Origin of the sequence: Aeromonas sp. PrichA-15, assembly GCF_017939245.1 — a bacterium.
GTDB classification, from domain to species: Bacteria; Pseudomonadota; Gammaproteobacteria; order Enterobacterales; family Aeromonadaceae; genus Aeromonas; species Aeromonas caviae.
Genome location: NZ_JAGKRH010000059.1, coordinates 1 through 57112 on the forward strand (window position 1 = coordinate 1; position 57112 = coordinate 57112).

The following is a 57112-nucleotide window of genomic DNA, read 5'->3' on the forward strand; positions in this document are numbered from 1 at the left end:
ACGATTGATCTCAGAGCGAGTTTCTTCGACAAGGGTAAGGTGTTCAATCAACGTCATAGCGCGTGCCTCCTGCATGGAGACGCGATTAGATCACAGACGATCTGCCTGTTCAAATTTCATTAACAAAGTGCGATCCCGCCCTGCCCTGTCGGTAGCCTGCGCTCGGGCTGCCGGGCGCATAAATCGCACCGATTTTCTCGTTCGGTATCATCGGCTGACGCTATAGCGACTTTTTGCTTCTGGTCTGCAACAATGAGGTCGACACCCCATAACAACACAACGCCGGGTGTCGGAAGCAAACGGACAGACCAGAAAAGGATATTCTATGACTTCATTCTCCCTGTTGGCCCCCGCCATCGCCCGCGACGTGCTCGATCACGCGCTGGCGCTGGGTGCCGACTTCGCCGAGCTGTTTGTGGAGCGCAAGCGCCGCAGCCAGCTCAGCCTGCTCTCCAGCCAGATAGAGAACATCAGCGGTGGTCTCGACTTCGGTATCGGCGTTCGCCTGTGCTACGGCCACAAGGTGCTCTACGGCTACACCAACCTGGCCGATCGCAACGAGCTCTTGCGTATCGTTACCCTGCTGGCGGCCAAGGACAGGCGTGACCCCGTGGTCACCGCCACTGCCTTTGACTTCACCCGCCTGACCGACCGCAACCCGATCGCTCTGCCGCTGTCGGCCGACAAGCTGCTGGAGCAGAAGATCGCCTACCTGCATGCCATGGACGCTGCGGCCCGCGCCGAGAGCGACAAGGTGAGCCAGTTCTCGGGCAACGTGCTCGGCTGGGAGCAGGAGGTGGAGATCTTCAACAGCGAAGGGGTGCAGGTGAGCGATCGCCGCCACTACAACCGCATCATGGCCCAGACCATCGCCCTGGACGGGGGCGAGCAGAGCGTAGGTTATGAAGCCCCCGGTGCCATGAAGGGATGGGAGCATGCCGAGAGCATCGATCCCCGCGAGCTGGCTCTCACCGCCACCCGCCAGGCACTGGTGAAGCTGGGCGCCGCCCCCTGCCCGAGCGGCAAGCTGCCGGTCATCATGGAGAGCGGCTTTGGCGGCGTCATCTTCCACGAGGCGTGCGGTCACCTGCTGGAGACCACCTCGGTGGCCAAGAAGGCATCCGTGTTCCACGACAAGATGGGCCAGCTCATCGCCAACCCCGCGGTCAGCGCGGTGGACGAGGGCTTGCAGGGCAACGCCTGGGGCTCCATCAACGTCGATGACGAGGGGATGGCGACCCAGCACACCCAGCTCATCAAGGACGGCGTGCTGACCGGCTTCCTGGTGGACAGAATGGGGGCCCTTCGCACCGGCTACGCCCGCACCGGTTCCGGGCGCCGGGAATCCTACAAGTTCGCCCCCGCCTCCCGCATGCGCAACACCTATATCGAACCGGGCAACTACAGCCTTGACGACATGCTGGCAACCGTGGAGCACGGCATCTATGCCAAGCGGATGGGGGGTGGCTCTGTGCAGCCCGGTACCGGCGAGTTCAACTTCAACGTGCAGGAGGCCTACCTCATCGAGGGGGGCAGGATCACCCGGCCCCTCAAGTCGGCCACCCTGATCGGCACCGGCCCGCAGGTATTGAAGGAGATCTCCATGGTGGGGCGCGATCTGGCCCTCTCCGCCGGCATGTGCGGCTCGGTCTCCGGATCAATTCCCGCCTCGGTCGGCCAGCCGCCGCTCAAGGTTGACAGCATTCTGGTCGGAGGGAACGCCTGATGAGCCAGCTCGACATGAACCAACTGCTTGCCCGTCTGCTGGACCAGGTCGCCGATCTGGGTGCCGAGGCAGACGTCATCGCCAATCAGGAGAAGGCCTTCTCCCTCAAGGCCGACAAGGGCGAACTCAGTGAATACAAGGTCACCAGCAGCCAGCAGATCGGCATTCGCCTCATCAAGGAAGGCCGGGTCGGCATCGCCTATTCCGAGTCCCTCGACGCGTCGGCCCTGGACGCCATGGTGCAGGATGCGCTCGATGCGAGCCGCTTCGCCAAGGTGGACCCGGATCAGCGCATCACAGTGCAGCAGAGCAGGCTCATCACCGACTGCACCGAGATACATCAGGCCGACACCACGGCGGTGGAAGAGAAGATCGCCCTGACCCTGCGCCTCGAGTCCGACATGCTGGCCCTGCCGGACGTGACCGGCGCCCCCTACAACGGCTTCTTCGAGGGGGAGAGCCGCCTCTGGCTTGCCAACAGCCAGGGCAGCCTCTGCGAACATCAGGAATTCAGCGTCGGCTGCCACAGCTCCGCTCTCATCGAGCGGGAGGGCCGCCAGTCCATGCACTACCAGGGACAGTACGCACGGCGCTTCGACGAGTTGGAGAGCCAGCCTCTCATCCGCCAGATCCACGCCGTGGCCGATGGCCTGCTGATGGGTGAGGCGGTGCCGAGCGGTCGCTACAGCGTCATCTTCAGCACCCACTGCTTTGCCAGCCTGTTTGGCTGCTTCCAGTCCGCCCTGTCTGGCAAGTGGGCCCAGCAGGGGATCAACCCCTGGCGCGACAAGCTGGGCCAAAGCGTGGCTTCTCGCTGGCTCACCCTGGAGAGTCGTGCCTATATGCCGGGGGGCATGAAGATCAAGGCGTTTGACGGCGAAGGGGCCGCCACTTCGGATCTCCTGCTCATCGGCGAGGGGGAGCTCAAGACCCTGCTGCACAACAGCGCCACCGCCCGCCACTTCGGCGTGACGAGCAACGGTGCAGCCGCCCGCAGTGCCCGCAGTGCCCTGGACGTGGCCCCTCGTCACCTGGTGTTCGGGCTCGGCCCCCACGGCGAGGCCGAGGTACAAAGCGGTGAGTACCTGGAGCTGGTCAAGCTGGACGGCCTGCACTCCGGGGCCGATGCGGTGAGCGGCGACTTCTCGTTCGGCGCCTCCGGCTTCCTCTGCCGAAATGGCGAGCGCGTGGCGCCGGTACGCGGCATCACGGTGGCAGGCAACTTCTATCGCCTGCTCGGGGAGTTGGAAGCGGTCGGCAACCAGCTGCACCACGACGATGGCAAGGACTTCTATGCCCCGCTGATCCGCTTTGGCGGGCTCAGCATTGCCGGCAAATAAGAGGGGGAGCCTTACTCGGCTCTTCCCCCTTCAAGCGGCGCCATCAGGCGCCGCTTTTTTATCCATGGCGCCTCCCGACCGCCACTTCTAACCTCAAAGAGCCACCGACCGCGTTGGCCGGGAACTCTGGAGAATACGACGATGGACAACACCCTGGTCTGGGCCGACATTCCGACACGGGATCTGGATCGCGCCATGGACTTCTACTCGGCCCTGCTTGATGTGCAGGTCACCCCCATCCAGGAAGAGACCATGCGCTTTGCCATGCTGCGCCACGACGGCAGCAACGCGGCGGCCTGTCTCGGCCCCATGGACAAATATCACCAGCCCGGCGGTGCCGGTCCCCTCATCTATCTCTCCCTCGGTGACAGGCTGCAGGAGGCGGAGCTGCTGGTCCCACGGCTCGGCGGGCGGGTGCTGGAGCCTCTGCACAGCATCGGCAGCGGTCATGGGTCCCGGGTCATCATCGAGGATACCGAAGGCAACTGGCTTGCCCTCTATGCCCCGCCGACCGCCTGAGGAAGATGGAAGCCTCATCGGGATACCCTCCGCCGAGTCACTCGCAGCCGGCCATGGCAAGGGCAACCCTCGGGTTGCCCTGTTTTTTCATTTAACCCGCCAGAGTCGGTCTCCATAGCAACCACTCAAATAGCACTCACACTCCCTCTGACCGGGCCGATATTGGCAGTGCAGGAAATGAAAAGTGGTTTTCTACCTGCGTGCAAGACAATCAGGAGGTCTGCATGAAGCCAATCGTAGTCGCACTCACCTTCGCCAGTTTGGGTATGTCGGTGGCACAGGCGGGGCCGGCGACCAGTACTGGTCACATCACAGTCAGCGGAGCAATCGTTGAAGATGCCTGCCACATCGAGCAGCAACAGGATCAGGTGCAGGTCACCTGTCTATCGGGCCCACAGCAAACGACAGATACCCTCAATCTGAGACAGTTGGCAAAACAGTCGTCACAGCGTCTCGCCACCAGCCAGGTTTCCTATCGATGGATTGACTCGCGCCAAACCATGGCAATCATCACCATCAGCCACGAATGAACCTTGCCAATACCGGAAACAACAACGGCGACCATCAGGTCGCCGTTGTTGTTTAACTGCACTTGCCGGCCATTACGCCTCTGGATTGAGGCGGGTCGGGATGCCGGTACGCTGTTCCAGCACCTGCTTGACCACGTTGGAATCGCTGTCAGCGTGGGCGATGAAGCGGGTGGTAGCCGGGGTCATGGGCAGCGGCACGGAGGCGGTGGAGTTGAACTCTTCCTCGGTGCGCGACAGCGGCTCGTGCACTTCCATGTAGCGACCGCCATCCGGCTCGACCGTGGTCTTGACCGGCTGGTTGACGAACTGGACGCGGGTGCCGACCGGCACGTGATCGAACAGGTACTTGATGTCGTCGGCGCGCAGGCGCACGCAGCCGCTGCTCACCCGCAGACCGATGCCAAAGGTGGCGTTGGTGCCGTGGATGGCGTACAGGTTGCCGATGTAGAGCGCGTGCAGGCCCATGGGGTTGTCCGGGCCGGCCGGCCAGACCGCGGGCAGGGTCTTGCCCTGGGCGGCGTAGCGGCGACGGATATTCTCGGTCGGGGTCCAGGTCGGGTTGGCACGCTTGCGCTCAACCTTGGTGATCCAGTTCTCCGGGGTGTTGACCCCGAGCTGGCCGATGCCGATGGGCAGCACATGCACCACGTTCTTGCCCTTCGGGTAGTAATAGAGACGCATCTCCGCCACGTTGATGACGATCCCTTCGCGGGGAGCGTTGGGCAGGATCAGCTGATGGGGAATGATCAGCGTGCTGCCCGCCTTGGGCAGGTAGGGGTCGACGCCCGGGTTGGCTTCCATGATGTTGGTCAGACCCAGCTGGAAGTCAGAGGCGATCTGCTCCAGCGGACGGTTGTCTGCGGGCACCACGTATTCCTGGTTCTCACCGATCAGGCGGCTGTTGGCTGCAGGCAGCTGGTATTCAACGGCGGCGGCCTGCTGGCTGACCAGCGCCAGCGTACATAAAAGAGCCGAAGCGGCAATGCGAAGGGGATTCATAAAATTCCTGTATGGTTTCCTGTTCCTGTGGGCCTTTGCCCTGCTCATCATCGGTCTCTTGTGGGCCCGTCACCGGGGACCAACAACCGAGCGCGCATTCTTTCCCGAGCAGGGCAAAATTTCAACTTGGAGATGGTCTTTTTCGCCGAAAAGATCCATTTCACCGCCAACTCAGGGGCATCTTTCACCCCTTGCACTCTAGCAACCCCAGTCTGAGCGTAAAATGAACATGGCGCAGGCATGCCAAGGCCGTCCCAAATTGCATGACGAGGCGGTCACGAGTACAATCTCGCACCCCGTATATCCGGAGTATCGAGTCACCTCCTGCTCCGATGTACCCCCATCGGATGGCCGTGCGTCGAAGACGGTCGCGCCACCGATGAACCCACACGACGCCATCAGGTGGCGCCGTCCTGATTTGCAATCAGATAAAAGAGTCCAACATGTTCAGACCAGAATTGCTCTCCCCTGCCGGGACCCTCAAGAACATGCGCTACGCCTATGCCTATGGCGCAGACGCCGTCTATGCGGGCCAGCCGCGCTACAGCCTGCGGGTACGCAACAACGAATTCGATCACGAGAATCTGCAGCTCGGCATCAACGAGGCCCATGCCCTCGGCAAGCAGTTCTATGTGGTGGCCAACATCCAGCCCCACAACTCCAAGCTCAAGACCTTCATCCGCGACATGCGCCCCGTGGTGGATATGAAGCCGGATGCACTCATCATGTCCGATCCCGGCCTCATCATGATGATGCGCGAAGCCTTCCCCGACATGCCTATCCACCTCTCGGTGCAGGCCAACGCGGTCAACTGGGCCACGGTGAAGTTCTGGCATCAGATGGGCCTGACCCGTGCCATCCTCTCCCGCGAGCTGTCTCTCGACGAGATCGAGGAGATCCGCATGCAGGTGCCGGAGATGGAACTGGAAGTCTTCGTCCACGGGGCGCTGTGCATGGCCTACTCCGGCCGCTGCCTGCTCTCCGGCTACATCAACAAGCGTGACCCCAACCAGGGTACCTGCACCAACTCCTGCCGCTGGGAGTACAAGGTGCACGAGGGCAAGGAAGATGACGTGGGCCAGATCGTCCACCGCCAGGAGCCCATCGCCGTGCAAAAGGTGGATCCGACCCTGGGCGCAGGCAAGCCGACCGATGCCCTGGTGCTGCTGGAGGAGTCCAACCGCCCGGGCGAGTTCATGACTGCGTTTGAAGACGAGCACGGTACCTACATCATGAACTCCAAGGATCTGCGCGCTGTCGAGCACGTCGAGCGCCTGACCAAAATGGGCGTTCATTCCCTGAAAATCGAAGGCCGTACCAAGTCCTTCTACTATTGCGCCCGTACCGCCCAGGTCTATCGCAAGGCCATCGACGATGCGGTGGCTGGCCGTCCGTTCGATCCGACCCTGATGGGCACCCTCGAGAACCTGGCCCACCGCGGCTACACCGAGGGCTTCCTGCGCCGTCACAACCACAGCGAATACCAGAACTACGACTACGGTTACTCCGTCTCCGACACCCAGCAGTTCGTCGGCGAGATCACCGGTCGCAATGGTGACATGGTCGAAGTCGAGGTGAAGAACAAGTTCCTGCTGGGCAATAGCCTGGAGCTGATGACCCCCCAGGGCAACCTCAGCTTCAACCTGGAGCAGATGCAGAACCACAAGGGCGAGCTCATCGACACCGCGCCGGGCAACGGCCACGTGGTCTACGTGCCGGTTCCCAAGGAGATCGACGTGAATTACGGCATCCTGCTGCGCAACCTTGGCGAGCGCGAGGATACCCGTCAACCTTACTCGGCGGCCTGAGATGGCACTGCTCATCACCGACAAGTGCATCAACTGTGACATGTGCGATCCGGAGTGTCCGAACCAGGCCATCGCCCTGGGAAGCAAGATCTACGAGATAGACCCGGATCGCTGCACCGAATGCGTCGGCCACTATGAGAAGCCCACCTGCATCAGCGTCTGCCCTATCGACTGCATCATCTGGGATCCCGCCCATGTGGAAACCGAAGATCAGCTGATGGAAAAGTTTGTGCGGATGCACAGGCAGTAGCAGTAACACCTGCATCAGCATCTGCTCTACAGGGACTGCATCCTCCGGGATCCCGTCCATAGGGTGGAAACCGAAGATCAGTTGATGGAAAAGTTCGTGCGGATGCACAGGCAGTAAGCGTCTGACACTCGCTGGCGCATTATCCAGAAATAGAAAAAGCCGGGCATGCCCGGCTTTTTCTATTGCGCTGCCCTTCCCTCAGGGTTTGACCAGTTTTTGCAGCGCCTCGAGTTCGCGCTGGGCTTCCAGCAACTCGGCCTGGGACTCCTCCAGCTTGGACTGCTTCTTGGCAATCTTGTCCGGCTTGCCCGATACCCGTGCGCTCTGCAACTCGGCCAGCCGCTCTTCCACTTCTTCCCTCTGCTTGACCACCTTGCGTTGCTGCTCCTCAAGGAGCCCGGCATCGGTACAATGGGCCTCCAGGTTGCGCAGTGCCCGCTCAAGGCCGGCTACCTGCTCCTGGTTGTTGTGCGCCCTGGCGAACGCAAGCTGATCCGTCACGGCCTGCTGTCTGGCCTTGCAGCCGATGTTTTCACTACCATAGGCTTGTCCGGCCAACAACAATAAGCCTATTCCGGCGATCTTCCACATAACAACCTCTTTGTTCTGTCATACTGGATGGCCGTCCATGAAACCTGACTCCCTGTGTGAGGTCAAGACACACGGGGCCGGGCTACGACAGAGTGTGCTCTGCATCATGCCGGGCCGCTTTCGCCGAGGCTACAATGGCCCTTTCAATCAGGAGAGCCACATGACCCAACACATTCTCATCATTGCCAACGGCGCCCCCTATGGCAGCGAGTCCCTGTTCAATGCCCTGCGCCTCGGCATCGCCCTCAAAGAGGAGGGAAAGGTAGACCTCAACCTCTTCCTGATGTCGGATGCCGTCACTGCTGCTCTGGCCGGGCAGGCTCCGGCCGAGGGCTACAACCTGCGCCAGATGCTGGAGATACTGCTGGCTCAGGGTACCCGGATCCGGCTTTGCAAGAGCTGCACCGATGCGCGCGGCATCACCCCGCTACCCCTTGTCGAGGGCATAGAGATAGGCACCCTCCCCTTGCTGGCCCAATGGACTCTGGCCGCCGACAAGGTGCTGACCTTCTAGCCGTCAGGGCCCGGCCCGGACCAGCGCTGGGCGCGAGGTCCGGGTACTCAGACCATAGAGCATCAGGATCACCAGGCAGAGCAGCGCCATCAGGGCGTAAAGCCAGCTCCCGCCCCAGTGGGCCAGCACCCAGCCTCCCAGCAAGGCCCCCATGGCCACCCCGAGTCCGGAGATGGAGGCCGCCCCGAAATAGCTCCCCTTCAAATGACCAGGCGCCATCTGATCGATCAGCACATTGAGCAAGGGGAAGAGGATGCACTCCCCGACGCTCAAGAGGATCACCGCCACTATCCAGTGCCACCAGATGGCGGTATCCCCCAGCGCAAACTGCAACTGGGCGCCGAGAAAGTGCGCCACCCCGAGTTGCAGCTTGCGCCGCGTGGACCAGCGGGCAGTCAGGTGCAGCAGGGGGAACTGCAGCATCACTATGGTCAGCGCATTGGTCGTCACCAGCCAGCCGATGAGCCGCTCCACCTCCGGCGTCCCCGCGCGGGTCAGATACTGGATGAGGGGCGACTCGAACTGGGCGTAGACCAGCATAAGCAGCAGATTGGCCATGATCAGCAGCAGAAACCCCCTGTCCTGCCAGAGCACCCGCAGCACGGCACGCATGCCAGGCCCGGCCGCCTGGCTGGTGTGGCAACCCGCCAGCCTGAACCCGATGACAAAGACGATGCCAAGCAGCAGATAGCTGGCACTGAGCAACAGGAAGGTCTCCTGACGCGCGCTCAGGCCATAGGTGACGCCGAGCAGAGGACCGATGGCCGCCCCCAGGTTGAGCAGGAAATAACGCAGGTGCAGCGCCAGCTCACGGGCTTTGGGCTCGGCCAGATTGTCGGCCATCAGTGCCTTGCCCGGTGAGTCGATGAGTCCGTAGGAGAGTCCGCTGCCGATCACCCCGAGTGCCAGCCAGCCCACCTGGTGGGAGAGGCCGAGCAGGGCCACACTGGCGGCGGACACCAGGCAGCCGAACAGCAGGATGTTGCGCCGCCCCCATTTGTCCGAGAGCCAGCCGCCATAGAAGCTGACAAGCGTGGAAAGCGCCGCCGTGGCCCCCAGGATCAGGCCTATCAGGGTCGCCGAAAGTCCGTAGTCACGGTAGAGCAGGATGGAGAGAAAGGGCCAGACCATGAAGAAGGTGGTACGCACCATGAAAGTGCCCAGGATGACGATCCAGACCAGGGAAGGAAACTGCCTGAGGTAGGCCCATGACATGCTGCAATTCCTTTTGCCAACGAAGCGGGGTCGTCCCTTATATCAAGGGGCGCCAAAAGGAACAAGGAGACAATCTGCGCCATGCCGGGCGACAGGCACAAAAAAGCCGACCCAAGGGTCGGCTCTTTCACATACGGCAGCCTTATTCGGCAGCCGGCTCTTCGACGGCAACGGCAGCAGGAGCAGCAGCCGCTTCGGTCGGTGCGTTCGCTTCCTTGATGGAGAGACGCACACGGCCCTGACGGTCCACTTCCAGTACCTTCACCTTCACCACGTCGCCGATTTTCAGGAAGTCGGCCACGTTCTGCACGCGGGCATCGGTGATCTGGGAGATGTGCACCAGACCGTCTTTACCCGGCAGGATGTTGACGAAGGCGCCGAAGTCAGCCAAGCGCACGACCTTGCCTTCGTAGATGCGGTTCACTTCGATCTCGGCGGTGATGGCCTCGATGCGGCGGATCGCTTCCATGGCGGCTTCGTTGGCCACAGCGGAGATGCGAACGGTACCGTCATCATCCAGCTCGATGTTGGTGCCGGTCTCTTCGGTCAGGGCACGGATCACGGAACCACCCTTGCCGATCACGTCCTTGATCTTCTCAGGATTGATCTTGATGGTGTGGATGCGCGGGGCGAAATCGGAGATCTGGGCACGGGGAGCCTGGATAGCTTCGTCCATCACCTTCAGGATGTGCAGACGAGCGCCACGAGCTTGCTTCAGCGCAATCTCCATGATCTCTTTGGTGATGCCTTCGATCTTGATGTCCATCTGCAGCGCGGTCACACCTTCGCTGGTACCGGCTACCTTGAAGTCCATGTCGCCCAGGTGATCTTCGTCACCCAGGATGTCGGACAGCACGACGAAACCTTCTTCTTCCTTCACCAGACCCATGGCGATACCGGCAACGGAGGCCTTGATCGGCACACCGGCATCCATCAGCGCCAGGGAGGAACCACAGACAGACGCCATGGAGGAGGAACCGTTGGATTCGGTGATTTCAGAGACTACGCGCACCACGTACGGGAACTCGGCGGCGCTCGGCATCACGGCAGCAACGCCGCGCTTGGCCAGACGACCGTGACCGATTTCACGACGCTTCGGGCTGCCCATCATGCCGGTCTCGCCGACGCAGTAGGGCGGGAAGTTGTAGTGCAGCATGAAGCGATCGGCGCGGTTGCCGGTCAGCTCGTCGATGTTCTGGGCGTCACGCTCGGTACCCAGAGTGGCCACCACGATGGCCTGGGTTTCACCACGGGTGAACAGGGCAGAACCGTGGGCACGGGGCAGGATGCCGGTACCGACGGAGAGGGCGCGGATCATTTCCGGATCGCGACCGTCGATACGCGGCTCACCACGTACGACGCGACCACGGACGATGCGGCTCTCCAGGCTGTGGAACTCTTCGCCGATCTTCTTGGCATCTTCTTCCACGCCGGATGCGATGACTTGCTCGACCACGCGGCCCTTGATGGCAGCGATGGTTTCGTAACGAACAGCCTTCTCGGTGATACGGTAGGCTTCACCCAGTTCAGCTGTGGCCAGTTCGGCAACTTTGGCTTTCAGCGCTTCGTTGACGGCAGGCGGGGTCCAGTCCCAGGGCTTGGTACCGACGTCGGCAGCGAATTCATTGATGGCGTTGATCACGGTCTGCATCTGCTCGTGACCGTAGACCACGGCGCCCAGCATCACCTCTTCGGAGAGGATGGCCGCTTCGGATTCCACCATCAGCACCGCATTGGCAGTACCGGCAACCACCAGATCCAGATCGCTCTGGGGCAGTTCGGTGGTGGTCGGGTTCAGCACGTACTGGCCGTTCATGTAACCCACGCGGGCTGCACCGATCGGGCCGCCGAACGGGATGCCGGAGATGGCCAGGGCCGCGGAGGCACCGATCATGGCAACGATGTCGGGAGAAACGGCCGGGTTCACGGACATGACGGTGGCAACCACCTGAACCTCATTGAGGAAGCCTTCCGGGAACAGCGGACGGATGGGACGGTCGATCAGACGGGAGATGAGGGTCTCACCCTCGCTCGGACGGCCTTCACGACGGAAGAAACCACCCGGGATACGACCAGCAGCATAGGTACGCTCCTGATAGTTGACGGTCAGCGGGAAGAAATCACGGCCGTGATCGGCCTCTTTCTTGCCAACGACAGTCACGAAGACACAGGTATCGTCCATGCTGACCATGACGGCCGCAGTGGCTTGACGGGCCATCACACCGGTTTCCAGTGTGACGGTGTGTTGACCGTACTGGAATGACTTTACAATAGGATTCACGTGAATTTCCTTTTAACAATTTGGCGCTTTAAATTCGCGTGCAAGTATACTTGATTCGCATCAAAAGGTAAGCGCGGACGTCAATTCTGTGAGGCAGGCAACGGCCTGCATCCTGTTTGAAACGGGCAATAAAAAAGGGGAACCTCGCGGTTCCCCTTTTTTGCGAAATCTGATGGTCGATTAACGACGCAGACCCAGCTTGGCGATCAGAGCAGCGTAGCGCTGAACGTCTTTACGCTTCAGGTAGTCCAGCAGCTTACGACGCTGGGAAACCATGCGCAGCAGACCGCGACGACCGTGGTGATCCTTGGCGTGCTCCTTGAAGTGACCTTGCAGATGGTTGATCTGGGCAGTCAGCAGGGCAACTTGCACTTCGGGGGAACCGGTGTCGTTAGCGCCACGAGCGTTGTCGGCAACGATTTGAGCTTTGATCTCAGCATTTAGAGACATGGTATTACTCCAGTAGAGTGTTTAAAGGTTCACAGCCAATCTCTAATTCAGCCGTGAAATGAGGGCGGTATCATAATCGTCCCGGCCCCTTTTCGCAACGGGAAAGACGCGTGACAGACCGATACCACCTGAGGATCACTCCTCGTCGTGGTAGCGAACCAGACGCTTGGGCGCCACGCGCCCCTCGTCATCGATCTCGCCAACCCCGATGAATTCGCGCTCCGGGCCAACCGTCATGCGGACCTGGCCACTTTGGGGGCTACCTGCCACCTGCACGGCCTGACCCTGGTTCACATAGGCGGCCACGGCGACCAGCATGTTCACCTCGGGCAGAGAGGCCACAGCGGTGTCCATCGGCAGCAACAGGGGATCCAGCTGCTCCCGTGGCGGAATGCTTTCGGCCTTGGCCTGCTCGAAGATACACTCGAGCTGCTCCAGGGTCAGCATCCGCTCGTAGGGGTAGCTCGCCACCTGGGTGCGACGCAGCTGGGTGACGTGAGCGCCACAGCCCAGCACTTCCCCCAGATCGTCCACCAGGGAGCGGATATAGGTACCCTTGCTGCAATGCACTTCCAGCTTCACCTCGTCCCCCTCGAAGCCGAGCAGCTTGAGTTCGAAGATGGTGATGGGACGGGCTTCCCGCTCGATCTCGATCCCTTCACGGGCATATTCGTAGAGCGGGCGGCCGTTGTGCTTGAGGGCGGAGTACATGGACGGCACCTGCATGATGGGGCCGCGGAACTGGTCCAGCGCCTCGATCAGGGTGCCCACCGCCACGTTCACCGGGCGGGTGGAAACCACCTCGCCGTCGGAGTCACTGGTATTGGTGCGCTCGCCCAGCTTGGCGGTCACCTCATAGCGCTTGTCCGCTTCCAGCAGATACTGGGAGAACTTGGTGGCCTCCCCGAGGCAGATCGGCAACATGCCGGTGGCCAGGGGGTCCAGGGCGCCGGTATGGCCAGCCTTGGCGGCGTTGTAGATCCGCTTGACCTTCTGCAACACATCGTTGGAAGTCAGGCCGGTCGGTTTGTCCAGCAGCAGGATGCCGTGTACGTCACGGCCTTTGAAACGACGTCTACGAGACATCTCAGGCGTTATCCTCAGTCGTGTCATCCGGTGCGGATTGCTCTTCGTCACGACCGGCTTCAGTCATGCGACGCTTGTCTTCACGCACAGTGTTGGTCACCAGGTTGGAGAGGCGCATCCCCTCGACCAGGGTCTGGTCGTAGTAGAAACGCAGCTCGGGCACCACCCGCAGACGCATGGCGCTGCCCAGCAGGCTGCGGATGTAACCGGCAGCCTCGGTCAGGCCCTTGAGCCCTTCCTTGATGCGCTCGGCGTCATTCTCCAGTTGCAAGAAGGTGACATAAACCTTGGCATAGTTGAGGTCCTTGGAGACCTCCACGTCGGAGACGGTCACCATGCCGATGCGCGGGTCTTTCACCTCGCGCTGCAGGATCAGCGCGATTTCACGCTGGATCTGCTGCCCGACCCGACGGGTCCGGCTGAATTCTCTGGCCATATTCTATCCTGCGATAAAAGGGGGCCACGGCCCCCTATTTTGTCTAACGCTCGGCTTACAGAGTCCGCTGGATTTCAACGGTCTCGTACACCTCGATCTGGTCGCCTTCACGCACGTCGTTGTAGTTCTTGACCGCGATACCACACTCGTAGCCGTTGCGAACTTCGTTGACGTCATCCTTGAAGCGGCGCAGGGATTCCAGCTCGCCTTCATAGATAACCACGTTGTCACGCAGAACGCGAATGCGGTTGGAACGCTTGACCACACCTTCGGTAACCATACAGCCGGCAACGGCGCCGAACTTCGGCGACTTGAAGACGCTACGCACTTCAGCCAGACCGATGATCTCCTGACGATACTCAGGAGCCAGCTTGCCGCTCATGGCCTGCTTCACTTCGTCGATCAGGTCATAGATGACGGAGTAGTAACGCAGATCCAGGCTCTCGGATTCGATGACCTTGCGCGCAGAAGCGTCGGCACGGACGTTGAAGCCCACCAGGATGGCGCTGGAAGCCGCGGCCAGGGTCGCGTCGGTTTCGGTGATGCCACCTACGCCGGAACCCACGATCTTCACCTTCACTTCGTCGGTGGAGAGTTTGACCAGCGCATCGCAGATCGCTTCCACAGAGCCTTGTACATCGGCCTTGATCACCACGTTCACTTCGGACACTTCGCCCTCAGTCATGTTGGCAAACATGTTTTCCAGCTTGGCCTTCTGCTGGCGAGCCAGCTTGACTTCGCGGAACTTGCCCTGACGGTAGAGCGCCACTTCACGGGCTTTCTTCTCGTCACGCACGACCGTGGCTTCGTCACCGGCAGAGGGAACGCCGGACAGACCCAGAATTTCCACTGGCAGAGAGGGACCTGCTTCCTTGATCTCGCGACCCAGTTCGTCACGCATGGCGCGAACCCGGCCGTACTCAAGACCACACAGCACAATGTCGCCCTGACGCAGAGTGCCTTCCTGTACCAGCACGGTGGCAACAGGACCACGACCTTTATCCAGGAAGGATTCGATCACGACGCCGTTGGCCATGCCGTCAACCACCGCTTTCAGCTCCAGGACTTCGGCCTGGATCAGGATGGCTTCCAGCAGGTCGTCGATGCCTTCGCCAGACTTGGCGGAGACGTGCACGAACTGGCAATCGCCACCCCACTCTTCGGACATGACGTTGTAACGGGCCAGCTCGGTCTTGACGCGATCCGGATCCGCTTCAGGCTTGTCGATCTTGTTCACCGCAACAACCAGCGGCACACCGGCCGCCTTGGCGTGCTGGATAGCTTCGATGGTTTGCGGCATCACGCCGTCGTCAGCTGCAACAACCAGCACAACGATGTCGGTCGCCTTGGCACCACGAGCACGCATGGAGGTAAACGCCGCGTGACCCGGGGTATCCAGGAAGGTGATCATGCCGCTGTCGGTCTGTACGTGGTACGCACCGATGTGCTGGGTAATGCCACCGGCTTCGCCTGCGGCGACCTTGGCTTTACGGATATAGTCCAGCAGCGAGGTCTTGCCGTGGTCGACGTGACCCATGATGGTCACGACCGGCGCACGCGGCTTGGCTTCGGAGGTCTCGTCACGATCGCTAAGTACCGCCTCTTCCAGCTCGTTCTCACGGCGCAGCACTACCTTGTGACCCATTTCCTCGGCGACCAGCTGAGCGGTCTCCTGGTCGATCACCTGGTTGATGGTGGCCATGGCACCCATCTTCATCATCACCTTGATGACTTCAACGCCCTTGACGGCCATCTTGTTGGCGAGCTCCGCCACTGTGATGGTCTCGCCGATGACGACGTCACGGTTGACCACGGCAGCCGGCTTGTTGAAGCCGTGTTTCATGGCGTTCGGCATGGCCATCTTGCCACGCTTGCCTTTGCGGGCACGGGGATCGCGGGAGTTGCGGTCATTGCGGTCGTCTTCGCGACGGCCGACCTTCTTCGGCGCCTTGGCAGCGGCAGCCGTGCGACGGCTGGTCTCTTCCTTACGATCCAACTCATCTTCGGCCGCTTGCGCGTGCTTGTTGGTGGTCAGATGGTAATCGCTGCTCTCTTTGGCGCGAGCCGCTTCTTCTTCAGCCCAGCGGGCCGCATTCTGTTCCGCCATGATGCGAGCCTCTTCGGCTTTCTTCGCGGCGAGTTCTTCAGCTTTTTGCAAAGCTGTCTGTTCCTGTTGGCGCTTCAGTTCTTCTGCTTCGCGCTTGGCCATCTTTTCTGCCTCTTGCTGAGCTGTGCTAACGGCTGCTTTGGCGGGCTGTTGAGCCTGTCGAGCCTTCTGTTGTGCCTCGATCCGCGCCTTTTCCTCAGCTTCACGACGAGCCTGCTCAGCCTCACGGCGAGCCTTCTCTTCAGCGTCGAGGCGGGCCTTCTCTTCGGCCTCGCGACGAGCTTTTTCTTCTGCTTCCAAACGCGCTGTTTCCTCGGCTTCCGCCTGGCGCTGTTCATCTTCCAGCGCCGAGCGTCTTACATAGGTGCGAGACTTGCGCACTTCTACCTGCACTTCCTTGTTCTTGCCACCAGTCCCCTGAACACTCAGGGTGCTCTTGGTCTTGCGCTGCAAGGTCATGCGAGCAGGTGCGGTGACCTCGTCACCTCCATGCTGTTTCTTCAGATGTGCCAGCAGAGTCTGTTTCTCAGACTCGCTGACCATGTCGTCGGCCTTGCTCTTCACGATGCCGGCATCGACAAACTGCTGGAGAAGACGATCAACCGGCGTGTCGATGTCAGTGGCAAGTTGCTTAACTGATACTTCTGCCATTCATTTTCCTCCGTTTGACCTTATTCAGACTGCTCTTCTCCGAACCAACAGATATTGCGAGCAGCCATAATGAGCTCACCTGCCTTCTCGGCGGTCAACTCTTCGATGTCGGCAAGGTCATCGATACCTTGCTCTGCCAAATCTTCCAGGGTGCCGACGCCGCGAGCGGCCAGGGCATAGGCCATTTCACGACCGAGGCCGGAGAGATTGAGCAGTTCTTCGGAAGGCTCGACGCCTTCAAAGGATTCTTCTTTGGCCAGGGCCTTGGTGGTCAGGGCATCCTTGGCACGCTTGCGCAGCTCTTCGACCATGTCTTCATCCAGACCGTCGATGGCCAGCAGCTCGTTGACCGGGACGAAGGCGATCTCTTCCAGGGTGGAGAAGCCCTCTTCCATCAGCAGGCCGGCGAAATCGTCGTCGATGTCGAGGGTGCTGGTGAACAGGTTCATGATGCGGTCGTTCTCGGCCTGGTGCTTGGCACGCATGTCCTCGACGGTCATCACGTTCAGTTCCCAACCGGTCAGCTGGGAGGCCAGACGCACGTTCTGACCGTTGCGGCCGATGGCCTGGGCCAGGTTGGCGGCTTCCACGGCGATGTCCATGGTGTGGTTGTCTTCATCGACGATGATGGAGGCCACATCGGCTGGCGCCATGGCGTTGATCACGTATTGGGCCGGGTTGTCATCGTACAGCACGATGTCGGCACGCTCACCGCTCAGCTCGGCGGAGACGGCCTGAACGCGGGCACCACGCATGCCGATACAGGCACCGATCGGGTCGATACGACGATCGTTGGTCTTGACCGCGATCTTGGCGCGGGAACCCGGATCACGGGCGGCGCCCATGATTTCAATCATCTCTTCGCCGATTTCCGGCACTTCGATGCGGAACAGCTCTTTCAGGAAGTCCGGGCTGGAGCGGCTGACGAACAGCTGGGAACCACGGGCTTCCGGACGCACGGCGTAGAGCAGGCCACGGATGCGGTCGCCGGGACGGAAGGTCTCACGGGGCAACATGTCGTCACGGAAGATCACGGCTTCGGCATTGCTGCCCAGATCCAGGATCACGTTGTCGCGGTTGCTCTTCTTGACCACGCCGCTGATGATGGTGCCTTCCTTGTCCTTGAACTGGTCAACGACCTGGGAACGCTCGGCCTCGCGCACTTTCTGCACGATGACCTGCTTGGCGGTCTGGGTGGTGATACGGTCGAAGGTCACAGAGTCAATCTGGTCTTCAACATAGTCGCCGATCTGGATATCCGGCTGCTCGATCTGAGCGGCTTCGAGAGTGATTTCCCCGTACGGGTTCTCCATGGAAGCCTGATCGGCCACAACGACCCAACGGCGATAGGTGTCATAGTCACCGGTCTTGCGATCGATCTCGACACGCACTTCAATCTCGCCTTCGTATTTTTTCTTGGTCGCAGTCGCCAGCGCAGTCTCCAGAGCCTGGAAAATCTTCTCGCGGGGGACAGCCTTCTCGTTGGACACAGCGTCAACGACCAGCAAAATCTCTTTATTCATATCCGATAGCCTCGTTAACCAAAGTTCGGCACTATGTTCGCTTTTTGGATATTGGTGAAAGCCAACACCTCGTCCTTACCATCTACCGTCAGAGTGATCATGTCCCCCTGCACGGCTTTGATTACGCCTTTGAACTTGCGGCGGTTGTTTGTTGCCATCCGAAGCGTTACCGCCGCCTCCTGGCCAACGTATTTTTCGAACTGGGCGACCTTGAACAGTGGACGATCCAGACCCGGGGAAGACACCTCAAGGTAGTACTCCTCGGTGATGGGATCTTCGACATCCATGATGGCGCCGACCTGGCGGCTCACCTCGGCACAGTCCTCCACCGTCACGCCTTGCTCCGAGTCGATGAAAACGCGCAAGGTCGAGTGCTTACCCGCACGGATAAACTCGATACCCCACAGTTCAAAACCCAAGGCAACGACCGGAGCCTCGAGCAGATCGGTCAAACGTTGTTCCAACGTAGCCAAAGTCACCCTCCGAAAAACGAAAAAAGGGCATATAGCCCAGATAGAAATAGATTCAGAGTAAATTGCACATAACAAAAAGCCCCGATGTCAAATCGGGGCTTGGCGCTTTACCCTGATTGTCGCCTCGCAGCGACCGCCTTCCTGAGCGTAGGAAATGCGTGAAATTTGGTTGCGGGGGCCGGATTTGAACCGACGACCTTCGGGTTATGAGCCCGACGAGCTACCATGCTGCTCCACCCCGCGTCCGAAATCGTGCGAGATTATAGCCACTTCACTCTCGTGAGACAAGACTCAGCGGCTATAACATCCCGGTTACCCGGGTTCACTGCTTAATTGGTGCCGTGGGCGGGACTCGAACCCGCACACCCTAGAGCACTACCCCCTCAAGATAGCGTGTCTACCAATTCCACCACCACGGCAAAACTCTTACTCTGGAACGTCAGTATCTTTCTTCACTGGCGCTTTGCTCTGCTCAACTTGTTGAGTCTGTTGCAGATTTTCCCATTCACTACCCTGTTTGACCTTGTTGCTGGTCATGGAACCCAGAACCAGACTAATCAAGAAAAACAGAGTAGCCAAAATCGCTGTTGTGCGGGTCAGGAAACTTCCTGAACCACCGGAGCCGAACACTGTATTCGATGCCCCTGCGCCGAAGGAGGCGCCCATATCAGCCCCTTTACCTTGCTGAATCATTACCAGACCAATCAGAGCCAACGATACCAGCAGATAAACGACCAAAAGAATCTCGTACATTTAACTTGCACCCTTTGCCGCTTCAACTATTCCTAAAAACGCCTCGCCATCAAGACTTGCCCTGCCTATCAGACCGCCATCAATATCGGGCTGCGCAAACAAATCTTGTGCATTGGCCGGTGTCACGCTCCCACCATAGATGATTCTGACTTTCTCACCTATTACCGGAGTATCCTCCGCCAAGCGACTGCGAATAAAGGAATGAACCTCTTGTGCCTGCTCGGGTGTGGCGCATTTACCTGTACCTACAGCCCAGATTGGCTCGTAGGCGATGATAGCATGATCGAAAGCCATCGCGCCATTTTTCTCTATGACGATGTCCAGTTCCTCGGCAATCACCTCAAAGGTTCTTCTTGCCTGCCTCGCCGCGCCTGACTCACCCAGACAAAGTATGGGTATCAGACCTGCTGCTCTGACTGCCGCAAACTTCTCTGCGACGATAAAACTGGTCTCACCAAAGAGACGCCTGCGCTCGGAGTGGCCAACAAGTACATATCGGCAACCTGCCTCGACCAGCATCTCACACGAGATTTCACCCGTATAAGCGCCATGTCTGTGCTGACTCACGTTCTGAGCCCCCAGCTTCACTCTTCCCTGCTCACCGAGCAGTTCTGCTGTGAAACCGAGATGCACATGGGATGGACACAAGGCCACATCTACGTCTTCATCAATGCGCTCTGTGCACTGACTCGTAAAGTGCTCTAACTGCGACCTACTACCGTGTAACTTCCAGTTGGCTGCTACAAACGGCTTGCGATGTCCCATCGGCAACTCCCTTGCGAAAGCGGGGCTGATAATATCCAGAGGATGCTCAGCTGACAAGTGCTATTTTCAAATTTTCGAATCGTTTGAACAAGATACAACCAAGGCGACTAAAAAGCCGCCTTGGTTGTTCATTAAAACGCCGATTCGACCTGTTTGGCGATGCGCTCTGCCATATCGCGCACCTGCTGTTCGTGTTCACCTTCGACCATGACCCGGATCAGGGGCTCGGTGCCAGATTTGCGCAACAGCACCCGGCCACGGCCGGCCAGTTCCTGCTCCACTGCCGCCACTTCCTGCTGAACGGCACCGGAGGTCAGCGGATCCTTGCCTTCGGCGAAGCGCACATTGACCAGCACTTGCGGGAACTTGCTCATGCCCGAACGCAATTTGGCCAGCGGCATCTCGGCACTGCGCATGGCCGTCAGCACCTGCAGGGCGGCGACGATACCATCCCCCGTGGTGGTCTGATCCAGGCAGATGATGTGACCGGAGTTTTCGCCGCCGATGCGCCAGCCCTTCTCGTTCATCATTTCAAGCACGTAGCGGTCACCTACCTTGGCACGGGCAAAGGGGATACCCAGGGTCTGAAGCGCCAGCTCCAGCCCCATGTTGGCCATCAGGGTGCCCACCACACCGCCCTTGAGACGGCCATGGCGCAGGGCATCCCGGGCGATGATGTAGAGGATCTCATCCCCGTCGATGATGTAACCAGTGCTGTCCACCATCACCAGACGGTCGCCGTCACCGTCGAAGGCGACGCCGAGATCTGCCTTGCATTCCTGGACCTTGGCGGCCAGCGCCTCCGGTGCGGTGGAACCGACACCGTCATTGATGTTGAGCCCATCCGGGCTGCAGCCGATGGCGATGACTTCGGCACCCAGCTCGCGGAAGACGGAAGGGGCGATATGGTAGGTGGCACCATGACCGCAATCCACCACCATTTTCAGCCCTTCCAGGCTCAGATTGGAGGGGAAGGTGCTCTTGCAGAATTCGATGTAGCGACCAGCCGCATCATCGATGCGCTGCGCCTTGCCAAGCTCCGCGGACTCCACGCACTTGAGTTCGTTGTCGAGCTCGGCTTCGATGGCCAGCTCGACATCATCGGGCAGCTTGGTGCCGTCGGCGGAGAAGAACTTGATGCCGTTGTCGTAATAGGGGTTGTGGGATGCACTGATGACGATGCCGGCTTCGGCACGGAAGGTGCGAGTCAGGTAGGCAACCGCCGGGGTGGGCATGGGTCCCATCAGTATGGCTTTGAGGCCGGCGGCGGAGAGCCCCGCCTCCAGTGCCGACTCCAGCATGTAACCGGAGATACGGGTATCCTTGCCGATCAGCACCTTCTTGGTCCCTTTCTTGGAGAGCACCTTGCCGGCGGCCCAGCCCAGTTTCATGACGAAATCCGGGGTGATCGGGTATTCACCCACCTTGCCGCGCACGCCGTCGGTGCCGAAGTACTTTCTGGTCATTGTCTGTTTCTCGTTTTTCTATTTGGATATGAAATCTTGTCCCGTCATGGTCATCCAGCCTGTACGCAAGACATCCATGGTGGCCCGCACGTCGTGCACCCGGATGATCCTGGCGCCATGTTGCAACCCGATCAGGGCACAGGCCAGACTACCAGCCAACCGCTCGGCTACCGGGCGGTCAAGCAGGTTGCCTATCATAGACTTTCGTGACATGCCCACCAAGAGCGGAAGTTGGTAATCGAGCAGTGACGCCTGCTGTGCCAGCAGCTGATAGTTGTGCGCCAGCGTCTTGCCAAAGCCATAGCCTGGATCCAGTACCAGATGCTCACGCGGGATACCGGCCCCCACACAAGCGGCAATCCGCTCGTCAAAGAAGGCTCTCACCTCCCCCAGCAAATCGTCATAGTGCGGCTCCACCTGCATGGTACGGGGCTGCCCCTGCATGTGCATGAGGCATACCGGTACGCCAGCCTCGGCCGCCGCGCCCAGCGCTCCCGGCTCTTGCAGGGCGCGGACATCATTGATGAGGTGACCACCTGCAGCACAACCCTCCCGCATGACAATCGCCTTGGAGGTATCGAGGGAGATCATCACATCCAGCTCGGCGACCATGCGCTCCACCACGGGGATGACCCTGTCCAGCTCCTCCTGCTCGCTCACGTCGGGGGCGCCCGGGCGGGTCGACTCGCCACCTATATCGATAAGGGTGGCCCCATCGGCCACCATGTCGCGGGCATGACCCAACGCCAGATCGATCTGCTTGAAGCGGCCACCATCTGAAAAGGAGTCCGGCGTCACATTGAGAATGCCCATGACATGGGGACGGTCGAGAGAAAGGGGACGTCCCTTGCTGATTAACTGCATTGCTTCAACTACCTCCAACAAGAGCGGCAAACTCTTCGTGCAAAGAAAAACCCCGGGCAAGCCCGGGGTTTGTATCATGACAACTTATTTGGCCGGGACATCGTTCGCCTTGTCGATGTCACTCAGAGGTGCACTGCCCTCTTCAGCCGGCGCCTTGGCCTCCGGCCCGTTGTTCACGCTGGCACCACCTTGCGGGGTGTCACCATGCTCATCATGCCAGTTGCTGGGAGCACGGACCTCGCGACGCGCCATCAGATCATCGATCTGCTTGGCATCGATGGTCTCGTACTTCATCAATGCATCTTTCATGGTGTGCAGCACATCCATGTTGTCCAGCAGGATCTGCTTGGCACGATCGTAGTTGCGATCGATGACCTGCTTGACCTCTGCATCGATGATGCGGGCGGTATCGTCAGACATGTGCTTGGCCTTGGCCATGCTGCGGCCGAGGAAGACTTCACCATCCTCTTCTGCGTAAAGCATGGGGCCGAGACGCTCGGACATGCCCCACTGGGTGACCATCTTGCGAGCGATGTCGGTGGCACGTTCGATGTCGTTGGATGCACCGGTCGATACCTTCTCGGCACCGTAGATCAACTCTTCCGCCAGACGACCGCCATACAGGCTGGAGATCATGGACTCCAGATGCTGCTTGGAGTGGCTCCAGCGGTCCTGCTCCGGCAAGTACATGGTCACACCCAGCGCACGGCCGCGCGGAATGATGGAGACCTTGTAGACAGGGTCATGATCCGGCACCACGCGACCAATGATGGCGTGACCCGCTTCGTGATAGGCCGTCATCTCCTTCTCGGACTCTTTCATCACCATGGAGCGACGTTCCGCCCCCATCATGATCTTGTCCTTCGCCTTTTCGAACTCCAGCATGGAGACCACTCGGCGGCTCTCGCGAGCAGAGAAGAGGGCAGCCTCGTTCACCAGGTTGGCCAGATCGGCACCGGAGAAACCAGGGGTACCACGGGCAATCAGCGCCGGATTGACGTCATCCGCCAGCGGTACCTTGCGCATGTGCACTTTCAGGATCTGCTCACGACCGCGAACATCCGGCAAGCCGACCACGACCTGGCGGTCGAAACGACCTGGACGCAGCAGCGCAGGATCCAGTACGTCGGGACGGTTGGTGGCGGCGATGACGATGATGCCCTCATTACCTTCAAAACCATCCATTTCAACCAGCATCTGGTTCAGGGTCTGCTCACGTTCGTCGTGACCACCACCCAGACCGGCGCCACGCTGGCGACCGACCGCATCGATCTCATCAATGAAGATGATGCAGGGGGAGGATTTCTTGGCCTGTTCGAACATGTCACGCACACGGGAGGCACCGACACCCACAAACATTTCCACGAAGTCCGAACCTGAAATGGTGAAGAACGGCACCTTGGCCTCGCCTGCAATGGCTTTGGCCAGCAGGGTCTTACCGGTACCGGGAGGACCTACCAACAGGACGCCGGTCGGGATCTTGCCACCCAGCTTCTGGAATTTGGTCGGGTCACGCAGATAGTCGACCAGCTCCTTGACCTCTTCCTTTGCCTCGTCACAACCGGCTACGTCGGCGAAGGTAGTCTTGATCTGATCTTCGCTCATCAGGCGAGCCTTACTCTTGCCGAACGACATGGCACCCTTGCCGCCGCCGCCCTGCATCTGACGCATGAAGAAGACCCAGACACCGATCAGCAACAGCATCGGGAACCAGGAGATGAAGATGGACGTGATCAGGGACGGTTCTTCCGGCTTCTCACCCATCACTTTGACGTTATGGTTGAGCATGTCGTTGAGCAGTTGGGGATCCGGCGCAGGAATGATGGTGGTGAAACGTTCACCGGTGCGCTTGACGCCATTGATGACCTTGCCATCCATCCGCACTTCACGGATCTGCTCCTGGGTCACTTCTTTCACGAAGCTGGAATAGTCCAGCTGGCGACTGGTGGTATCGCTGGGGCTGAAGCTATTGAACACCGACATCAGCACGACGGCGATGACCAGCCACAGGATTAGGTTTTTCGCCATGTCACTCAAATCAATGACCTCGCAGACTGACAGTTAACGATGAGGGTTAGGGTACTACAGTTTAAAACCGGTAGCCACAATGTAGACTTCTCGTGAACGAGCACGGGACGAGTCTGGTTTTCGAATCTTGACGACAGAGAAAAGTCTACGTATTTCATTGAGATAGGCATCAAACCCTTCCCCCTGGAACACCTTGACTACAAAACTGCCATTACTGCTCAGGACCTGATTGCACATGTCCAGCGCCAGTTCCACCAGGTACATGGCACGGGCTTGATCCACCTGCTGGGTACCGCTCATGTTGGGCGCCATGTCGGACATGACGACATCCACCTTGTCGGGGCCGACTCGCTCCAGCAAGGCGCCGAGTACAGTTTCCTCCCGAAAGTCCCCTTGCAGGAAATCGACACCGGCAATGGAATCCATCGGCAAAATATCACACGCAATGACGCGCCCCTTGTCACCGACCTGGTCGATAGCAAATTGGGACCAGCCACCGGGAGCAGCCCCCAGGTCCACTACCGTCATCCCCGGCTTGAGCAGCCGGTCTTTGCCCTGGATCTCGTCGATCTTGAAAACGGCGCGAGAGCGCAGTCCCAACTTCTGGGCTTTCTTGACGTATTGGTCGTCGAAATGTTCTTTTAACCAGCGGGTTGAACTGGGGGAACGTTTTTTCTGGGTCATGATTGTCGACTTTAAAAAACCACAAGGGTTATTAGTATTAAGGGCTAAGTGGGGGTAGAATACGCCCCTTTCAACCCTGACTTATGAAGAAATTGCCATGATTCTCAACAATAAACAGAAACAGTACCTCAAGGGCCTGGCCCACAGTCTGAAGCCGGTCGTCCTGCTGGGACAACACGGTCTGACCGAAGGGGTGCTGGCCGAGATCGATCTGGCGCTGAACCACCACGAGCTGATCAAGGTTAAGGTTGCGTCTGAAGATCGTGAGATGAAACAGCTGGTGATGGATGCCATCGTTCGCGAGACCGGCGCCATCAAGGTACAGAGCATGGGCCATGTACTGACCATCTACCGTCAGGCCAAAGAGCCCAAGATCCAGTTGCCGCGCAAGTAACAGGAAAGAGCATTCGCTCTTTCCTTCATTTCCCTTCTTCCCAAGTCGCTTGCCAAAATAGTTGCCAGGCCCTTAACCTGCGATGAATAGCCGTGGACACCCACTATGGACAAGCATCAGCTCCTCACCGATGAAGAACTGGCCATGCTGCGGGACCTGGGAAACGATGAAGACATTGCCACCAGCCAATACCTGCGCGGCACCCTGCCCCTTCCTCTCCAAAGCCTGTTGCAGCGAGCCAAGCCCCTGACACTCGAAGCCCGCATCGCCGGCTACCAATTGCGTTTCCCGCTCCACTGCACCCAGGCAGAGGAGGGCCACGCCGAGCTGCGCATCGCCGCGCCGACCATTACCGAGCTGGGTTCGCCCCATCTGCGCGCCTGGCGACTCGACGAAAAGGCCGTGCTTTGCACCGAAGACGCGGAGTACGAGGTATACAGCCTCTCCCTTGGAGGTCTCATCGTGGCCGGCTTGCCGGACGCCTTTGCCAAGGGAGATCCACTTGGCGGATACCTTCGCATCGAGGATCTCCCTCCCTTGGCCATGACAGGCACCCTCGTCAGGCACGTGGATGCCAATCCACATCGCCATGACTGGGCCGTCCAGTTCCGGCTGGGCAAGGAGGATCAGGAACAATTGCGGGACTGACTCTTCCAGCGCCACCAGGACGCCTTCGTCCAGGCCTATCAGGGTGACTAAAGACAACAGGGGAGCCCGGCTCCCCTGTCTCTTTCCCCGACGTTCAATCAGAGATAGGCAACTTCCAGGATCTCGTACTCCACATCGCCACCCGGCGTCTTGACGATGGCAACGTCATCCACTTCCTTGCCGATCAGGGCGCGGGCAATGGGGGAGTTCACGGAAATCATGTTCTGCTTGATGTCCGCCTCGTCGTCTCCCACGATGCGGTAGACCACTTCCTCTTCCGTTTCACTTTTGAGCAGGGTCACGGTTGCGCCGAAGATGACGCGGCCATTGTTGGCAATCTTGGTGACATCGATAATCTGGGCATTGGAGAGCTTGCCTTCGATTTCCTGAATGCGGCCTTCACAGAAACCCTGCTGCTCGCGGGCGGCATGGTATTCGGCATTTTCTTTCAGATCGCCATGTTCACGGGCATCAGCAATCGCTTCGATAATCTGGGGACGCAGCTCGGTCTTGAGATAATCGAGCTCTTGACGCAGCTTTTCAGCGCCGCGAACAGTCATCGGAGTATGATTCATAGTCGAAACCTGGGTTGCTTTATAAAGAGAAGCTGCGGCAATCAAAAGAGAGCCGCAGCTGTCGGTTCGGATGGGGCATCTTAATATGAAGCCGCCACAAAATCCATGTCAGCCCCTGCGAGCGGGATCCCGCTTTGGGCCAGCGTTACTTGGATTCCGAGACGCCAAGCGGAGCCGACACCGTCGGTTTGCCCTGCATGATGGCGATCTCGACACGTCGGTTCATGCGCCGATTCTCCGGGCTGTTGTTGGGCACCAGCGGCTGGGAATCCGCCATCCCTTGCACCACCAGACGATTGCCGTCAAAACCGGGCACCTTGATCATCTGGTGGGCAACCGCCACCGCCCGCTGGGATGAAAGCTCCCAGTTGGACTGGAACAACTCGTCCTCGGTGGCCACATTGTCGGTGTGGCCGGAGACGGTGATCTCCCCCGGCACATCCTTGAGCAGCGCAGCCACCTTGCGGATCACCGGCCAGAACTGGGGTTGCAGGAAGGCGGATCCCGCCGGGAACGCCGCTTTCTCGCGAATGCGAATGATGATCTGCTGACCCAGCGCCTCTATCTCGATGGCCCCATCCTGGATCTGGGCCTGCATCTGCTCCGCCAGTGCCTTGGCCAGGGTGTTGGACTGTTCCTGCGCCTTCTGGGCCTCCTGGGCGGTATCGCCACCGCTCTGCTGGCCTTCGGTCTTGTCATGTCCACCCGCCTTGTCCGCATCCCCAGGCTGGAAATCCAGCTCGGTCTGGGTCATGTCGATGGTCTGCTGCATGATGGTGTCAATAGGCGTCGGCTCGGGGCGACCAGGACGAAACTCCTGGGCGATGACCGAGGTTCCCTTGGGGATATCCTTGACCTCCAGGATGTTCTGCACCCCGAACGCCTTCTCCATGGAACCGGCGATCTGCTTGAACTTCTGCACATCCATCTCGGCAAAGGAGAGCAAGAGCACGAAGAAGCACATCAGCAGGGACATGAGATCCGCGAAGGTTCCCATGTAACCGGGCAATCCGGGAGGCGGGCACTTGCACTTTGCCATCTGTGCGCTCCTATTCGGTCCCGTTGTTGCGTTTGGACTGATTCAGGTAGTTCTGCAACATGGCCTGGATCACCCTCGGGTTCTGTCCATCCTGGATCCCCATGATGGCGTCGAGGATCAGGGTGCGACTCAACTGTTCCTCGCCGCTACGCAGTTCCAGCTTGTCCGCGATGGGGATGGCAATCATGTTGGCCTCGATGGCGCCATACAGGGTCGTCAGCAAGGCCACCGCCATGGCCGGACCGATGGATTTGGGGTCGCTCATGTTGGCCAGCATGGCCACCAACCCCACCAGGGTACCGATCATGCCCATGGCCGGACCGAGATCCCCCAGGGAGCGGAACACCTTGATGGCCGTGGCGTGACGCTCGGACGTCAGTTCGATGTCCTTCTCCATCACCGCACGCACCACGTCGGCATCATGGCCGTCCACCAGCATGTCGATGCCCTTCTTCATGAAGGTATTGGGGATCTCCGCCGCCTCCAGAGCCAGAAAGCCCCCCTTGCGGGCCGCATCCGCCAGTTCCACCGCCTTGGTGATGAGATCGTCGAGCTTGTCCCCCTTGTACATGAAGGCCTTGCCCGCGACCTTGAAGGCCATCAGAAACTGGCCGAGGTTGAACTTCATCATGCAGATGAACACGGACCCCAGTATGGTGATGTAGACCGATGGCATGTCCACATACATGCTCATGGGGCCGCCCAGCAACATGCCGTACACCACGACCCCGAACCCCAGCACTAAGCCTATCAGACTCCCTAAATCCACATCCCTACTCCTGTCGCCGAACATGCCGTCTAATTATATTGCGTTGAATTTTCTGCTATTGCGCCCCCGGCAGCAAGCCCGGCACACCGCAATCGCCGATCGGCAATGCGTGGTTGCATGCCCGTTCTTATCGGCCATGGTCAGGATAGTTTGAGGACGCCGCGTTTTTCTGCCTCCCCCCTGTGGCCGGTCGATGTTAAGATGAGCCGTTTTTTTCAATCCCCGAGGATGGACATGGCCAGTAAAAAAATCGACCGTCTGAGTTTTGATGCCACCCTGGAAGAGCTGGAAACCATAGTGCATCAACTCGAACAGGGCTCGCTCCCCCTCGAGGAGGCACTCAAACAATTCGAACAGGGCATCCATCTGGTGCGCGCCGGCCAGCAGAAGCTGGAACAGGCCGAGCAGAAGATCCAGATCCTCCTGACCCAGGCCGATGGCAGCGAGCAAGCGGTCCCCTTTCGAGCAGAACAAGGAGAGGAGTGAGTGACCCTGGACGATTTCTCCCGCCTGCATCGGCGCCGCATCGACGACTGCCTCTCCGCACAGCTTGACGCCCTGCCCGCCATGGCGCCACGTCTGCGGGACGCGATGAAATACGGCTTGCTGCTCGGTGGGAAACGGGTGCGCCCCTTCCTGGTCTATGCCGTCGGCGAGATGCTGGGCGTCAAGAGCGAACTGCTGGATGGCCCCGCCGCCGCCGTGGAGTGCATTCACGCATACTCCCTCCTGCACGACGACCTGCCCGCCATGGATGACGACGACCTGCGTCGTGGTCAGCCCACCGTACACAAGGCCTTCGATGAAGGCACAGCCATCCTGGCGGGCGATGCCCTGCAGACCCTGGCGTTTTCCATTCTGGCCGACCACCCCATGCCCGATACATTGATGGCCAACCGGGTGCGGATGCTGAGTGCCCTGGCCCGCGCGTCCGGCTATCTAGGCATGTGTGGCGGTCAGGCACTGGATCTGGACGCCGAAGGGCGCCGGATCAGCCTCGCCGAGCTGGAGCAGGTGCACCGCCACAAGACCGGGGCCCTCATCGAGTGCGCCGTGACCCTCGGCGCCCTGTGCAAGGCTGACGTGGAACCCGCCACCCTCACCGCCCTGCAAACCTATGCCGCCGCCATCGGACTCGCCTTCCAGGTGAAGGACGACATCCTCGACATCACGGGCGATACTGCCACCCTGGGCAAGCCGCAAGGCTCGGATCTGGCGCTGGAAAAGAGTACCTATCCGGCCCTGCTCGGACTCGACAATGCCCGTGAGCTGGCTCGCGAACTGCATGACAAGGCCTTAACAGCCCTGCAATCCTTGCCCTACAATACCGACATTCTGGAAGCGTTTGCCGATTACATCATCGAGCGAACCCACTAAACGCTGGATAACAGTAACAATATGAGCGTTGATATTAGCGATTTCCCCAACCTGGTCCTCGCGGACACACCGGTCGATTTGCGATCCCTCCCCTTCGAGCGGCTGCCCGTGGTGTGCAACGAGCTGCGCGAGTATCTGCTGCGCTCGGTGAGCCGCTCCAGCGGCCACTTCGCCTCCGGCCTTGGCACCGTCGAGCTGACGGTCGCCCTGCACTATGTCTACAACACCCCCTTCGATCGGCTGGTGTGGGACGTAGGCCACCAGGCCTATCCCCACAAGATCCTGACCGGACGACGGGAGCGCATTCACACCATTCGCCAGAAAGATGGCCTGCACCCCTTCCCCTGGCGGGAAGAGAGCGAGTACGACGTGCTCAGCGTGGGCCACTCCAGCACCTCCATCGGGGCGGCGCTCGGTATGGCGGTGGCGGCCGAAAGTGAAGGGCTTGGCCGCAAGGTGGTCGCGGTCATCGGTGATGGCGCCATCACCGCCGGCATGGCCTTCGAGGCCCTCAATCACGCCGGCGACGTCCACAAGGACATGCTGGTGGTGCTCAACGACAACGAGATGTCCATCTCCGAGAACGTGGGAGCCCTGAACAATCACCTCGCCAGGCTGATGTCCGGCAAGCTCTACACCACGATTCGCGAGGGGGGCAAGAAGGTGCTGGCGGGGCTGCCGCCGGTCAAGGAGCTCGCCAAGCGGGCCGAGGAGCACCTCAAGGGCATGGTGGTGCCCGGCACCCTGTTCGAGGAGTTCGGCTTCAACTACATCGGCCCCATCGACGGTCACGACATCCATGCCCTGGTCGAAACCCTGCGCAACATGCGCAACCTCAAGGGTCCCCAGCTGCTGCACGTCAAGACCAAGAAGGGCAAGGGCTACGAGCCGGCGGAAAAAGATCCCATTGGCTATCACGCCGTCCCCAAATTCAACCCGGATGACAGTGCCCTGCCCAAGAGCGCCGGTGGCAAACCCACCTTCTCCGCCATCTTCGGTCAGTGGCTGTGCGATATCGCCGCCAAGGACGAGCGCGTGGTCGGCATCACCCCCGCCATGCGCGAAGGCTCCGGTCTGGTGAAATTCAGCCAGCAATATCCGGATCGCTACTTCGATGTGGCCATCGCCGAGCAACATGCGGTCACCTTCGCCGCCGGTCTCGCCATCGCCGAGCAGAAACCCGTGGTCGCCATCTATTCGAGCTTCCTGCAACGGGCCTATGACCAGCTGATCCACGATGTGGCGCTGCAGAACCTGCCGGTGCTGTTCGCCATCGACCGGGCCGGTCTGGTGGGGGCCGACGGCCCGACCCATCAGGGTGCGTTCGACATCAGCTTCCTGCGCACCGTGCCCAACATGGTGGTGATGACCCCGTCCGACGAGAACGAGTGCCGCCAGATGCTCTACACCGGCTATCTGTGCAACGGGCCAGCGGCGGTGCGCTACCCCCGTGGCAGCGGCACCGGTATCCAGGCCGAGAGCGAGATGCAGGCCCTGCCCCTCGGCAAGGGACGTGTCGTTCGCGAGGGCAAGGGGACCGCCATCCTGGCGTTCGGCACCCTGCTGCAACAGGCCAGAGCAGCCGCCGAGGCGCTGGATGCCACCCTGGTGGACATGCGCTTCGTCAAACCCATGGACGAGGCGCTGGTGCTCTCTCTGGCCGCCTCCCACGATCAGTTCGTCACCCTCGAAGACAACGCCATCATGGGCGGTGCAGGCTCTGCGGTGAACGAGCTGCTGATGGGCTGCAAGCAGTGCAAACCGGTGCTCAACCTCGGCCTGCCGGACCGCTTCATCGAGCAGGGCACCCAGGATGAGATCTACGCCCTGCTGGGGCTGGACAGCGTGGGCATTCAGACCCGCATCGAGAGCTGGCTGCAGGCCTGACAAGGGTTATCGCAAGCAATAAAAAAGGGCGCCTGATGGCGCCCTTTTTTGTTATTCACTGTGCCAGACCAACCCTGTTCAGATACTGTCGCGAGAAGGCCGTCAACAAGGTTACAAGCCGCTCAGGAACCGAGACATACATGAGCACTCCTTGGTTCTACATAAGCGAGCAGCACATGAACCTTGATCACGGCCTCGCAGCCAGTTCGTGGATAGGTTTATCAGCCCTTGTAGATCTTCGGGTTGAACACATCCCGCAGCCAGTCACCCAGCAGGTTGATCACCAGCACCAGCACCACCAGGCAGAGGCCCGGGAAGGCGGTGATCCACCAGGATCCGGAGAAGATGTAGTTGAAGCCCACGCTGATGAGCGACCCCAGGGACGGTTGATCAACCGGCATCCCCAGACCCAGGAAGGAGAGGGCCGCCTCGCTCATGATGGCGTTCGCCACCTGCACGGTGGAGATGACCAGGATGGGGGAGAGGCAGTTCGGCAGAATGTGGCGGAACATGATGCGCGGGGCGCGGAACCCCATCACCTGAGCCGCTTCCACATACTCCTTCTTCTTCTCCGCCAGCACGGAGGCGCGCACCGTCCGGGCATACTGGGGCCACTCGGCGATACCGATGATCACCACCAGCATCAGGATGGCGAACTTCGAGTAGAACTCGGAGCCAAAGGTCGCCTGGAAGATGGCGGAGATGATGATGGCCACCATCATGGTGGAAAACGACAGCTGCACGTCGGCAAAGCGCATCAGCAGGTTGTCGATGCGACCACCAAAGTAGCCGGCCATCAGACCGATGACGATACCGAGCACCAGTTGCAGCCCCACCGCGAACAGACCAATGGTCAGCGAGATGCGGGCGCCATAGAGGATGGTGCTCCAGATGTCGCGTCCCTGGTTGTCTGTCCCGAGCCAGAAGCGGGCCTCGCCCCCTTCCAGCCAGGAGGGGGGCAGCTCCGCATCCATCAGATCGAAGCTGGTCTGGTCATAGACGTTGTGCGGTGCGATCCAGGGTGCCAGCAGAGCCGCCAGCACGAAGACCACAAACACCGCAAAGCTGAACATGGCTACCTTGTCCCGCAGGAAGTAGTAGACGATGTCGGAATTTTTGAAGCGTGCCCAACGACTCGGGCTCGCAGTCACTGCGTTACTCATGTGCTTACCCCTTGGCGGTCAGGTTGACGGTCGGGTTGATCAACCCGTAGAGCAGGTCGACCAGGGTATTGGTCACCACGAAAATGAGGCCGACGAAGATGACGTAGGCGGTGATCAGCGGCGTATCGACCCGGTGGATCGCCTCAAGGAACAGGAAGCCGGTCCCCGGCCACTGGAACACGCTCTCGGTCAGGATGGTGTAGGCCACCATAGTCCCGATCTGCACACCGCCCACCGTGATGACCGGCAGCATGGTGTTCTTCAGGGCGTGCTGGTAGTAGACCTTGTTGTTGTCCAGCCCCTTGGCACGGGCAAACTTGACGTACTCGGAGGAGAGCTGCTCCAGCATCTCCGAGCGCACCAGCCGGATGAACAGCGGCAGCATGATGGAGGAGAGGGAGACAGCTGGCAGCACCAGGTGCAGGATACCGTCCCAGGTGAAGAAGCCCGACTCCCAGCCCAGCAGGTTGTAAGTCTCGCCACGGCCATAGGCCGGCAGCCAGCCCAGCTGGATGGAGAAGAGGTACATCAGCATGATGGCGGTCAGGAAGACCGGGATCGAGATGCCGATGCTGCTCACCGCCATGATGAGCTTTGTCAGGAAACTGCGCGGTCTTATCGCCGAATAAACCCCCAGCGGAATGGAGACCACGACGATGATGAGCGCGGCGGCAAACACCAGCTCAAGGGTAGCCACCAGCTTGTCGAGGATAACCTCGAGGGCTGGTCGCTTGAAGAAATAGGAAGTGCCCAGATCCCCGTGTACCGCGTTCTTCAAGAAGCGGCTGTATTTCACGAGGAAGGGATCATTGAGTCCCATCTTGTCGCGCAGCTCCTGGCGCACGGACTCGGAGACGGATTGTCCCACCAGCTCGCGCAGCGGATCCCCCAGGTTGTCCTGGATGGAGAAGGCGACCAGGCTGATGACGAACATCACTATCACGGCCTGATAGAACCGTTTCAGCAGGAATGTAAACATGCTTGTCCTTCTACGTGGCCTGTGTCTTGGCACAGGCTTCTGTTAATGGCGGGGCAACCATGGGTGCCCCGCCGGGTCCTTCCTTAAACGCTTCGCTTACTTGTTGACCACCAGGTCACCCAGATAAGGGAAGTTCATCACGTTGACCACCGGCTTGATGTCGACGTTCTTCTTGGCACCGTAGGCCAGGTCTTCCCAGTGCAGCGGCACATAGGCAGCGTCGTCGATCAGCATGGCTTCCACCTTCTGCAGGATGGCGGCACGCTTGGCAGGATCGGTCTCGGTGTTGGCTTCCATCACCATCTTGTCAGCTTCTGCGTTGGCATAACCGCCGCAGTTGTACTGACCCATGCCGGTCTTGGCATCCTTGGTGAAGGTCAGGAACTCGAAGAAGTTCGCACTGTCTTCGGTGTCGGAGTGCCAGCCGATCAGCTGCATGTCAGCGGCGCACTTGTCAAACTCCGGCCAGTACTGGGCCACCGGCATGGTCTTCAGATCCACCTTGATGTTGATCTTGGACAGCATGGCGGAGACGGCCTGGGCAATCTTGACGTCGTTGACGTAGCGGGCAGCCGGGGAGATGAAGCTCATCTTGAAGCCCTTCTCGTAACCGGCTTCCTTCATCAGCTCCTTGGCCTTGGCCAGATCATACTGGGGCTTGAGCGCCTCGTTGTAGCCTGCGTAGCCTTTCGGGCTCAGCTGGCCGGCCGGGGTACCGAAGCCCTTGTTGATCTTGTCGACGATGCCCACCTGGTTGATGGCGTAGTTGATCGCCTGACGCACGCGCTTGTCTTTCAGCGCCGGGTTGGTGTTCTGGTTCAGCTCGATGATGATGGCACGGGTACCGGACAAGGTGACCAGCTGGGAATCCTTGCCGTTCTTCACGCGCTCCAGATCGTTCGGGGCAACCGGGTAGATCATGTCCACGTCGCCGCCCAGCAGGGCTGCGACACGAGTGGCGTCTTCCTTGATCGGTACCACGGTCAGGTTCTCGACGTTGCCCTTGGAGGCCTTGTCCCAGTAGTTGGCGTTGCGCACGTATTCCAGCTTCACGCCCTGCTCGCGGAACTTGACGCTGAACGGACCGGTACCGGAGACATTGGTGGAGGCGAAGGAGTCACCGTTCTTCACGATCTCGGCCTTGTCCTTGCCCGCCTCGGTCTTGCCGCTATAGAACTTGGAGTCCATCGGGAAGATGTAGGTGACGGTCTGCAGTACCAGCGGGAACGGCTTGGCGGTGACGAGATCCACGGTGAAATCATCCACCTTCTTGGCTTCGGCGATGGGGTCGAAGATCGCCTTGAAGTCCGGGGAGGCCTTCAGACGGTTGACGGTCCATACCACGTCATCGGCGGTGAAGTCGTTGCCGGAGTGGAACTTCACACCCTTGCGCAGGTGGAAACGGACGGTCTTGTCGTCGATGCGCTCATACTTCTCGGCCAGACGCGGCTCGAACTGCAGATCCTGGGTGTAACGCATCAGGGGGTCGAACACCAGGTGAGACATCTCCAGGGTCTGACCGGAGAGCTGCTCCTGCGGGTCCAGAGAGGTGGCGTCGGACGCGACGGCGACCTTGATGTCGGCAGCAGAAACGTTGAACGCGAGACCAGCGGCGAACAGCGCCATGGCGATCTTGGATAATCCTTTCTTCATGTCTTTCTCCATGCTTTTGGCTTTTTATTGACAGACAAACCGGCGAACCGGTGCTTTCCTAGCTTGCGATTTCCAGCCCCTCGCGGGACATTCCCTTGAATTCCGGCATGAGGGAGATCAGCTTGCGGCTGTACTCATGCTCGGCATTGGTGAACAGTTTCTCGGTCTCGGCCACTTCCACCAGATGACCGTGCTGCATCACACCGATGCGGTCGCACATCTGGCGGATGACCGGCAGATCGTGACTGATGAACAGCATGGTGAGCCCAAGCTCCTGTTGCAAGTCTTTGAGCAGGTTGAGGATCTGGGCCTGCACCGAGACATCCAGCGCCGAGGTGGGCTCGTCGCAGATGAGGAAGCGCGGGCGAGTCGCCAGGGCGCGGGCAATGGAGATGCGCTGGCGCTGACCACCGGAGAACTCGTGGGGATACTTGACCCCGGCGCCGCGGCCCAGGCCCACGTGATCCAGCAGGTCCCCGACGATCTGCTCTATCTGCCGCTCGCTCTCGGCGAGGCGGTGGAAGCGGATCGGCTCGGCGATGATGTCACGCACCTTCATGCGCGGGTTCATCGAAGAGTAGGGATTCTGGAACACCATCTGCATCTGGCGGCGCAGGGGGCGACGCTCGTGCTCCCCTTTCAGGGCGGTGAGATCGATCCCCTCGAAGACAATCTTGCCGGTGTCGGGCGGATAGAGCCCGGTGATGGCACGGGCGATGGTGGACTTGCCGGAGCCCGACTCCCCCACCAGACCGAAAGTCTCACCCTCGAAGATCTCGAAGCTGATGTTGTTGCAGGCGCGCACGTACTGGCGGCGGCTCGGGAAGATGGAATCCTTGGTGACGAACTTCAGATCCACGTTCTCCACCCGCAACAGCGCGCCTTCATAGGTGCGCTCGTCCTGACTCTGGCCGAGCCAGTGGGTCTTGAGATCGATGCTGGTATCCGCCGCACCGGCATCCTCGATATAGGAGACCAGGGGGAAGCGTACCAGCTTGACATCCGAGCGGGGAACCGCCGAGATGAGGCTGCGGGTATAGGGGTGATTGGGGCGGCCCAGCACCTGTTCCGTGGTGCCGAACTCCACCAGATCGCCGCGGTACATCACCGCCACCTTGTCGGTAACGTTGGAGACCACCCCCATGTCATGAGTCACCAGCATGCAGCCGACCTGGCGCTCTTTGCACAGGTTGCGGATGAGCTGGAGGATCTGATCCTGGATGGAGACGTCCAGCGCCGTGGTCGGCTCATCGGCGATGATGAGCTCGGGATCCCCGGAGAGGGCGATGGCGATCACTACCCGCTGGCGCATGCCACCGGAGAACTGGTGAGGATACTGCTTGATGCGCACGTCCGGGTTCGGGATCCCCACCGCCCCCATCAGCTCGAGGGCCTTGGCAAAGGCCGCCTCGCGGGACAGGTCGGTGTTGGCGAGGATGGTCTCCACCAGCTGCTGCTCCACGGTGAACAGCGGATTGAGGGAGGTCATGGGATCCTGGAAGATGAAACCGATACGCGAGCCACGAATGGCCCGCATCTCGTTCTGGCTCTTGCCGGAGATGAGCTCGCCGTTGAGGTAGATGTCACCACGGGCGATGCGACCGGGCGGGCTCAACAGATCGATGACGGCGTTGCCGATGGTGGATTTGCCAGCGCCGGACTCACCGACGACGCCGACGATCTCGCCCTTTTCAACAGAAAAAGAGAGATCCTTGACCGCGGCAAGCACCCCGTAGCGGGAGGGGTACTCGATCCGCAAGTTTTTGACTTCAAGCAAGGACATGGTTACCTCTGCGGGGGACATCCGTCCCAAATAATTCGTCCGTAAATCAGCCGCAGATGCTGGTTGTGCCTTGGTACTGCTCGAGAGCCGTTTTTGTGTAATTAACGCTCAATCCATGAGGCAGCCAAACCAGCGATCCGGGCGGGTTTTTTGCATTTTTTTGGAATAACCCGCGAGTAAGTTAGTCGGTTTGCCCGCAGGTGTAAATGATCCAGTTATACAATTTCGCAATACTTTGCCCAGAGAATGCCGACACCCTGGGGTTAAAATGTCGATAAAAGTCACATTACCAGAGATTACGCTGGCAATGCGAGACCATCAACCAATTATGTTTCAACAAAATAGCAACAAACCATCTTATTCACTATCAGCATTATGCTGGCGAGCTTCGAATGAGTAGTGAATATTTATGTGAAATGATTTTTTGACGGCAGCATATCCGGAGTAAGGAAAAATAGGCAGAGCTAAATAGGGACAATGCAGAAGGATCAACCTGGGCCACAGGCCCGCCGGCACGGCAAGCCGGGAGGGATTGCATACAAAAAAACGCAGGCCCCTCAGGGCCTGCGTGTGCGGTATATCCGACCTCTTTGCAAGAGGAGAGGAGTGAAAAAACAACGAGACGGGCGTTCGGGAGCCGCCTCCCCTCACCAGTGGGCAAGCAGTTGCATGCAGGCCAGGGCGAACAGGCCGGCGATGAGATCGTCCAGCATGATGCCAAGCCCGCCGTGAATGCGGCGATCGAACCAGGAGATGGGCCAGGGCTTGAGCACGTCGAACAGGCGAAACAGCACGAAACCCGCCAGCACCCACTCCCAGCCGGCCGGGGCCGCAATCATGGTGACCCCGAATCCGATGACCTCGTCCCAGACGATAGCCCCGTGATCCGGCATCCCGATGGCGTCGGTGGCGCTCTGGCAGATGCGGATGCCCGCCACGAAACCCACCACCAGCAGGGCGATGAACCAGGAGGTCGACAGCCCGCTCACCAACAGATAGAGCGGGATGGCTGCCAGGGTCCCCATGGTGCCCGGCGCCTTGGGGGAGAGGCCGGAGCCAAACCCCACCGCCAGAAAGTGGAGCGGGTTTTTAAGGTTCAGCCGCGTCAGTTCGGGCTTTATCTTGAAAGACATCATGCGAAGTGATCCCAGCCCTTGAGGTGCAGTTCGACGGGTTGTTCGTCCTGCAGGTAGTCGATGCCAGGCTCCCCGACCAGGATGCGACCGATGCGGGTGAACTTCACGCCACAATTGGCCAGCGCCGTGTCCAGGGCACCGTGATGCTCCTGGGGCACGGTGAAGCAGAGCTCGTAGTCGTCGCCCCCGGCCAGAGCCAGCTGCCAGGCATCCATGGCCGGCACCGCATCCTGCAACACGGGGGAGAGGGGCAGCAGGTTGAGATCGATCTGGGCCCGCACGCCGGACGCCTTGAGGATGTGGCCGAGATCCGAAGCCAGGCCGTCTGAGAGATCCAGGGCGCTGCTGGCCAGCCCGCGCAGGGCCTGACCGGCCAGGATGCGGGGATGGGGATGGCCGAGGCGCGGCAGCACGGCCGCCAGCTGGTTCTCGTTGAGGGTGCGCTTGCCCAGCAGGTGGGAGAGCGCCAGGGCGGCATCTCCCAGGGTACCGGTCACGTAGACCCCGTCACCGGCCTTGGCGCCGCTGCGCATCAGAGCGCGACCTGCCGGGACCGATCCTTTCACCGAGACGGTGATGGAGAGGGGCCCGCGGGTCATGTCCCCCCCCACCAGCGCCACGTTGTAGTACTCGGCGAGCTCGAGGAACCCTTCGGCGAAACCGGCGACCCAACGCTCGTTGATGGCGGGCAGGGTCAGGGCCAGGGAGACCCAGCGCGGCTCGGCCCCCATGGCGGCCAGATCGGAGAGATTGACCGCCAGCGCCTTGTAGCCGAGATCCACCGGATCCATGTCGGGGAAGAAGTGCACGCCGCTCACCAGGGTGTCCGTGCTCACCGCCAACTGGGCGTCGGGGGGCAGGGTCAGCAGGGCACAGTCATCTCCAGGGCCCATCACCACGTCCTTGCGGGCGTGGGGGACCTTGAAGTACTTCTCAATCAGCTCAAATTCACCCATACAGTAAAAAGCCAGCAATAAGCTGGCTCCTCTCTTAATTGCTGACGGACAGCAGGATCAGCGCTTGGGCAGCGTCTTGATCACCTTGTCCAGGACGCCGTTGACAAACTTGTGGCTGTCATCGGCGGCGAAGGCTTTGGCCAGCTCGATCGCTTCGTTGATCACCACGCGCGGCGGCACATCTTCACGACGGGTCAGCTCGTAGGTCGCCAGACGCAGGATTGCCTTGTCCACCATGTCCACTTCTTCCAGCGGACGGGAGAGGAAAGGCGCGAACACCTTGTCCAGCTCGTTGCAGTGGACCGCTACCCCGAACAGCAGATCGCGGAAATAGTTCAGGTCCACACCCTTGGTGTCCTGATCGATCTTGAACTGCTCTTCGATGTCGCCCACGTTGGCCTGGGTCATCTGCCACTGGTAGATGGCCTGGGTGGCGCAATGGCGGGCCTTACGGCGCTCGGACGGTTTCAATGCATTTCTCCTCGTTACACGTCCAGTTGTTTCAGGACGTTGATCATTTCGAGCGCGCTCAGTGCAGCCTCTGCACCCTTGTTACCCGCCTTGGTACCGGCGCGTTCGATGGCTTGTTCAATGTTTTCGGTGGTCAGCACGCCGAAGGCAACGGGAATGTCATATTCCATCATTACCTGGGCCAGACCCTTGCCGTTCTCGCTCGCTACCAGTTCGAAGTGGTAGGTACCGCCGCGGATGACGGTGCCGAGTGCGACGATGGCGTCGTATTGACCGCTCTTGGCCAGCTTCTTGGCCGCCAGGGGAATTTCGACGGCCCCCGGTACGCGCACCAGGGTCAGATTGCTCTCCTGGACCTGACCTTGACGCTTCAGCACGTCCAGCGCGCCGTTCACCAGGCTGTCATTGATGAAGCTGTTGAAACGGGCAACGACAATAGCAACACGCGCCTCGGGAGCGGCGATATTTCCTTCGATAATCTTCATTGGAAATCCTGTCTCTGTGCAATCAATTAGGGGCCGGGCTCAAAAGTGCACGCATTCTAGCACAACAGAGCCGCGACAAAAAACCATGGCCGCAACGGGCGGCCATGGTGATGAATTCAACCGTACGCAGCGCTTACTCGCCGACGTACTCCACCACTTCCAGACCAAAGCCACCGAGGGCATGGTACTTCTTGGGGGAGCTCAACAGGCGCATCTTGCCGACCCCCAGCGCCTTGAGGATCTGGGAACCGACGCCGACCCGGCGCGAGGTGCCCTGCCACTTGGCCCCTTCCGGTGCCAGCCCCTTGTCGGCGGCTTCAAAACCCTTGACCCGGGCCAGCAGCTCGGCGCCATGGGCTTCCGCCCCCAGGATCACCAGCACCCCGCCCTCGTCGGCGATGCGGGCCATGGATTTGGGCAGCGGCCAGCTGCGGGCGCTGTGGCGGTCGGTGAGCAGCAGATCGCTCAGCACGTCGTGCAGGTGCACCCGCACCAGGGTCGGCTGGTCGGCCTTCACGTCCCCTTTCTTCAGGGCGAAGTGCACCTGGTTGTCGATGGTGTCGCGGAAGGTCACGAGGTCGAACTCGCCGTATTCGGTGGGCAACTTGCACTCGGCCACTTTCTCTACCGTGGTCTCGTGCTGGTTGCGGTATTCGATAAGGTCGGCAATGGTGCCGAGCTTGATGCCGTGCTCCTCGGCGAAGATCTCGAGATCCGGGCGCCGGGCCATGGTGCCGTCTTCGTTGAGGATCTCGACGATGACGGAGGCTGGCTCGAAGCCGGCCAGCCGGGCCAGATCGCAGCCCGCTTCGGTGTGGCCGGCGCGGGTCAACACGCCGCCATCCTGCGCCATCAGCGGGAAGATGTGGCCGGGCTGCACCAGATCGGCGGCCTTGGCATGGGGCGCCACCGCGGCCTGCACGGTGACGGCGCGGTCGGCGGCGGAGATGCCGGTGGTCACCCCTTCCGCCGCCTCGATGGAGACGGTGAAGGCGGTGGAGAACTGGGCATTGTTGCGATCGACCATCAGCGGCAGCGCCAGCTGCTTGCAGCGATCCCGGGTCAGGGTCAGGCAGATGAGGCCACGACCGTAGCGCGCCATGAAGTTGATGTCTTCCGGGCGGACACAGGAGGCGGCCATGATCAGGTCCCCTTCGTTCTCCCTGTCTTCGTCATCCATCAGGATCACCATCTTGCCAGCCTTGATATCGGCAATGATTTCCTGGGTCGTGCTCAGCGCCATGGGCTACTCCATCAACATGCTTGGGGATTGAGCCAGTCGGCTCGACTTGATACTGCGTATTGTGCTCTAGATGGGGGCACGCAGCCCCGTTTCAATCCGCGCGGGATCACAGAACCGCGTTTTCCCGTCAAAACGGCTCACAAGAATCCGGACTGGGCCAGCTTCTCCAGGGTCAGGGTAGAGGCACTGCTCTCCTCGCGCTTGCCCGTCATCAGCCGCTCCAGATAGCGGGCTATCTGGTCCACCTCGAGGTTGACCCGGTAGCCGGGTTTCCAGCGGGCGATGGTGGTCTCCTGGGCGGTGTGGGGCACGATGGTCAGCCGGAAGAGATCCCCCTGCACGGCGTTGACGGTGAGGCTGATGCCATCCACCGCAATCGACCCCTTCTCGGCGATGTAGCGGGAGAGCTCTCCCGGCGCCTTGATCCAGTATTCGATGGCGCGGCCGCTGGACGATTTGCTCTTCACCTCGCCGATGCCGTCCACGTGGCCGGAGACCAGGTGGCCGCCGAGGCGGGAGGTGGGCATCAACGCCTTCTCGAGGTTGACCGGATCCCCCACCTTGGCGGCAGAAAAACCGGTGCGGGAGAGGGTCTCCAGGGAGACGTCGGCGGAATAGCTGTGATCCCCGAGCGCCACCACGGTGAGGCAGACGCCGTTGGTGGCGATGGAGTCGCCCAGCTTGACGTCACTGAAGTCCAGGGTCGGCGCGTGCACGGTGAGGGCCATGTCCTCCCCCTGGCGACGCAGCTCGGCCAGGGTTCCCACCGCTTCGATAATTCCGGTAAACATGCAGATCACCTTGCTGATGACGGGGGCGACGGATGCCCCCGTGAACATTGAAAAATCAGGCTATTTTCGCAGTGATGCGAATATCCTGGCCAAGCATGCGCACATCCTTGAGGTTGAGTTTGGGGGCCTGGAACAACCGGGTCAGCCCCGGCAGATGGAACAGACCGCGCCCCTCATCCCCCATCAGTTTGGGCGCCTGGTAGAGCACAAGCTCGTCCACCAGCCCCTTCTCCAGCAGGGCGCCGCACAGCCGCGGCCCCGCCTCCACCAGTACCGAGTTGACGTTCTGTTTGGCCAGCAGCATGAAGAGGCTGACCAGATCCAGCTTGCCATCCAGCAGCGGCACCTCCAGCTGCTGCACCCAGGCGGGCCACTCACCGGATGCCTTGTGGCGGGCCAGCAGTACCGGGCTCTCGCTCTGGAACAACGGCAGATCCGGGGTGAGCCGGTTTTGCGAATCCACGATGACCCGCAGTGGCTGGCGCAGGGTCTCTTTGGGATAGACCGCCTTGACCGAGGGGGGCAGCTCGTCCCAGCGCACGGTGAGGGAGGCGCCATCCGCCAGCACGGTTTCGGCGCTGGAGAGCACCGCATCGTGACGGGCCCGCAGCCGCTGCACGTCCCGGCGCGCCTCTGGAGAGGTGATCCACTGGCTCTCGCCACTCGCCATGGCGGTGCGACCATCCAGGCTCGCCCCCAGCTTGACCGTCACCAGCGGAAACGCGGTGCGCATCCGCTTGAAGAAACCGGGGTTGAGGGCCTCGGCTTCCGCGGCCAGCAGGCCGAAATCGGTCTTGATCCCCGCCTCGGAGAGCATCCGCAGGCCGCGCCCGCCCACCTGGGGATTGGGATCCACCATGGCAGCCACCACCCGGGTCACCCCGGCCTTGATGAGCGCCTCGGCGCAGGGCGGCGTGCAACCATGATGGGAGCAGGGCTCCAGGGTCACATAGGCGGTGGCACCGCGGGCCTCTTCCCCTGCCGCGTGCAGGGCATAGACCTCGGCATGGGGCTCACCGGCCCGCTTGTGCCAGCCCTCCCCCACCACCACGCCGGCCTTCACCAGCACGGCGCCGACGCAGGGGTTGGGAGCCGTGGTGTAACGGCCGCGCCGGGCCAGTTCGAGGGCCCGGCTCATCCATTGGTAATCGTCTTGACTAAACATCCGGGCTCCTGTGTCCAGCAACCTGTCCCCCGTGGCACGGCCATCCGATGGGACAAGAAAATAGGGTGTACGCGCTTGCCGCACGCCTTCTCGGGCAGATCGGCCATGGCATCTGACGCCATGGCGACGGGCACACACATCGCAGGATGCGGCCGCACGCCCTCATACTTTTTCACCAGTGCAACGATGCGCTATCTGGATGTCTCACTGGTGTAACAACTGGCGCTGCCGCAACGGCAGCCCCTCTCTTATTCACATAGGGAGCGACAGGCCGACGTTACTTCTCCAGCTTGGCGATCTCTTCCCCGAATTCGCGAATGTCTTCAAAGCTGCGGTAGACGGAGGCAAAGCGGATGTAGGCCACCTTGTCCAGGCTCTTGAGATCATCCATCACCAGATTGCCCACCAGCTGGGAGGCCACCTCCCGCTCACCGGTGGCCCGCAGGCGGGACTTGATGTGGTTGACCGCCTTCTCGATGGCCTCCATGCTCACCGGCCGCTTCTCCAGCGCCCGCAGAATGCCAGCACGCAGCTTGTCTTCGTTGAAGGGCTCGCGGGAGCCGTTGGACTTGATGACGCGGGGCATGACCAGTTCGGCCATTTCGAAGGTGGTAAAACGCTCGTGACAGAGCAGGCATTCGCGACGGCGGCGCACCTGATGGCCCTCGGCCACCAGACGGGAATCGATCACCTTGGTATCAACGGCACTACAGAAAGGGCAATGCATCTGACCTCCGGCGTGGATGAAAATGGGCGCGGGCCCCGGGGGCTGGCGCTAGGCCGGCCAGTGTAACACGGCCATCCAGAACCGGTAAAAGCCCATGAAAACAAGGGACAACCAGCCAGACCTTCGGGCAGGACTCAGTCGTCATAGGGCAACGCCTCGGGGTCGCAATCCTGGTAATCGGGGGCAGGATCCGCCGCGAACCGGCGAGCAGCCACATGGCTGTGACCCAGCATCAGCGCCTTGCCCACCCGGTGCATGCCATCCATCACCCGGCCGGCGCTGTCCAGCAGGATGGGATAGGCGAGATCCGCCGCCATCATGAGCTGGCAATGCGCCACCACGCTGCGCACCGTGGGCGTGGCGTCGCCATGGCCGTACCAGTGGTTGCGGTCAAGCTCGGCAATCTCGCCGAGTGCCACTGCCTGCACTGGCAGGTTGCGGCTCAGCCGGATCAAGCGGCGCACATCTCAGGCCAGCAGCCCCTGTTCGCTGGCGCGAAAGTGGTACTGGGCGCGAACCGTCTGCCGCAGTGACGCCTCCAGCGCGTCCTCTTTCATGTCATCGCACATGGTCACCTCTGTCTCATCTTGCCAGACGCTGCAAAAAACAATGCCACCCGAGGGTGGCATTGGTCTTCAACCTGAAGGTCAGGCTGATTATGCGTAGACCGGGAAGCGGCGGCAGATGTCCAGCACCTTCTCGCGCACGGTCGCCAGCACTTCTTCGTTGTCGTGGCTGTCCAGCACGTCGCAGATCCAGTTGGCCAACTGGATGGACTCGGCTTCCTTGAAGCCGCGGCGGGTGATGGCCGGGGTGCCGATACGCACGCCGGAGGTCACGAACGGGGAACGCGGGTCGTTCGGTACGGAGTTCTTGTTGACGGTGATGTTGGCCTTGCCGAGGGCTGCATCGGCATCTTTGCCGGTCAGCTCGCGACCGATCAGGTCAACCAGCATCAGATGGTTGTCGGTACCGCCGGAGACGATCTTGTAGCCGCGCTCGATAAAGGTCGCCGCCATGGCCTTGGCGTTCTTCACGACCTGGGCCTGGTAGGTCTTGAACTCGGGCTCAAGCGCTTCCTTGAAGGCCACGGCCTTGCCGGCGATGACGTGCATCAGCGGGCCGCCCTGACCACCCGGGAAGACGGCGGAGTTCAGCTTCTTGTACAGATCTTCGTCGTCGGCGGCGGAGAGGATCAGACCACCGCGCGGACCGGCCAGGGTCTTGTGGGTGGTGGAGGTGACCACGTGAGCGTGGGGCACCGGGTTCGGGTAGACGCCAGCGGCAATCAGACCGGCCACGTGGGCCATGTCCACGAACAGGTAAGCACCGATCTTGTCGGCGATTTCGCGCATGCGGGCCCAGTCGACGATGCCGGAGTAGGCGGAGAAGCCGCCGATCATCATCTTCGGCTTGTGCTCAACGGCCAGGCGCTCCATCTCGTCGTAGTCGATCTTGCCGGACTCGTCGATGCCGTAGGGGATGATGTTGTACAGCTTGCCGGAGAAGTTGACGGGGGAGCCGTGGGTCAGGTGACCGCCGTGGGCCAGGTTCATGCCGAGCACGGTGTCGCCCGGTTGCAGCAGGGCCATGTAGACGGCGCTGTTGGCCTGAGAGCCGGAGTGCGGCTGCACGTTGGCGTAGGTGGCACCGAACAGCTCTTTGGCGCGCTCGATGGCCAGGGTTTCAACCACATCCACATACTCGCAACCGCCGTAGTAACGCTTGGCCGGGTAGCCTTCGGCGTACTTGTTGGTCAACTGGGAGCCCTGGGCTTCCATGACGCGGGGGCTGGTGTAGTTCTCGGACGCAATCAGCTCGATGTGCTCTTCCTGACGACGGGTCTCGTCTGTGATGGCCTGCCACAGCTCTGGATCATAGCCGGCGATGGTCATGTCACGTTTCAACATCCGTTTATCTCCTGAAAATCGTTTGCGCGATAGGTGAAGTGGGCCCGCGCATTGTAACGTGAGCTGGATCAAAGAGACAGTCCAACCACCCAAAAAATTGTTTATAAAATGTAAAATACGTCGCAAATTTCGAATCCCGCCCCCTGGCTTCGCTCATCCCCCCGGCCTCCCCACACCAGCAATCCGGCTCCAGCCATCGTCCCCGCTTCCCGGGCAAGGCGATGAAAACCAGAGCCAGATCATGGATATAGCATTTACTAATAGATAACATCTTTAGGCCATGGGACATCTGCACGAGCGGGTGTCGCTCCCTGCCATCCCGGAACACAAGGGGAAACGCCATGATGGATCATCTGATGCTGTTCGTGATTGTCGCGGTCTTCGCTCTCTTCTACTGGGTCTACTACACCGCCAGCCGCAAGGGTGCCTGCACCGCCAACTGGGAGACACTTCCCACCCGGGAGCAGTACCTGGCGGCCCATCCCGGCGCCGCCGACGGGGATCTCATTTTCTGCATCCATTGCGGTCATCATCAGCAGCGGGAGGTCGGCCTGGTGCACCAGATGGATTACCGCCGCCAGCACATCTGCCCCCGTTGCAAGCAGGTGCTCTATCGCGTCGAGGAGTAGGTCGGCCTCCTCGTCGCCCACGGTGATCCCGCAATAGCGCCCCCCTCTCCTGGCGCTATCCGGCCAAAAGACCCCATGAGTTTCCTTTATTTTTAAAGTCGTTAGAATCGGGGGCCATCAAGGCTCCCGATTGTCATCCACGGAGGAAAAATGCAGGAATTCATGGCGACCAGCGAACGCCGGGCCGAGCTTTACTGGTGGTTTTCCACCCTGTTTGCTGCCGAACTCAGTGATGCACAGATCGCTGAATACGACACCTATGACGTGCGCAGCTTCTTGAAGAGCCTCTCTACTCTCGACCCCATGCGCGAAGCCGTGGCCGAGCTCAACGACGCCATCGCCCGCCTGCTGGTGCGCCCCGAGCGCCAGACGGCCCTGGCCGCCGACTTCGCCGGCCTGTTCCTGAGCGCTCCCGGGCAGGGTGCCCTGCCCTACGAATCCCTCTACCGGGGCGAAGACAAGCAGCTGATGCAGGCCCCCATGACCGAGATGCAGGCACGCCTCGATCGCCTCGGCATCAACGTCAGCGACAAATACAATGAGCCTGCCGATCATCTGGCCATCGAGCTGGATCTGATGGGCAGCCTCATCATCCGCGCCGCCGAGTCGACCACCGCCGACCAGCGCGAGGCGTGGCTTGGCGAGCAGGAGTCCCTGCTGCACGGCCACCTGCTGGGCTGGTTCGAGCGCTTCGAGCAGGCCTGCCGGGCCGCCGACACGTTTGGCTTCTACGGTGCCAGTGCCCGCCTGCTGGGGGTGTTCCTCAAGATGGACGCCAACTACCTCTCCCTGGTCAAACCGGCACCGTCCGCCGACTGAGCCCGCCATGAAGACAGCCCTGCTTCTTATCGCATGCTGGCTGCTGGCCCTGATCCCGCTGGATCAGGGTCTCACTCCCCTCGTGACGCTGCTGTTCAACCCGGACCGCGCGCTCTACGGCACCGCCCAGCTCACCGGCTTTGCCGGCATCCTGCTGACCCTTTACCTCGCCAATCTCGGGGTGGAAGTGGTGCTGCGTCGCCGCTTCCAGATAGCGGGCATGCTGGCCCTGCTCGCCGCCTGGACAGATTTCATCAACAGCAGCGGCACCGAGAGCCACTGGCTGGTGCTCTACGCCATGGCGTTGCCGTTTCATCTGGTGGGCTGGCTGGTATTTGTTCGCGGGATCCAGGCGTTTGGCCGCCAGAAAGGCTGACATCTCGTTGATTTCACACCCTTCTCACACTTTCTTTCTCTCCTGACACTTCCTGCCATACTGACACAGTCGTCCAAATGACAAAGCAATCAATTCAGGAGCCTCCATGGAAAAAGTGCTACCCGAATCGGTTCCGACACGGCATTTGTCAGGCCCGCTCTCTCCCCACGAGTTGCAACAGCTGTTCGCCCAGGCGCCCGTCGGGATTGGGGTCTTCGATCACGAATTCAGGTGTCGCGACGTCAACGGACGCTTTGCCGAACTGACCGGCCTCGCGCGGGCAGAGCACCCGGGCAAGACGCTGTTCGACATTGTCCCTGCCCAGACTCCCCAGCTGCTCCCGCTGTTTCAGCAACTGCGGCAAGGTCCCCCCCGATGCACATTTGAGGTGGAAATGGTCGGTCTCTCCCGCGCGGCCTCCCCGGCACGCTGGCAAGTGAGCGTCAGCTCCGTGCTGGATGAGGACGGCTCCTTCAGCGGCATCTTCCTCGTGATGAGGGAGTCCGCACAGACAGGCCCCCGCCTCGACGCGCCCGCGTCCCCCGGCCTGCAGGAGATGACCCACCTTCATGCACTGCGTCTCTATCAGGCCGAAGCTCGCTTGCAGCACCTCTCCTATTACGATCCCCTCACCGATCTCGGCAATCGCCATCTGCTGCAAGAGCGCCTCACCCTGGAGATAGAGACGGCCAGGGTGAACCACCACGTCCTGGCGCTGCTGTTCATCGATCTCGACGGCTTCAAGCTCATCAACGACAACCTGGGGCACAGTGCCGGCGATCTGCTGCTCAAGCTGTCGGCAGACCGCATTCGCCACTGCCTGCGCCCCGGAGACATCGCCATCCGGCTGGGGGCAGACGAATTTCTGGTGTTGCTGCCCGCCATCAGAGACACCCAGGATCTGCTGGTTCTCATCGAGGGGTTGCAACGCAGGCTGCACGATCCCGCCGACATCGCCCAGGAGCGGGTGAGGCTCTCCGCCAGCATCGGCGTCTCCCTCTATCCGGAGCATGGCCAGACCCCGGACAGCCTCATCAGCGCGGCGGACAACGCCATGCATGAAGCCAAGCGCCGTGGCCGCAACGGCTATCTGTTCCACTCCCCCGACATGACGGCACAGACCAGGGAGCCGATGCTGCTGGAGCAGGGACTGCTCAAGGCCATTGAGCAGCAAGAGTTTCGCCTGCTCTACCAACCCATGACGGATCTGGCGGATGGTCATCTCAGCGGCCTGGAGGCCCTGATCCGCTGGCAACATCCCAGCCTTGGCATGATATCCCCGGACCGTTTCATTCCGGTGGCAGAGGAGTGCGGTCTCATCGAACCGCTGGGCGAATGGGTGATGCGCACCGCCTGCCGGCAAGGGCAGCAGTGGCTGGCCGAAGGGCTCGCCGTGCCCAGGCTCTCGGTCAATGTGTCGGTCAGGGAGATGCGCTCCCACGACTACGTGGAGCGGGTGACAGCCATTCTGGCCGAGACCGGTTTTCCTGCCGAGCGGCTGGAGATCGAGGTGACCGAGAGCATCATCCAGAGCGTGGATCACAGTCTGCGGCTCTTCACCCGTCTCAAGGCGCTGGGGGTGCAGATCGCCATCGACGACTTCGGCACCGGTTTCTCCTCCCTGAGTCTGCTCAGGAGCCTGCCCATCGATCGCATCAAGATAGACGTTGCCCGACGACAAGCACAGCCGCGAGCTGTGCCGTACCATAGTCCAGCTGGCCAGCTCCCTCGGCATGGCCGTCACGGCGGAAGGGATAGAAACCCAGCCCCAGCGCCAGTTCCTGCAATCCCTGCGTTGCGAGGAGGGACAGGGCTACCTGTTCAGCCATCCCCTGCCAGAACCCCAGCTGCCTTCCCTGCTCCCCGTCCGCCATTGAGCCTTGGCCGCGCCACCACGAAAGCAAAGAAGGGAGCCCATGGATCCCTTCTGCTTCCTCATCATGGCCTTCCGGGCCGCTATCTTCGTCGCTATCCAAAAGTCTAATTGCCCTCGGGAACCAAAGGTATAAGTTGTTACTCAATCATTAAGAAAATGTATTCACAGGAGTGAGAGATGAGCGAGAGCAAGGTCTACCCGGTCAAGGCCCACATCGGCAACGGCGCCCTGCTGGACAAGGAAGGTTATGAAGCCATGTATCAGGCGTCGGTGCAGGATCCGGACGCCTTCTGGGGGGAGCAGGGCAAGATCCTCGACTGGATGACCCCCTACACCCGCGTCAAGAACACCTCCTACGATCCGGGCCACGTCTCCATCAAGTGGTATGAGGATGGTCTGCTCAACGTCTCAGCCAACTGCCTGGATCGCCATCTGAGCGAGCGCGGCGACAAGGTCGCCATCATCTGGGAAGGGGACAACCCGGCCGAAGATCGCAAGATCACCTATCGCGAACTGCACGCCGAAGTGTGCAAGTTTGCCAACGTGCTCAAAGCCCAGGGGGTCAAGCGTGGCCACATGGTCTGCCTTTATATGCCCATGGTGCCGGAGGCGGCCATCGCCATGCTGGCCTGTACCCGCATCGGGGCCGTGCACAGCATCGTCTTCGGCGGCTTCTCGCCGGAGGCGCTCTCGGGCCGCATCATCGACTCCGGCGCCTCCATCGTCATCACCGCCGATGAGGGGTTGCGAGGCGGTCGCCCCATCCCCCTCAAGAAGAACGTGGATGAGGCCCTTACCCACCCGGATACCAAGGTCAGCAAGGTGATCGTCCTCAAGCGCACCGGTGGCAACGTGGCCTGGCACGAGCACAGAGACATCTGGTGGCATGATGCGGTCAACGCCGCCAGCCCGGATTGTCCACCCGAAGCCATGGGCGCCGAAGATCCCCTGTTCGTGCTCTACACCTCCGGCTCCACCGGCAAACCCAAGGGTGTGCTGCACACCACGGGCGGCTATCTGGTCTATGCCGCCCTCACCTTCAAATACGTGTTCGATTACCACGAAGAGGACATCTACTGGTGTACCGCCGACGTGGGCTGGGTCACCGGTCACTCCTATCTGGTCTACGGGCCGCTGGCCAACGGCGCCACCACCGTCATGTTCGAAGGGGTGCCCAACTACCCGGCTACCAACCGCATGAGCCAGGTGGTGGACAAGCATCAGGTCACCATCCTCTATACCGCCCCCACCGCCATTCGTGCACTGATGGCCAAGGGCAAGGAGGCTGTCGAAGGCACTTCCCGCACCAGCCTGCGCATCATGGGGTCGGTGGGTGAACCCATCAACCCGGAAGCCTGGGAGTGGTACTACCGCACCATCGGCGACGAGCGCTGCCCCATCGTCGACACCTGGTGGCAGACCGAGACCGGCGGCATCCTCATCACTCCGCTGCCCGGCGTCACCGCGCTCAAGCCCGGCTCGGCCACCCGTCCCTTCTTCGGAGTACAGCCTGCTCTGGTGGACAACCTGGGTGAGCCGCTGGAAGGCGCCACCGAGGGCAACCTGGTGATCACCGACTCCTGGCCCGGCCAGATGCGTACCGTGTTCGGCGATCACGAGCGCTTCGAGCAGACCTACTTCTCCACCTTCCCGGGTCGCTACTTCACCGGCGACGGTGCCCGTCGCGACGAGGACGGCTACTACTGGATCACCGGCCGGGTGGATGATGTACTCAACGTCTCCGGCCACCGCATGGGCACCGCCGAAATCGAGTCCGCTCTGGTGGCCCATCCGAAGATCGCCGAAGCGGCGGTGGTGGGTGTTCCCCACGAGATCAAGGGACAGGGCATTTACGCCTATGTCACCCTGATCGCCGGGGAAGAGCCGAGCCGCGAGCTGCACAAGGAAGTGAAGGAGTGGGTGCGCAAGGAGATTGGCGCCATCGCGACCCCGGACGTGATCCACTGGGCCGAAGGGCTGCCCAAGACCCGATCCGGCAAGATCATGCGGCGTATCTTGCGCAAGATCGCCACCGGCGAAACCGACAGCCTGGGGGATATCTCCACCCTGGCGGATCCGGGGGTCGTTGACAAGCTGATCCGCGAGAAGTCGGAAGCGGCGTGAGTCTCTTCCCCACGTCAACAGAGCCGGCCACGTGCCGGCTTTGTTGTTTTCGGGATCCGGACAGGGCAGAGTTCGGTGGCAGGCAGGGCTTGCGGGCAAACCAGGCCAATAAATAGCCAGATGTAGAGATTAGACCAGTAAAATGCTGCTAATTTTCACGAAATCAATATAATTGCGAAATCTGTGTGTCAGGGCACACCGATTTGTGCAAAAATTGGCTAGATTTTTGGTAGTCCAAAGATAGCTGATAGATAGCAGCATAATCATCGAGGATGTACTCAATATGTCGCAACATCACCGAATCCTCCTGCTTAACGGCCCCAATCTGAATCTGCTGGGCAAGCGGGAGCCGGGAATCTACGGCAGCAAGACGCTCGATGAGATCGTCGCTGATCTGACGCGCAGCGCCAGCGAACTCGGTGTCACCCTGGAACATCTGCAATCCAATGCCGAGCACGAGCTGATCGGCCGCATCCATCAGGCCATGGGCCAGGTGGATTTCATCATCATTAATCCCGCCGCCTTCACCCATACCAGCGTTGCCCTGCGCGATGCCCTGCTGGGTGTGGCCATCCCCTTTATCGAGGTTCACCTGTCAAACGTTCATGCCAGGGAGCCCTTCCGTCATCACTCCTATCTGTCTGATGTCGCCAAGGGGGTGATCTGCGGGTTGGGTGCCGATGGTTACCAATTCGCTTTAACCGCGGCCGTGCATCAGTTGCGCGCGGCTTGATAATCACTGATCAGATAAAGAAGAAAGAGAATGCTAATGGATATCCGCAAAATCAAGAAGCTGATTGAACTGGTTGAAGAGTCCGGCATCGCCGAGCTGGAAATCTCCGAAGGGGAAGAGTCCGTTCGCATCAGCCGTAATTTCTCCGGCCAGGTTAGCGTTGCCCCGCAGATGATCATGCCCCAGGCCGCAGCTCAGGTTGCCGCACCGGTTGCCGCTGCTCCGGCAGCAGCCGCTGCGCCTGCTGCCGATGCCGCCCCGAGCGGTCATCTGATGCGCTCCCCCATGGTGGGCTCCTTCTACCGCTCCTCCAGCCCGGAAGCCAAGCCGTTCGTGGAAGTCGGTCAGCACGTCAATGTCGGCGACACCCTGTGCATCGTCGAAGCCATGAAAATGATGAACCAAATCGAGTCTGACAAGGCCGGCGTGATCAAAGCGATCCTGGTTGAAAATGGTCAGGCCGTCGAGTTTGACGAGCCGCTGTTCATCATCGAATAAGGGAAAATGCCACCCATGTTGGACAAAGTAGTCATCGCCAACCGCGGTGAAATTGCCCTGCGGATCCTGCGCGCCTGTAAAGAGCTCGGGATCAAGACAGTGGCCGTTCACTCCACTGCCGATCGGGAGCTCAAGCATGTGCTCCTGGCGGACGAAACCATCTGCATCGGCAAACCTGCCAGCGGTGAGTCCTACCTCAATGTGCCGGCCATCATCGCCGCCGCCGAGGTGACCGGTGCCGTCGCCATCCACCCGGGCTACGGCTTCCTCTCCGAGAATGCCGACTTCGCCGAAGTGGTCGAGAAATCCGGCTTCATCTTCATCGGCCCGCGCGCCGAGACCATTCGCCTGATGGGTGACAAGGTCTCCGCCATCGAGGCGATGAAGAAGGCGGGCGTGCCCTGCGTACCCGGCTCCGACGGCCCGGTGGACAACGATGCCAAGCGCAACGCCGCCATCGCCAAGCGGATCGGGTATCCGGTGATCATCAAGGCCGCCGGTGGCGGTGGTGGTCGCGGCATGCGCGTGGTGCGCAACGAGGCCGAACTGGCCTCCGCCATCGCGCTGACCAAATCCGAAGCGGGCCAGTTCTTCAAGAACGACATGGTCTACATGGAGAAGTACCTGGAGAACCCGCGCCACATCGAGATCCAGGTGCTGGCTGACGGTCAGGGTACCGCTCTCTATCTGGGTGAGCGGGACTGCTCCATGCAGCGCCGTCACCAGAAGGTCGTGGAAGAGGCGCCGGCCCCCGGCATCACCGACGAGATGCGCAAGTTCATCGGTGAGCGCTGTGTGCGCGCCTGTCTCGAGATCGGCTACCGCGGTGCAGGTACCTTCGAGTTCCTGTACGAGAACGGCGAGTTCTATTTCATCGAGATGAACACCCGTATCCAGGTGGAGCATCCGGTCACCGAGATGGTCACCGGCGTCGACCTCATCAAGGAGCAGCTGCGCATTGCCGCCGGTCAGCCCCTGTCGATCACCCAGCAAGACATCCGCATTCGTGGCCACGCCATCGAGTGCCGGATCAATGCCGAAGATCCGGCCACCTTCCTGCCCTCTCCCGGTCTCATCCAGCGCTTCCACGCGCCGGGCGGCCTGGGCGTGCGCTGGGAATCCCACATCTATGCGGGTTACAAGGTCCCCCCCTACTACGACTCCATGATCGGCAAGCTGATCTGCTACGGGGAGAACCGCGACGTGGCCATCGCCCGCATGCGCCACTCCCTCGACGAGCTGGTGGTGGAAGGGATCAAGACCAACATCGTCCTGCAAAAAGAGATCATGAAGGACGAAAACTTCCAGCACGGTGGCACCAACATCCACTACCTGCACAAGAAGTTGGGTCTGTAATGGCTTGAGGCCCGACCCATTGAGCACGGTGGCAGCACAGAACAGCCACCACCTGCACAAGAAGTCGGGTCTGTAATGGCTTGAGGCCCGACCCATTGAGCAATGGTGGCCGCATGAGCAGCCACTCCCAGCACAAGAAGTCGGGTCTGCAAAGACCCCTTTCATCGGGATATTGCGCGATCCACCCGGATCGCCAACGTAAAAAAGGGCCATGGCGACATGGTTTTTGTTATTCTGCGCCCCGCTCACTCGTCGGAGGCCACAGTGAACCGTTTCGCACTCGCCCGTCGGGAAGCAGCCTTCTGCCTGCTGCTGACCCTGCTCTACTTTGTCGCCTGGTATGGCTCGGCTTATTTCATCCCCGAGGATCTCGAGCTGTGGGACCTGCCCCTCTGGTTCCTGCTCAGTTGCATCCTGATGCCCCTGCTGTTCATCGGCCTCTGCGCCCTCATGGTGGATCGCCTGTTCGTCGATATTCCCCTGGATAGCGAGGTACCACCCCATGAATCTTGAGCTGATGCTGCCGCTCTGCATCTATCTTGTGCTGGTACTGGGGGTCGGTTTCTGGGCCAGTCGCCACCGGACCGGCGGCAACTTCATGCAGGAGTACTTCATCGGCAACCGCAGCATGGGGGGGCTGGTGCTGGCCATGACCCTGGTGGCCACTTATACCTCTGCATCGTCCTTCATCGGCGGGCCGGGGGCCGCCTACAAGGTCGGCCTCGGCTGGGTGCTACTGGCGATGATCCAGCTGCCCACTGTCTGGCTCACCCTGGGGGTGCTTGGCAAGAAGTTCGCCATCATCGCCCGCCGGGTCAATGCGGTGACCATCAACGACATGCTGTGGGCCCGCTACCAGAGCAGGGCGGTGGTCGTGCTGGGTTCAGTCACCATCATCCTCGCCTTCATCGCCACCATGGTGGTGCAGTTCATCGGCGGCGCCCGCCTCCTGGAAACGGCGACCGGCCTCAGCTATCAGCAGGGGCTCTTCCTGTTTGCCAGTTGCGTGCTGCTCTACACGGTGATCGGCGGCTTTCGCGCCGTGGTGATGACGGATGCCCTGCAGGGCATTGTGATGCTCATCGGCACTGGCGCCCTGCTGGCGGGCATCCTCATCGCCGGTGACGGGTTGCCGAATCTTGTCCACCAGCTCAAGGAGATAGATCCCAAGCTGGTGAGCCCCCAGGGGGCCGGCGACATGCTGACCCAGCCCTTCATGCTGAGCTTCTGGGTGCTGGTCTGCATCGGGGTGGTGGGCTTGCCCCACTCGGCGCTGCGCTGCTTTGGCTACCGGGACAGCAAGGCGCTGCACCGGGGCATCCTCATCGGCACCATCGTCTGCGCCCTGCTGATGTTCGGCATGCACCTGGCCGGGGCACTGGGCCGCGCCATCCTGCCCGGCATGGACAGCCCGGACAAGATCATGCCCTCCCTGATGATGGAGGTGCTCCCCCCCTGGCTGGCGGGGGTCTTCCTGGCCGCCCCCATGGCGGCCATCATGTCCACCATCGACTCCCAGCTGATCCAGGCCTCCGCCACCCTGGTGAAAGATCTCTACCTCAATTACCTCAACCCCAGGCAGGAGAAGCTGGAGGTCCGGGTGCCGCGCCTCTCCCTGCTCTGCACTCTGATCCTGGGTACCCTGGTGCTGCTGGCGGCGCTCCAGCCCCCCGAGATGATCATCTGGCTCAACCTGCTCGCCTTCGGCGGCCTGCAGGCGGTCTTCCTCTGGCCCCTGGTGCTCGGCCTCTACTGGTCCAGGGCCAACGGCCCGGGAGCCCTGGCCAGCATGGTCTGCGGCATCCTCTGTTACGGTACCTTGAGCCAGTGGGGGATCAAGGTGGCCGGCCTGCACGCCATCGTCCCGAGCCTGACCCTTGGCCTGGCAGCCTTTGTCCTGGTCAGCCTGCTCACTCCTGCCCCGGATCAGCGTGTCCGTCGATTGTTTGATCAAAATTAAGAAAAGGATCAATAAAGGAAGGCTCGCCTATTCCCAAATGGGGGCTCACGGGTAAAATGTGCGCCACGTCACAAATACCGTGCCCCCATGCCAGTCCAGAACGCCAGAAAGATCCTGACCCAGTCCTTGCAGCGCCTCGGCTATGCCCTGTTGCTGCCCGTCTCCATCCTGCCCCTGGCCGCCCTGCTCCACCGGCTCGGCCAGCCGGACGTGCTGGATCTCGCCGTGCTCTCCCTCGCCGGTCGCGCCCTGTTCAGCCAGATGCCGCTCATCTATGCGGTGGCCATCGCCTTCGGGTTGAGTCGCCAGGGGCAAGGAGCTCAGGCGCTCGCCGGTGCGGTCAACTTCCTGCTGCTGAGCTCGGCGCTGGGCACCCTGGTGCCCGGGCTGCATGCGGACATGATCTGCGGCCTGCTGGCCGGGCTCGTCACCGCCATGGTCTGCTCCCGGGCCCGCGCTCTGCGGCTGCCGGGCTGGTTGCGCCCCCTGCAGGAAGATCTGCCGGGCATGTTGCTCTCGGCGCTGGCCTGC

Annotated in this window: 54 protein-coding genes, 2 tRNA genes and 3 pseudogenes (1 of these 59 cut by a window edge); 24 read left to right on the forward strand and 35 right to left on the reverse strand. The window is 60.8% G+C overall.

Going from position 1 to position 57112, the window contains the following annotated elements; translation table 11 throughout:
* The first annotated feature begins 325 nt into the window (after positions 1 to 325).
* The 4 genes from J9889_RS09900 to J9889_RS09915 all read left to right on the forward strand — a co-directional run bounded on the left by J9889_RS09900 (position 326) and on the right by J9889_RS09915 (position 4115).
* Positions 326 to 1726, forward strand: coding sequence for a TldD/PmbA family protein (locus J9889_RS09900; protein ID WP_045525639.1), 1401 nt, complete (start codon positions 326 to 328; stop codon positions 1724 to 1726).
* Positions 1726 to 3066, forward strand: coding sequence for a metallopeptidase TldD-related protein (locus J9889_RS09905; protein ID WP_210556568.1), 1341 nt, complete (start codon positions 1726 to 1728; stop codon positions 3064 to 3066). Before J9889_RS09900 ends, J9889_RS09905 begins: the two co-directional genes overlap by 1 nt.
* A gap of 141 nt (positions 3067 to 3207) precedes the next feature.
* On the forward strand, positions 3208 to 3585 hold the full coding sequence (locus tag J9889_RS09910; RefSeq protein WP_041212513.1) for a VOC family protein: 378 nt from the start codon (positions 3208 to 3210) through the stop codon (positions 3583 to 3585).
* A gap of 224 nt (positions 3586 to 3809) precedes the next feature.
* Entirely contained in the window at positions 3810 to 4115 is a 306-nt protein-coding gene (locus J9889_RS09915; RefSeq protein ID WP_041212512.1) for a hypothetical protein, read from the forward strand.
* A 72-nt stretch (positions 4116 to 4187) separates the two neighbouring features.
* On the opposite strand, the gene J9889_RS09920 is transcribed toward J9889_RS09915, so the two are convergent.
* Positions 4188 to 5114 (reverse strand): L,D-transpeptidase family protein, encoded by a 927-nt coding sequence (locus J9889_RS09920; RefSeq protein WP_041212511.1) that lies wholly within the window; start codon positions 5112 to 5114, stop codon positions 4188 to 4190.
* 443 nt (positions 5115 to 5557) lie between these two features.
* Here J9889_RS09920 and yegQ point away from each other — a divergent pair, with 443 nt between their 5' ends.
* The 3 genes and pseudogenes from yegQ to J9889_RS24060 all read left to right on the forward strand — a co-directional run.
* The gene (gene yegQ, locus J9889_RS09925; RefSeq protein WP_210556570.1) at positions 5558 to 6922 is read left to right on the forward strand and encodes a tRNA 5-hydroxyuridine modification protein YegQ; all 1365 of its coding nucleotides are present in this window, start codon (positions 5558 to 5560) and stop codon (positions 6920 to 6922) included.
* Between the two features lies 1 nt (position 6923).
* Positions 6924 to 7172, forward strand: a complete 249-nt coding sequence (locus J9889_RS09930) for a YfhL family 4Fe-4S dicluster ferredoxin (protein WP_041212510.1) — start codon at positions 6924 to 6926, stop codon at positions 7170 to 7172.
* Between the two features lie 33 nt (positions 7173 to 7205).
* Positions 7206 to 7289, forward strand: a pseudogene (locus J9889_RS24060) (ferredoxin); the annotation flags it as partial.
* An 81-nt stretch (positions 7290 to 7370) separates the two neighbouring features.
* Here the strand turns inward: J9889_RS24060 and J9889_RS09935 are convergent.
* On the reverse strand, positions 7371 to 7763 hold the full coding sequence (locus tag J9889_RS09935) for a DUF1090 domain-containing protein (protein ID WP_039041125.1): 393 nt from the start codon (positions 7761 to 7763) through the stop codon (positions 7371 to 7373).
* A gap of 160 nt (positions 7764 to 7923) precedes the next feature.
* On the opposite strand from J9889_RS09935, the gene J9889_RS09940 reads away from it, so the two are divergent.
* Complete coding sequence (locus tag J9889_RS09940) at positions 7924 to 8277, forward strand: DsrE/DsrF/TusD sulfur relay family protein (RefSeq protein WP_010675361.1); 354 nt, start codon at positions 7924 to 7926, stop codon at positions 8275 to 8277.
* A gap of 3 nt (positions 8278 to 8280) precedes the next feature.
* Here J9889_RS09940 and J9889_RS09945 read toward each other — a convergent pair whose 3' ends face one another.
* From J9889_RS09945 to rlmE, 16 genes are all read right to left on the reverse strand, one after another.
* The gene (locus J9889_RS09945) at positions 8281 to 9492 is read right to left on the reverse strand and encodes an MFS transporter (protein ID WP_210556572.1); all 1212 of its coding nucleotides are present in this window, start codon (positions 9490 to 9492) and stop codon (positions 8281 to 8283) included.
* Between the two features lie 142 nt (positions 9493 to 9634).
* Positions 9635 to 11773: a polyribonucleotide nucleotidyltransferase gene (pnp, locus tag J9889_RS09950; RefSeq protein ID WP_029314766.1), complete on the reverse strand. Its 2139-nt coding sequence runs from the start codon at positions 11771 to 11773 to the stop codon at positions 9635 to 9637.
* Positions 11774 to 11953: 180 nt separating this feature from the next.
* Positions 11954 to 12223, reverse strand: coding sequence for a 30S ribosomal protein S15 (gene rpsO, locus J9889_RS09955; protein WP_010675364.1), 270 nt, complete (start codon positions 12221 to 12223; stop codon positions 11954 to 11956).
* Between the two features lie 135 nt (positions 12224 to 12358).
* Positions 12359 to 13309 (reverse strand): tRNA pseudouridine(55) synthase TruB, encoded by a 951-nt coding sequence (truB, locus tag J9889_RS09960; protein WP_010675365.1) that lies wholly within the window; start codon positions 13307 to 13309, stop codon positions 12359 to 12361.
* 1 nt (position 13310) lies between these two features.
* Positions 13311 to 13745: a 30S ribosome-binding factor RbfA gene (gene rbfA / locus J9889_RS09965; protein WP_010675366.1), complete on the reverse strand. Its 435-nt coding sequence runs from the start codon at positions 13743 to 13745 to the stop codon at positions 13311 to 13313.
* A 55-nt stretch (positions 13746 to 13800) separates the two neighbouring features.
* Complete coding sequence (infB, locus tag J9889_RS09970; RefSeq protein WP_029314767.1) at positions 13801 to 16503, reverse strand: translation initiation factor IF-2; 2703 nt, start codon at positions 16501 to 16503, stop codon at positions 13801 to 13803.
* Positions 16504 to 16523: 20 nt separating this feature from the next.
* Complete coding sequence (gene nusA, locus J9889_RS09975; protein WP_010675369.1) at positions 16524 to 18026, reverse strand: transcription termination factor NusA; 1503 nt, start codon at positions 18024 to 18026, stop codon at positions 16524 to 16526.
* 14 nt (positions 18027 to 18040) lie between these two features.
* Entirely contained in the window at positions 18041 to 18499 is a 459-nt protein-coding gene (gene rimP / locus J9889_RS09980; protein WP_010675370.1) for a ribosome maturation factor RimP, read from the reverse strand.
* Positions 18500 to 18665: 166 nt separating this feature from the next.
* Positions 18666 to 18742: transfer RNA gene (locus J9889_RS09985), tRNA-Met, on the reverse strand.
* Between the two features lie 91 nt (positions 18743 to 18833).
* Positions 18834 to 18918: transfer RNA gene (locus J9889_RS09990), tRNA-Leu, on the reverse strand.
* Positions 18919 to 18925: 7 nt separating this feature from the next.
* Entirely contained in the window at positions 18926 to 19252 is a 327-nt protein-coding gene (gene secG, locus J9889_RS09995; RefSeq protein ID WP_210556574.1) for a preprotein translocase subunit SecG, read from the reverse strand.
* Positions 19253 to 20017: a triose-phosphate isomerase gene (tpiA, locus tag J9889_RS10000; protein WP_210556575.1), complete on the reverse strand. Its 765-nt coding sequence runs from the start codon at positions 20015 to 20017 to the stop codon at positions 19253 to 19255.
* Positions 20018 to 20148: 131 nt separating this feature from the next.
* Positions 20149 to 21483, reverse strand: a complete 1335-nt coding sequence (gene glmM / locus J9889_RS10005) for a phosphoglucosamine mutase (RefSeq protein WP_069652095.1) — start codon at positions 21481 to 21483, stop codon at positions 20149 to 20151.
* An 18-nt stretch (positions 21484 to 21501) separates the two neighbouring features.
* A complete protein-coding gene (folP, locus tag J9889_RS10010; RefSeq protein WP_210556577.1) occupies positions 21502 to 22347 on the reverse strand; it encodes a dihydropteroate synthase in 846 nt (281 codons plus the stop codon).
* 84 nt (positions 22348 to 22431) lie between these two features.
* Positions 22432 to 24384, reverse strand: a complete 1953-nt coding sequence (ftsH, locus tag J9889_RS10015; RefSeq protein ID WP_041212504.1) for an ATP-dependent zinc metalloprotease FtsH — start codon at positions 24382 to 24384, stop codon at positions 22432 to 22434.
* 45 nt (positions 24385 to 24429) lie between these two features.
* The gene (rlmE, locus tag J9889_RS10020; protein WP_010675375.1) at positions 24430 to 25059 is read right to left on the reverse strand and encodes a 23S rRNA (uridine(2552)-2'-O)-methyltransferase RlmE; all 630 of its coding nucleotides are present in this window, start codon (positions 25057 to 25059) and stop codon (positions 24430 to 24432) included.
* Between the two features lie 97 nt (positions 25060 to 25156).
* Between rlmE and yhbY the strand changes: the two genes are divergently transcribed.
* Both yhbY and J9889_RS10030 read left to right on the forward strand, forming a co-directional pair.
* Positions 25157 to 25453: a ribosome assembly RNA-binding protein YhbY gene (gene yhbY, locus J9889_RS10025; protein ID WP_010675376.1), complete on the forward strand. Its 297-nt coding sequence runs from the start codon at positions 25157 to 25159 to the stop codon at positions 25451 to 25453.
* Between the two features lie 105 nt (positions 25454 to 25558).
* On the forward strand, positions 25559 to 26101 hold the full coding sequence (locus tag J9889_RS10030; protein ID WP_201932489.1) for a PilZ domain-containing protein: 543 nt from the start codon (positions 25559 to 25561) through the stop codon (positions 26099 to 26101).
* Positions 26102 to 26199: 98 nt separating this feature from the next.
* On the opposite strand, the gene greA is transcribed toward J9889_RS10030, so the two are convergent.
* From greA to pomA, 3 genes are all read right to left on the reverse strand, one after another.
* Positions 26200 to 26676 carry a transcription elongation factor GreA gene (gene greA / locus J9889_RS10035; RefSeq protein WP_010675378.1) on the reverse strand — a complete coding sequence of 159 codons (477 nt, stop codon included), beginning with the start codon at positions 26674 to 26676 and terminating at the stop codon, positions 26200 to 26202.
* A gap of 145 nt (positions 26677 to 26821) precedes the next feature.
* Positions 26822 to 27715, reverse strand: a complete 894-nt coding sequence (locus tag J9889_RS10040; RefSeq protein WP_042878323.1) for a flagellar motor protein MotB — start codon at positions 27713 to 27715, stop codon at positions 26822 to 26824.
* A gap of 10 nt (positions 27716 to 27725) precedes the next feature.
* Positions 27726 to 28484, reverse strand: coding sequence for a flagellar motor protein PomA (gene pomA, locus J9889_RS10045; RefSeq protein WP_029314770.1), 759 nt, complete (start codon positions 28482 to 28484; stop codon positions 27726 to 27728).
* 234 nt (positions 28485 to 28718) lie between these two features.
* Between pomA and xseB the strand changes: the two genes are divergently transcribed.
* Genes xseB through dxs form a run of 3 tightly spaced genes read left to right on the forward strand, consistent with a single transcriptional unit; the run spans position 28719 to position 31748 of the window.
* Positions 28719 to 28970: an exodeoxyribonuclease VII small subunit gene (gene xseB / locus J9889_RS10050; RefSeq protein WP_010675381.1), complete on the forward strand. Its 252-nt coding sequence runs from the start codon at positions 28719 to 28721 to the stop codon at positions 28968 to 28970.
* Entirely contained in the window at positions 28971 to 29861 is an 891-nt protein-coding gene (ispA, locus tag J9889_RS10055) for a (2E,6E)-farnesyl diphosphate synthase (RefSeq protein ID WP_119196937.1), read from the forward strand.
* 21 nt (positions 29862 to 29882) lie between these two features.
* Positions 29883 to 31748, forward strand: coding sequence for a 1-deoxy-D-xylulose-5-phosphate synthase (gene dxs, locus J9889_RS10060; protein ID WP_210556579.1), 1866 nt, complete (start codon positions 29883 to 29885; stop codon positions 31746 to 31748).
* Between the two features lie 221 nt (positions 31749 to 31969).
* Here dxs and J9889_RS10065 read toward each other — a convergent pair whose 3' ends face one another.
* From J9889_RS10065 to glyA, 14 genes and pseudogenes are all read right to left on the reverse strand, one after another.
* On the reverse strand, positions 31970 to 32911 hold the full coding sequence (locus J9889_RS10065; protein ID WP_043153239.1) for an ABC transporter permease: 942 nt from the start codon (positions 32909 to 32911) through the stop codon (positions 31970 to 31972).
* 4 nt (positions 32912 to 32915) lie between these two features.
* On the reverse strand, positions 32916 to 33890 hold the full coding sequence (locus J9889_RS10070) for an ABC transporter permease (RefSeq protein WP_010675385.1): 975 nt from the start codon (positions 33888 to 33890) through the stop codon (positions 32916 to 32918).
* Positions 33891 to 33986: 96 nt separating this feature from the next.
* Complete coding sequence (locus tag J9889_RS10075) at positions 33987 to 35543, reverse strand: ABC transporter substrate-binding protein (RefSeq protein WP_010675386.1); 1557 nt, start codon at positions 35541 to 35543, stop codon at positions 33987 to 33989.
* A 58-nt stretch (positions 35544 to 35601) separates the two neighbouring features.
* Positions 35602 to 37326: an ABC transporter ATP-binding protein gene (locus tag J9889_RS10080; protein WP_010675387.1), complete on the reverse strand. Its 1725-nt coding sequence runs from the start codon at positions 37324 to 37326 to the stop codon at positions 35602 to 35604.
* Positions 37327 to 37973: 647 nt separating this feature from the next.
* Complete coding sequence (locus J9889_RS10085) at positions 37974 to 38462, reverse strand: phosphatidylglycerophosphatase A (protein WP_109112127.1); 489 nt, start codon at positions 38460 to 38462, stop codon at positions 37974 to 37976.
* Positions 38459 to 39418, reverse strand: coding sequence for a thiamine-phosphate kinase (thiL, locus tag J9889_RS10090; protein WP_210556581.1), 960 nt, complete (start codon positions 39416 to 39418; stop codon positions 38459 to 38461). The genes J9889_RS10085 and thiL overlap by 4 nt, the downstream gene beginning before the upstream one ends.
* Before the next feature lie 57 nt (positions 39419 to 39475).
* The gene (gene nusB / locus J9889_RS10095) at positions 39476 to 39889 is read right to left on the reverse strand and encodes a transcription antitermination factor NusB (protein WP_010675390.1); all 414 of its coding nucleotides are present in this window, start codon (positions 39887 to 39889) and stop codon (positions 39476 to 39478) included.
* A 14-nt stretch (positions 39890 to 39903) separates the two neighbouring features.
* The gene (gene ribE, locus J9889_RS10100; protein ID WP_010675391.1) at positions 39904 to 40374 is read right to left on the reverse strand and encodes a 6,7-dimethyl-8-ribityllumazine synthase; all 471 of its coding nucleotides are present in this window, start codon (positions 40372 to 40374) and stop codon (positions 39904 to 39906) included.
* Positions 40375 to 40507: 133 nt separating this feature from the next.
* Entirely contained in the window at positions 40508 to 41617 is a 1110-nt protein-coding gene (gene ribBA, locus J9889_RS10105; protein ID WP_010675392.1) for a bifunctional 3,4-dihydroxy-2-butanone-4-phosphate synthase/GTP cyclohydrolase II, read from the reverse strand.
* Positions 41618 to 41754: 137 nt separating this feature from the next.
* Positions 41755 to 42408 carry a riboflavin synthase gene (locus J9889_RS10110; RefSeq protein WP_210556584.1) on the reverse strand — a complete coding sequence of 218 codons (654 nt, stop codon included), beginning with the start codon at positions 42406 to 42408 and terminating at the stop codon, positions 41755 to 41757.
* Between the two features lie 55 nt (positions 42409 to 42463).
* Entirely contained in the window at positions 42464 to 43573 is a 1110-nt protein-coding gene (gene ribD / locus J9889_RS10115) for a bifunctional diaminohydroxyphosphoribosylaminopyrimidine deaminase/5-amino-6-(5-phosphoribosylamino)uracil reductase RibD (RefSeq protein WP_210556586.1), read from the reverse strand.
* 277 nt (positions 43574 to 43850) lie between these two features.
* A complete protein-coding gene (gene nrdR / locus J9889_RS10120; RefSeq protein WP_210556590.1) occupies positions 43851 to 44300 on the reverse strand; it encodes a transcriptional regulator NrdR in 450 nt (149 codons plus the stop codon).
* A gap of 134 nt (positions 44301 to 44434) precedes the next feature.
* A pseudogene (locus J9889_RS10125) lies at positions 44435 to 44869 on the reverse strand (hypothetical protein).
* Between the two features lie 87 nt (positions 44870 to 44956).
* Positions 44957 to 46210 carry a serine hydroxymethyltransferase gene (gene glyA / locus J9889_RS10130; protein ID WP_010675397.1) on the reverse strand — a complete coding sequence of 418 codons (1254 nt, stop codon included), beginning with the start codon at positions 46208 to 46210 and terminating at the stop codon, positions 44957 to 44959.
* Between the two features lie 341 nt (positions 46211 to 46551).
* Between glyA and J9889_RS10135 the strand changes: the two genes are divergently transcribed.
* From J9889_RS10135 to J9889_RS10185, 11 genes and pseudogenes are all read left to right on the forward strand, one after another.
* Positions 46552 to 46839: a hypothetical protein gene (locus tag J9889_RS10135; RefSeq protein WP_010675399.1), complete on the forward strand. Its 288-nt coding sequence runs from the start codon at positions 46552 to 46554 to the stop codon at positions 46837 to 46839.
* A 150-nt stretch (positions 46840 to 46989) separates the two neighbouring features.
* On the forward strand, positions 46990 to 47658 hold the full coding sequence (gene torD, locus J9889_RS10140; RefSeq protein WP_183148840.1) for a molecular chaperone TorD: 669 nt from the start codon (positions 46990 to 46992) through the stop codon (positions 47656 to 47658).
* Positions 47659 to 47665: 7 nt separating this feature from the next.
* Positions 47666 to 48034: a hypothetical protein gene (locus tag J9889_RS10145; protein ID WP_045525778.1), complete on the forward strand. Its 369-nt coding sequence runs from the start codon at positions 47666 to 47668 to the stop codon at positions 48032 to 48034.
* A gap of 106 nt (positions 48035 to 48140) precedes the next feature.
* Positions 48141 to 49911, forward strand: a pseudogene (locus J9889_RS10150) (EAL domain-containing protein).
* A 176-nt stretch (positions 49912 to 50087) separates the two neighbouring features.
* Positions 50088 to 52034: an acetate--CoA ligase gene (acs, locus tag J9889_RS10155; protein WP_210556591.1), complete on the forward strand. Its 1947-nt coding sequence runs from the start codon at positions 50088 to 50090 to the stop codon at positions 52032 to 52034.
* A 283-nt stretch (positions 52035 to 52317) separates the two neighbouring features.
* Entirely contained in the window at positions 52318 to 52767 is a 450-nt protein-coding gene (gene aroQ, locus J9889_RS10160) for a type II 3-dehydroquinate dehydratase (RefSeq protein ID WP_039040307.1), read from the forward strand.
* A 36-nt stretch (positions 52768 to 52803) separates the two neighbouring features.
* Positions 52804 to 53265 (forward strand): acetyl-CoA carboxylase biotin carboxyl carrier protein, encoded by a 462-nt coding sequence (accB, locus tag J9889_RS10165; RefSeq protein ID WP_010675405.1) that lies wholly within the window; start codon positions 52804 to 52806, stop codon positions 53263 to 53265.
* Between the two features lie 15 nt (positions 53266 to 53280).
* The gene (accC, locus tag J9889_RS10170; protein ID WP_210556592.1) at positions 53281 to 54621 is read left to right on the forward strand and encodes an acetyl-CoA carboxylase biotin carboxylase subunit; all 1341 of its coding nucleotides are present in this window, start codon (positions 53281 to 53283) and stop codon (positions 54619 to 54621) included.
* Between the two features lie 264 nt (positions 54622 to 54885).
* A complete protein-coding gene (locus J9889_RS10175; protein WP_039040309.1) occupies positions 54886 to 55134 on the forward strand; it encodes a YhdT family protein in 249 nt (82 codons plus the stop codon).
* Complete coding sequence (gene panF, locus J9889_RS10180; protein ID WP_042883223.1) at positions 55124 to 56581, forward strand: sodium/pantothenate symporter; 1458 nt, start codon at positions 55124 to 55126, stop codon at positions 56579 to 56581. Before J9889_RS10175 ends, panF begins: the two co-directional genes overlap by 11 nt.
* A gap of 87 nt (positions 56582 to 56668) precedes the next feature.
* On the forward strand, positions 56669 to 57112 hold the 5' end (the start) of the coding sequence (locus J9889_RS10185; protein ID WP_104452427.1) for a PTS transporter subunit EIIC. It continues 981 nt past the right edge of the window; the window shows 444 of its 1425 coding nt (coding positions 1-444); it begins with the start codon at positions 56669 to 56671; its stop codon lies beyond the right edge, outside the window.

Bases quoted from the DNA above. Each gene is read 5' to 3' on its own strand.
- rbfA (WP_010675366.1), bottom strand. From the start codon at position 13,745: ATGGCCAGAGAATTCAGCCGGACCCGTCGGGTCGGGCAGCAGATCCAG.
- truB (WP_010675365.1), bottom strand. From the start codon at position 13,309: ATGTCTCGTAGACGTCGTTTCAAAGGCCGTGACGTACACGGCATCCTG.
- J9889_RS10075 (WP_010675386.1), bottom strand. From the start codon at position 35,543: ATGAAGAAAGGATTATCCAAGATCGCCATGGCGCTGTTCGCCGCTGGT.
- accB (WP_010675405.1), top strand. From the start codon at position 52,804: ATGGATATCCGCAAAATCAAGAAGCTGATTGAACTGGTTGAAGAGTCC.
- ribBA (WP_010675392.1), bottom strand. From the start codon at position 41,617: ATGGCGCTGAGCACGACCCAGGAAATCATTGCCGATATCAAGGCTGGC.
- dxs (WP_210556579.1), top strand. From the start codon at position 29,883: ATGAGCGTTGATATTAGCGATTTCCCCAACCTGGTCCTCGCGGACACA.
- J9889_RS09910 (WP_041212513.1), top strand. From the start codon at position 3,208: ATGGACAACACCCTGGTCTGGGCCGACATTCCGACACGGGATCTGGAT.
- accC (WP_210556592.1), top strand. From the start codon at position 53,281: ATGTTGGACAAAGTAGTCATCGCCAACCGCGGTGAAATTGCCCTGCGG.
- yegQ (WP_210556570.1), top strand. From the start codon at position 5,558: ATGTTCAGACCAGAATTGCTCTCCCCTGCCGGGACCCTCAAGAACATG.
- nrdR (WP_210556590.1), bottom strand. From the start codon at position 44,300: ATGCATTGCCCTTTCTGTAGTGCCGTTGATACCAAGGTGATCGATTCC.
- tpiA (WP_210556575.1), bottom strand. From the start codon at position 20,017: ATGGGACATCGCAAGCCGTTTGTAGCAGCCAACTGGAAGTTACACGGT.
- yhbY (WP_010675376.1), top strand. From the start codon at position 25,157: ATGATTCTCAACAATAAACAGAAACAGTACCTCAAGGGCCTGGCCCAC.
- J9889_RS10080 (WP_010675387.1), bottom strand. From the start codon at position 37,326: ATGTCCTTGCTTGAAGTCAAAAACTTGCGGATCGAGTACCCCTCCCGC.
- xseB (WP_010675381.1), top strand. From the start codon at position 28,719: ATGGCCAGTAAAAAAATCGACCGTCTGAGTTTTGATGCCACCCTGGAA.
- J9889_RS10145 (WP_045525778.1), top strand. From the start codon at position 47,666: ATGAAGACAGCCCTGCTTCTTATCGCATGCTGGCTGCTGGCCCTGATC.
- J9889_RS10135 (WP_010675399.1), top strand. From the start codon at position 46,552: ATGATGGATCATCTGATGCTGTTCGTGATTGTCGCGGTCTTCGCTCTC.
- J9889_RS09920 (WP_041212511.1), bottom strand. From the start codon at position 5,114: ATGAATCCCCTTCGCATTGCCGCTTCGGCTCTTTTATGTACGCTGGCG.
- J9889_RS10070 (WP_010675385.1), bottom strand. From the start codon at position 33,890: ATGTTTACATTCCTGCTGAAACGGTTCTATCAGGCCGTGATAGTGATG.
- infB (WP_029314767.1), bottom strand. From the start codon at position 16,503: ATGGCAGAAGTATCAGTTAAGCAACTTGCCACTGACATCGACACGCCG.
- J9889_RS10065 (WP_043153239.1), bottom strand. From the start codon at position 32,911: ATGAGTAACGCAGTGACTGCGAGCCCGAGTCGTTGGGCACGCTTCAAA.
- glyA (WP_010675397.1), bottom strand. From the start codon at position 46,210: ATGTTGAAACGTGACATGACCATCGCCGGCTATGATCCAGAGCTGTGG.
- thiL (WP_210556581.1), bottom strand. From the start codon at position 39,418: ATGGGTGAATTTGAGCTGATTGAGAAGTACTTCAAGGTCCCCCACGCC.
- secG (WP_210556574.1), bottom strand. From the start codon at position 19,252: ATGTACGAGATTCTTTTGGTCGTTTATCTGCTGGTATCGTTGGCTCTG.
- acs (WP_210556591.1), top strand. From the start codon at position 50,088: ATGAGCGAGAGCAAGGTCTACCCGGTCAAGGCCCACATCGGCAACGGC.
- J9889_RS10085 (WP_109112127.1), bottom strand. From the start codon at position 38,462: ATGATGTCTTTCAAGATAAAGCCCGAACTGACGCGGCTGAACCTTAAA.
- J9889_RS09945 (WP_210556572.1), bottom strand. From the start codon at position 9,492: ATGTCATGGGCCTACCTCAGGCAGTTTCCTTCCCTGGTCTGGATCGTC.
- torD (WP_183148840.1), top strand. From the start codon at position 46,990: ATGCAGGAATTCATGGCGACCAGCGAACGCCGGGCCGAGCTTTACTGG.
- J9889_RS09940 (WP_010675361.1), top strand. From the start codon at position 7,924: ATGACCCAACACATTCTCATCATTGCCAACGGCGCCCCCTATGGCAGC.
- aroQ (WP_039040307.1), top strand. From the start codon at position 52,318: ATGTCGCAACATCACCGAATCCTCCTGCTTAACGGCCCCAATCTGAAT.
- J9889_RS09930 (WP_041212510.1), top strand. From the start codon at position 6,924: ATGGCACTGCTCATCACCGACAAGTGCATCAACTGTGACATGTGCGAT.
- ribD (WP_210556586.1), bottom strand. From the start codon at position 43,573: ATGTTTAGTCAAGACGATTACCAATGGATGAGCCGGGCCCTCGAACTG.
- J9889_RS09915 (WP_041212512.1), top strand. From the start codon at position 3,810: ATGAAGCCAATCGTAGTCGCACTCACCTTCGCCAGTTTGGGTATGTCG.
- nusA (WP_010675369.1), bottom strand. From the start codon at position 18,026: ATGAATAAAGAGATTTTGCTGGTCGTTGACGCTGTGTCCAACGAGAAG.
- J9889_RS10040 (WP_042878323.1), bottom strand. From the start codon at position 27,715: ATGGCAAAGTGCAAGTGCCCGCCTCCCGGATTGCCCGGTTACATGGGA.
- J9889_RS09935 (WP_039041125.1), bottom strand. From the start codon at position 7,763: ATGTGGAAGATCGCCGGAATAGGCTTATTGTTGTTGGCCGGACAAGCC.
- rpsO (WP_010675364.1), bottom strand. From the start codon at position 12,223: ATGTCTCTAAATGCTGAGATCAAAGCTCAAATCGTTGCCGACAACGCT.
- J9889_RS10030 (WP_201932489.1), top strand. From the start codon at position 25,559: ATGGACAAGCATCAGCTCCTCACCGATGAAGAACTGGCCATGCTGCGG.
- panF (WP_042883223.1), top strand. From the start codon at position 55,124: ATGAATCTTGAGCTGATGCTGCCGCTCTGCATCTATCTTGTGCTGGTA.
- glmM (WP_069652095.1), bottom strand. From the start codon at position 21,483: ATGACCAGAAAGTACTTCGGCACCGACGGCGTGCGCGGCAAGGTGGGT.
- folP (WP_210556577.1), bottom strand. From the start codon at position 22,347: ATGCAGTTAATCAGCAAGGGACGTCCCCTTTCTCTCGACCGTCCCCAT.
- greA (WP_010675378.1), bottom strand. From the start codon at position 26,676: ATGAATCATACTCCGATGACTGTTCGCGGCGCTGAAAAGCTGCGTCAA.
- J9889_RS09905 (WP_210556568.1), top strand. From the start codon at position 1,726: ATGAGCCAGCTCGACATGAACCAACTGCTTGCCCGTCTGCTGGACCAG.
- J9889_RS09900 (WP_045525639.1), top strand. From the start codon at position 326: ATGACTTCATTCTCCCTGTTGGCCCCCGCCATCGCCCGCGACGTGCTC.
- J9889_RS10110 (WP_210556584.1), bottom strand. From the start codon at position 42,408: ATGTTTACCGGAATTATCGAAGCGGTGGGAACCCTGGCCGAGCTGCGT.
- rlmE (WP_010675375.1), bottom strand. From the start codon at position 25,059: ATGACCCAGAAAAAACGTTCCCCCAGTTCAACCCGCTGGTTAAAAGAA.
- ribE (WP_010675391.1), bottom strand. From the start codon at position 40,374: ATGAAGATTATCGAAGGAAATATCGCCGCTCCCGAGGCGCGTGTTGCT.